57 protein-coding genes and 5 pseudogenes (1 of these 62 only partly in view) are annotated in these 56055 nt (G+C 60.2%); 22 read left to right on the forward strand and 40 right to left on the reverse strand.

The genetic code is table 11. The features are described 5' to 3' along the window. Positions 1-143 precede the first annotated feature (143 nt). On the forward strand, positions 144-1190 hold the full coding sequence (locus tag NKI19_RS18795; protein ID WP_352567559.1) for a PAN domain-containing protein: 1047 nt from the start codon (positions 144-146) through the stop codon (positions 1188-1190). Positions 1191-1559: 369 nt separating this feature from the next. On the opposite strand, the gene NKI19_RS18800 is transcribed toward NKI19_RS18795, so the two are convergent. Both NKI19_RS18800 and NKI19_RS18805 read right to left on the reverse strand, forming a co-directional pair. After that, positions 1560-2423, reverse strand: a complete 864-nt coding sequence (locus NKI19_RS18800) for an ImmA/IrrE family metallo-endopeptidase (RefSeq protein WP_352473670.1) — start codon at positions 2421-2423, stop codon at positions 1560-1562. Next, the gene (locus NKI19_RS18805) at positions 2413-2799 is read right to left on the reverse strand and encodes a helix-turn-helix domain-containing protein (RefSeq protein ID WP_352467833.1); all 387 of its coding nucleotides are present in this window, start codon (positions 2797-2799) and stop codon (positions 2413-2415) included. Before NKI19_RS18805 ends, NKI19_RS18800 begins: the two co-directional genes overlap by 11 nt. A gap of 182 nt (positions 2800-2981) precedes the next feature. On the opposite strand from NKI19_RS18805, the gene NKI19_RS18810 reads away from it, so the two are divergent. From NKI19_RS18810 to NKI19_RS18820, 3 genes are read left to right on the forward strand one after another with little or no spacing between them, the layout of a single operon-like run. Further along, positions 2982-3434, forward strand: coding sequence for a multiubiquitin domain-containing protein (locus tag NKI19_RS18810; RefSeq protein WP_352567557.1), 453 nt, complete (start codon positions 2982-2984; stop codon positions 3432-3434). Further along, positions 3412-4593 carry a ThiF family adenylyltransferase gene (locus tag NKI19_RS18815; protein ID WP_352567556.1) on the forward strand — a complete coding sequence of 394 codons (1182 nt, stop codon included), beginning with the start codon at positions 3412-3414 and terminating at the stop codon, positions 4591-4593. Before NKI19_RS18810 ends, NKI19_RS18815 begins: the two co-directional genes overlap by 23 nt. After that, positions 4594-5004: a ubiquitination-like system serine protease family protein gene (locus tag NKI19_RS18820; protein WP_352467836.1), complete on the forward strand. Its 411-nt coding sequence runs from the start codon at positions 4594-4596 to the stop codon at positions 5002-5004. A gap of 408 nt (positions 5005-5412) precedes the next feature. Here the strand turns inward: NKI19_RS18820 and NKI19_RS18825 are convergent, their stop codons facing one another. The 13 genes from NKI19_RS18825 to NKI19_RS18890 form a co-directional block, all read right to left on the reverse strand. Continuing rightward, on the reverse strand, positions 5413-5685 hold the full coding sequence (locus tag NKI19_RS18825; protein WP_352473672.1) for a DUF2274 domain-containing protein: 273 nt from the start codon (positions 5683-5685) through the stop codon (positions 5413-5415). Positions 5686-5696: 11 nt separating this feature from the next. Next, positions 5697-6914 carry a TraB/TrbI/VirB10 family type IV secretion system protein gene (locus NKI19_RS18830; protein WP_352567555.1) on the reverse strand — a complete coding sequence of 406 codons (1218 nt, stop codon included), beginning with the start codon at positions 6912-6914 and terminating at the stop codon, positions 5697-5699. A 10-nt stretch (positions 6915-6924) separates the two neighbouring features. Continuing rightward, positions 6925-7953 carry a P-type conjugative transfer protein TrbG gene (gene trbG / locus NKI19_RS18835; protein ID WP_352567554.1) on the reverse strand — a complete coding sequence of 343 codons (1029 nt, stop codon included), beginning with the start codon at positions 7951-7953 and terminating at the stop codon, positions 6925-6927. Next, positions 7943-8674 carry a conjugal transfer protein TrbF gene (gene trbF, locus NKI19_RS18840; RefSeq protein WP_352567553.1) on the reverse strand — a complete coding sequence of 244 codons (732 nt, stop codon included), beginning with the start codon at positions 8672-8674 and terminating at the stop codon, positions 7943-7945. The genes trbG and trbF overlap by 11 nt, the downstream gene beginning before the upstream one ends. After that, positions 8675-9997, reverse strand: coding sequence for a P-type conjugative transfer protein TrbL (gene trbL / locus NKI19_RS18845; protein ID WP_352567552.1), 1323 nt, complete (start codon positions 9995-9997; stop codon positions 8675-8677). Positions 9998-10032: 35 nt separating this feature from the next. Beyond that, on the reverse strand, positions 10033-10758 hold the full coding sequence (trbJ, locus tag NKI19_RS18850) for a P-type conjugative transfer protein TrbJ (protein WP_352567551.1): 726 nt from the start codon (positions 10756-10758) through the stop codon (positions 10033-10035). Further along, complete coding sequence (gene trbE / locus NKI19_RS18855) at positions 10755-13205, reverse strand: conjugal transfer protein TrbE (protein ID WP_352567550.1); 2451 nt, start codon at positions 13203-13205, stop codon at positions 10755-10757. Before trbE ends, trbJ begins: the two co-directional genes overlap by 4 nt. Continuing rightward, positions 13199-13471: a VirB3 family type IV secretion system protein gene (locus NKI19_RS18860; protein WP_023680309.1), complete on the reverse strand. Its 273-nt coding sequence runs from the start codon at positions 13469-13471 to the stop codon at positions 13199-13201. Before NKI19_RS18860 ends, trbE begins: the two co-directional genes overlap by 7 nt. After that, the gene (locus NKI19_RS18865; RefSeq protein WP_023680310.1) at positions 13471-13779 is read right to left on the reverse strand and encodes a TrbC/VirB2 family type IV secretion system protein; all 309 of its coding nucleotides are present in this window, start codon (positions 13777-13779) and stop codon (positions 13471-13473) included. The genes NKI19_RS18860 and NKI19_RS18865 overlap by 1 nt, the downstream gene beginning before the upstream one ends. Before the next feature lie 11 nt (positions 13780-13790). Further along, a complete protein-coding gene (gene trbB / locus NKI19_RS18870) occupies positions 13791-14759 on the reverse strand; it encodes a P-type conjugative transfer ATPase TrbB (protein WP_352567549.1) in 969 nt (322 codons plus the stop codon). Continuing rightward, positions 14756-15169 carry a CopG family transcriptional regulator gene (locus tag NKI19_RS18875; protein WP_352467842.1) on the reverse strand — a complete coding sequence of 138 codons (414 nt, stop codon included), beginning with the start codon at positions 15167-15169 and terminating at the stop codon, positions 14756-14758. The genes trbB and NKI19_RS18875 overlap by 4 nt, the downstream gene beginning before the upstream one ends. Before the next feature lie 119 nt (positions 15170-15288). After that, a complete protein-coding gene (locus tag NKI19_RS18880; protein WP_352567548.1) occupies positions 15289-17316 on the reverse strand; it encodes a conjugal transfer protein TraG in 2028 nt (675 codons plus the stop codon). Between the two features lie 982 nt (positions 17317-18298). Then, entirely contained in the window at positions 18299-18532 is a 234-nt protein-coding gene (locus NKI19_RS18890; RefSeq protein ID WP_352567547.1) for a hypothetical protein, read from the reverse strand. 274 nt (positions 18533-18806) lie between these two features. On the opposite strand from NKI19_RS18890, the gene NKI19_RS18895 reads away from it, so the two are divergent. Beyond that, on the forward strand, positions 18807-19025 hold the full coding sequence (locus NKI19_RS18895) for a KTSC domain-containing protein (protein ID WP_023722567.1): 219 nt from the start codon (positions 18807-18809) through the stop codon (positions 19023-19025). A 490-nt stretch (positions 19026-19515) separates the two neighbouring features. On the opposite strand, the gene NKI19_RS18900 is transcribed toward NKI19_RS18895, so the two are convergent. Continuing rightward, entirely contained in the window at positions 19516-19704 is a 189-nt protein-coding gene (locus NKI19_RS18900) for a hypothetical protein (protein WP_352567546.1), read from the reverse strand. Positions 19705-19994: 290 nt separating this feature from the next. Between NKI19_RS18900 and NKI19_RS18905 the strand changes: the two genes are divergently transcribed. Then, a complete protein-coding gene (locus tag NKI19_RS18905) occupies positions 19995-20360 on the forward strand; it encodes a hypothetical protein (protein ID WP_352567545.1) in 366 nt (121 codons plus the stop codon). 229 nt (positions 20361-20589) lie between these two features. Here the strand turns inward: NKI19_RS18905 and NKI19_RS18910 are convergent. Next, positions 20590-20793 (reverse strand): annotated as a pseudogene (locus NKI19_RS18910) (transposase); the annotation flags it as partial. A gap of 265 nt (positions 20794-21058) precedes the next feature. Here NKI19_RS18910 and NKI19_RS18915 point away from each other — a divergent pair. Continuing rightward, positions 21059-22276 carry an IS110 family RNA-guided transposase gene (locus tag NKI19_RS18915; protein ID WP_352711492.1) on the forward strand — a complete coding sequence of 406 codons (1218 nt, stop codon included), beginning with the start codon at positions 21059-21061 and terminating at the stop codon, positions 22274-22276. Positions 22277-22587: 311 nt separating this feature from the next. Here the strand turns inward: NKI19_RS18915 and NKI19_RS18920 are convergent. Together NKI19_RS18920 and NKI19_RS18925 are read right to left on the reverse strand one after the other, a co-directional pair. Then, positions 22588-23601 (reverse strand): annotated as a pseudogene (locus NKI19_RS18920) (IS256 family transposase); the annotation flags it as partial. 674 nt (positions 23602-24275) lie between these two features. After that, a complete protein-coding gene (locus NKI19_RS18925) occupies positions 24276-25133 on the reverse strand; it encodes an alpha/beta fold hydrolase (protein ID WP_352566788.1) in 858 nt (285 codons plus the stop codon). Positions 25134-25381: 248 nt separating this feature from the next. Between NKI19_RS18925 and NKI19_RS18930 the strand changes: the two genes are divergently transcribed. The 6 genes and pseudogenes from NKI19_RS18930 to NKI19_RS18955 all read left to right on the forward strand — a co-directional run bounded on the left by NKI19_RS18930 (position 25382) and on the right by NKI19_RS18955 (position 29634). After that, positions 25382-26431: a YihY/virulence factor BrkB family protein gene (locus NKI19_RS18930; protein ID WP_352503337.1), complete on the forward strand. Its 1050-nt coding sequence runs from the start codon at positions 25382-25384 to the stop codon at positions 26429-26431. Between the two features lie 48 nt (positions 26432-26479). Then, positions 26480-27025 (forward strand): annotated as a pseudogene (locus NKI19_RS32875) (transposase); the annotation flags it as partial. A 237-nt stretch (positions 27026-27262) separates the two neighbouring features. Continuing rightward, positions 27263-27610 carry a hypothetical protein gene (locus NKI19_RS18940; RefSeq protein WP_156948222.1) on the forward strand — a complete coding sequence of 116 codons (348 nt, stop codon included), beginning with the start codon at positions 27263-27265 and terminating at the stop codon, positions 27608-27610. Positions 27611-27614: 4 nt separating this feature from the next. Continuing rightward, complete coding sequence (locus NKI19_RS18945; protein ID WP_352566792.1) at positions 27615-28010, forward strand: phage holin family protein; 396 nt, start codon at positions 27615-27617, stop codon at positions 28008-28010. Continuing rightward, a complete protein-coding gene (locus NKI19_RS18950) occupies positions 28007-28885 on the forward strand; it encodes a hypothetical protein (RefSeq protein WP_352566794.1) in 879 nt (292 codons plus the stop codon). The genes NKI19_RS18945 and NKI19_RS18950 overlap by 4 nt, the downstream gene beginning before the upstream one ends. Further along, positions 28882-29634 carry a hypothetical protein gene (locus tag NKI19_RS18955; RefSeq protein ID WP_352566796.1) on the forward strand — a complete coding sequence of 251 codons (753 nt, stop codon included), beginning with the start codon at positions 28882-28884 and terminating at the stop codon, positions 29632-29634. Before NKI19_RS18950 ends, NKI19_RS18955 begins: the two co-directional genes overlap by 4 nt. A 709-nt stretch (positions 29635-30343) precedes the next feature. On the opposite strand, the gene NKI19_RS18960 is transcribed toward NKI19_RS18955, so the two are convergent. Next, the gene (locus NKI19_RS18960) at positions 30344-30853 is read right to left on the reverse strand and encodes a ferritin-like domain-containing protein (RefSeq protein ID WP_352566798.1); all 510 of its coding nucleotides are present in this window, start codon (positions 30851-30853) and stop codon (positions 30344-30346) included. Between the two features lie 143 nt (positions 30854-30996). On the opposite strand from NKI19_RS18960, the gene NKI19_RS18965 reads away from it, so the two are divergent. The 6 genes from NKI19_RS18965 (at position 30997) to NKI19_RS18990 (ending at position 37002) form a co-directional block, all read left to right on the forward strand. After that, the gene (locus NKI19_RS18965; protein ID WP_352566800.1) at positions 30997-31188 is read left to right on the forward strand and encodes a hypothetical protein; all 192 of its coding nucleotides are present in this window, start codon (positions 30997-30999) and stop codon (positions 31186-31188) included. A gap of 321 nt (positions 31189-31509) precedes the next feature. Further along, positions 31510-31875, forward strand: coding sequence for a hypothetical protein (locus NKI19_RS18970; RefSeq protein WP_352492307.1), 366 nt, complete (start codon positions 31510-31512; stop codon positions 31873-31875). Between the two features lie 995 nt (positions 31876-32870). After that, a complete protein-coding gene (locus NKI19_RS18975) occupies positions 32871-33254 on the forward strand; it encodes a hypothetical protein (protein ID WP_352566802.1) in 384 nt (127 codons plus the stop codon). Between the two features lie 395 nt (positions 33255-33649). Continuing rightward, a complete protein-coding gene (locus NKI19_RS18980; RefSeq protein ID WP_352566804.1) occupies positions 33650-34015 on the forward strand; it encodes a hypothetical protein in 366 nt (121 codons plus the stop codon). 1091 nt (positions 34016-35106) lie between these two features. Continuing rightward, the gene (locus NKI19_RS18985) at positions 35107-35631 is read left to right on the forward strand and encodes a YciE/YciF ferroxidase family protein (protein ID WP_352566851.1); all 525 of its coding nucleotides are present in this window, start codon (positions 35107-35109) and stop codon (positions 35629-35631) included. A 204-nt stretch (positions 35632-35835) separates the two neighbouring features. After that, a complete protein-coding gene (locus NKI19_RS18990) occupies positions 35836-37002 on the forward strand; it encodes a glycoside hydrolase family 1 protein (protein WP_352566806.1) in 1167 nt (388 codons plus the stop codon). A gap of 136 nt (positions 37003-37138) precedes the next feature. Here NKI19_RS18990 and glf read toward each other — a convergent pair whose 3' ends face one another. Then, positions 37139-38281, reverse strand: a complete 1143-nt coding sequence (gene glf, locus NKI19_RS18995) for a UDP-galactopyranose mutase (protein ID WP_352566853.1) — start codon at positions 38279-38281, stop codon at positions 37139-37141. 2 nt (positions 38282-38283) lie between these two features. Continuing rightward, the gene (locus NKI19_RS19000) at positions 38284-39456 is read right to left on the reverse strand and encodes a glycosyltransferase family protein (RefSeq protein ID WP_352467856.1); all 1173 of its coding nucleotides are present in this window, start codon (positions 39454-39456) and stop codon (positions 38284-38286) included. 399 nt (positions 39457-39855) lie between these two features. Here NKI19_RS19000 and NKI19_RS19005 point away from each other — a divergent pair, with 399 nt between their 5' ends. Next, entirely contained in the window at positions 39856-40779 is a 924-nt protein-coding gene (locus tag NKI19_RS19005; protein ID WP_352566808.1) for a glycoside hydrolase family protein, read from the forward strand. Positions 40780-41012: 233 nt separating this feature from the next. Here the strand turns inward: NKI19_RS19005 and NKI19_RS19010 are convergent, their stop codons facing one another. The 6 genes from NKI19_RS19010 to NKI19_RS19035 form a co-directional block, all read right to left on the reverse strand. Further along, positions 41013-41939, reverse strand: coding sequence for an ArsR/SmtB family transcription factor (locus NKI19_RS19010; protein ID WP_352566810.1), 927 nt, complete (start codon positions 41937-41939; stop codon positions 41013-41015). Between the two features lie 554 nt (positions 41940-42493). Beyond that, the gene (locus NKI19_RS19015; RefSeq protein ID WP_352951205.1) at positions 42494-42700 is read right to left on the reverse strand and encodes an alpha/beta fold hydrolase; all 207 of its coding nucleotides are present in this window, start codon (positions 42698-42700) and stop codon (positions 42494-42496) included. A gap of 480 nt (positions 42701-43180) precedes the next feature. Continuing rightward, positions 43181-43597 (reverse strand): TPR end-of-group domain-containing protein, encoded by a 417-nt coding sequence (locus NKI19_RS19020; protein WP_352566814.1) that lies wholly within the window; start codon positions 43595-43597, stop codon positions 43181-43183. Between the two features lie 15 nt (positions 43598-43612). Beyond that, the gene (locus NKI19_RS19025) at positions 43613-44065 is read right to left on the reverse strand and encodes a YidB family protein (RefSeq protein WP_502899311.1); all 453 of its coding nucleotides are present in this window, start codon (positions 44063-44065) and stop codon (positions 43613-43615) included. A gap of 354 nt (positions 44066-44419) precedes the next feature. After that, positions 44420-45289, reverse strand: a complete 870-nt coding sequence (locus NKI19_RS19030) for an MBL fold metallo-hydrolase (RefSeq protein WP_352467862.1) — start codon at positions 45287-45289, stop codon at positions 44420-44422. A gap of 1170 nt (positions 45290-46459) precedes the next feature. Continuing rightward, positions 46460-46774 (reverse strand): alpha/beta fold hydrolase, encoded by a 315-nt coding sequence (locus NKI19_RS19035; RefSeq protein WP_352566816.1) that lies wholly within the window; start codon positions 46772-46774, stop codon positions 46460-46462. Between the two features lie 374 nt (positions 46775-47148). Here NKI19_RS19035 and NKI19_RS19040 point away from each other — a divergent pair, with 374 nt between their 5' ends. Next, a complete protein-coding gene (locus NKI19_RS19040; protein WP_352566818.1) occupies positions 47149-47787 on the forward strand; it encodes a hypothetical protein in 639 nt (212 codons plus the stop codon). A 21-nt stretch (positions 47788-47808) separates the two neighbouring features. Here NKI19_RS19040 and NKI19_RS19045 read toward each other — a convergent pair whose 3' ends face one another. The 11 genes and pseudogenes from NKI19_RS19045 to NKI19_RS19095 all read right to left on the reverse strand — a co-directional run. Beyond that, complete coding sequence (locus NKI19_RS19045) at positions 47809-48606, reverse strand: PHP domain-containing protein (protein WP_352566820.1); 798 nt, start codon at positions 48604-48606, stop codon at positions 47809-47811. 51 nt (positions 48607-48657) lie between these two features. Further along, positions 48658-48864 (reverse strand): annotated as a pseudogene (locus NKI19_RS19050) (DNA polymerase/3'-5' exonuclease PolX); the annotation flags it as partial. Continuing rightward, a complete protein-coding gene (locus tag NKI19_RS19055) occupies positions 48858-49481 on the reverse strand; it encodes a helix-hairpin-helix domain-containing protein (protein ID WP_352951208.1) in 624 nt (207 codons plus the stop codon). The gene NKI19_RS19055 and the pseudogene NKI19_RS19050, both read right to left, overlap by 7 nt. 95 nt (positions 49482-49576) lie before the next feature. Then, positions 49577-51475, reverse strand: coding sequence for a DNA ligase D (gene ligD, locus NKI19_RS19060; RefSeq protein ID WP_352566824.1), 1899 nt, complete (start codon positions 51473-51475; stop codon positions 49577-49579). Between the two features lie 539 nt (positions 51476-52014). Then, positions 52015-52254, reverse strand: coding sequence for a DUF982 domain-containing protein (locus tag NKI19_RS19065; RefSeq protein ID WP_352566826.1), 240 nt, complete (start codon positions 52252-52254; stop codon positions 52015-52017). Between the two features lie 8 nt (positions 52255-52262). Beyond that, positions 52263-52454: a DUF982 domain-containing protein gene (locus tag NKI19_RS19070; RefSeq protein ID WP_352566856.1), complete on the reverse strand. Its 192-nt coding sequence runs from the start codon at positions 52452-52454 to the stop codon at positions 52263-52265. Positions 52455-52996: 542 nt separating this feature from the next. Continuing rightward, the gene (locus NKI19_RS19075; protein WP_352566828.1) at positions 52997-53251 is read right to left on the reverse strand and encodes a DUF982 domain-containing protein; all 255 of its coding nucleotides are present in this window, start codon (positions 53249-53251) and stop codon (positions 52997-52999) included. Positions 53252-53441: 190 nt separating this feature from the next. Next, the gene (locus tag NKI19_RS19080; protein WP_352566830.1) at positions 53442-53660 is read right to left on the reverse strand and encodes a hypothetical protein; all 219 of its coding nucleotides are present in this window, start codon (positions 53658-53660) and stop codon (positions 53442-53444) included. Positions 53661-53934: 274 nt separating this feature from the next. Then, positions 53935-54162: a hypothetical protein gene (locus NKI19_RS19085; RefSeq protein ID WP_352566832.1), complete on the reverse strand. Its 228-nt coding sequence runs from the start codon at positions 54160-54162 to the stop codon at positions 53935-53937. A 663-nt stretch (positions 54163-54825) separates the two neighbouring features. Beyond that, on the reverse strand, positions 54826-55023 hold the full coding sequence (locus NKI19_RS19090; protein ID WP_023722969.1) for a hypothetical protein: 198 nt from the start codon (positions 55021-55023) through the stop codon (positions 54826-54828). A 431-nt stretch (positions 55024-55454) separates the two neighbouring features. Further along, positions 55455-55653, reverse strand: a pseudogene (locus NKI19_RS19095) (transposase); the annotation flags it as partial. 75 nt (positions 55654-55728) lie between these two features. On the opposite strand from NKI19_RS19095, the gene NKI19_RS19100 reads away from it, so the two are divergent. Further along, positions 55729-55980: a DUF6074 family protein gene (locus NKI19_RS19100; RefSeq protein WP_352457909.1), complete on the forward strand. Its 252-nt coding sequence runs from the start codon at positions 55729-55731 to the stop codon at positions 55978-55980. Positions 55981-55987: 7 nt separating this feature from the next. Here the strand turns inward: NKI19_RS19100 and NKI19_RS19105 are convergent, their stop codons facing one another. After that, a protein-coding gene (locus NKI19_RS19105; RefSeq protein ID WP_352566834.1) for a hypothetical protein crosses the window boundary here: on the reverse strand, positions 55988-56055 show its end. 148 nt of this gene lie beyond the right edge of the window; the window shows 68 of its 216 coding nt (coding positions 149-216); the start codon falls outside the window, past its right edge; its stop codon occupies positions 55988-55990.

The raw sequence follows: 56055 nt of genomic DNA on the forward strand, positions 1-56055 counted from the left end.
CCCGCCGGCCGAAGCCGAGGAACGCTACTACGCCATGTTGGATGAACCAGCCATAGCCGCGTGACTCGAACGAAACGGCCTCCGGAAAACCCGGGGCGGTTCAGACCGCCTTTCGCCGAATGGCGACTGGCGGAGCCATTGCAGTGGCGGCGGTCGGGATTGGGCTGGGCATCAATCTTGGTCTATGGGACAAAACCTTGCCGGAGCCGGCGGCTTTGCCGACCATAGAGCAGCCAAGCGATCTCACCTCCCCAAAAGATGAGCCGCCTATTCCTGTTCCAACTCCAAAGCCAACTCAGGAGCAGGCGCCCCAGGCTGACGTCCCTACCAAGCCTGACGTGGTGACCGTCGACTTCAACAAGTTCGCCACCAAGAACGTCGAGTTCCAAGGCACCACTTGGGAGTTAATCACAGGTCACCACTTCAAGGATGAGAACGACCAAACCTGGGACCGAGCGTGGTGTTACTCTCGGCGGAGTGTGAACGGCGTAGACGTAAATGTATCATTGGCAGCTCGTTCTGCACCGACAGCGCCACCAGCCGGGCCTGGCGCTGCTGCTCAGACGCTTCAGTTGGTCGGCCTTAATGATTCATCCGCCGTCGATCTTGCAACAAGATGCGCGTGGCTGGATGGTCGCACATTTGCGTCTTCAGACATCATTCCTGACTCGTCACGAGAGCAGGCCGCAACTGTCCCCGCAGAAACTCCTGCGACAGAGGTCGATCCAGATAGTGGATTTGTTGTCGTGTCCGGGTGGGACGCGATCGGAAACGACCTGCCGGATATGCCAATTAGGAACGTGAGTTCTGAGCAGTGTCAAACCGCCTGCGACACCGACTTCAGGTGTCTAGCGGTTACTTATAACACAAAATTTCGAGCTTGTTTCATGAAAGGGGACGCATCGCTACTGGTCAAAAGCGAAGAGTCGATCATGGCCGCAAAAAAAGTGGTCGAGAGCAATTTGCGCTACTCGAATTTGGTGTTCGCCACAAAAACGGAAATTTCTGGCAACGCCTATTGGACCTCTCCGCTCCGATATCCAGACTGCATACTGCAATGTGCAAACGACAAATCCTGCTTAGGGTTCAATTTCCGCAAAAAAGAAAGTGCGTGTGTCCTTTTCAACAGCATAACCCAATCCGCTGATAACGCAGCGGTCGCATCTGGCATCAAGAGCGTCGCCAACTAAAGTTGAAGCGAAGAACCTATCCTCAAGGAGCGATTGAAACCAAGCCGCTTGTCAAAGAAAGTGGCTAGCAAAATTCCACGATAACCTTTGGGTTAGCGGCAGGAATGTTCTTCGACGAAGCTCCAGCAGAATGCAAAGTGGAGCCAACTGAGGCATCTCAGAGAAAGAATTGTCGTCGGCGCATTGCGGGACCGTCTGACTGAATGTCAAAATGGGGCCGTGACCCGACGGACCGCTTTTTCTCTCGAAAGAAAGATATCGGCCGCTCGATTGGGAGCGCAAAAAGTCTGGGAATGATCCTGCCCGGACGCTGAAAAGGTCTGCATATTGGGCGATCGATCCGCTGGCCTAGCAAACTCAGGTCTCCACCTATCGCCGCTTCCTGCCGCCCGGCCAGGGCAGATTGCCGTCAAGCTCACGCAGGCCGTAGGTCTGTTCCTCCCATTGCTTGCGCTCGAGACGCGCGGGCGGGGCGTCGTCCTCTTCGTACCACAGCAGCGTCATGGTCTGATCCCATTGACCCACATGCAAGACGTCTTCGAATAGGCCGCCATCGCGGTCCCAGTCTTCGAACCACTCATCGGCCTCCGCTTCTTCAGGCCCTGATGGCTTCTCGCCCGCTCGTGCTCGTGCGCTGTAGGAACCCTCGGGCAGGAGCGCCCCGGGCCTGACCCAGCCCTTTGCCTGACGTAGACTTGCCGAGCGGGCGCTGTAGCGAACCTTGCCGCCTTCGGAGACGACGAACGCGCAGAGATTTTTCGAGAAGGTTGCGAAACGCGAGCCGGCGGCAAGAAGCGAGGCATCGAAATCATCGGCCAGCGTGCCGACGGCCGCCATGCCCATTTCCGACATGTCAACCTGCGGCTTGAAGAGCTTGTATGGTAGGAGTAGCTCGGCGGCGAAAATGTCGCAGAAAATCTCGCCTTGGGGCCGCTTGCTGAGACTCCAGCTTGGCTGGCTATGATCGGGGGCGATGTCTAAAACCGCGTGGGCAACCTCGTGGCAGACGGTAAACCTCTGACGCCTGTTGTTCTGATTGCAGTTCACGCAGATCTTGTATTTGCCCTTGGGCGTCTTGAACGACCAGCCATCTTCGCCGTCGTTCAAGGCTTCCTTTTTGATCGTGCCGTCGATTGCTGCCGCATAGATATCGACTGAGACCGGCTGCGCAAGCGGCCCGCATTTGCTGATAAACGCCCGTGCAGATGAAACGACTGACAACTCATCCATCATCGTCTTCCATCATCATGCGCCTGATGCGCGCGAGCGAGGTCGCGTAATCCGCGCGCGTGCCGCGATTCACAACGGTGGAAAGCATCTGCAGCTCCTCGGCGCTGATACTCTGATCCTGACGGACAAATTCCAAGATATTCGGATTAACGTTCTCCTGGCGCGCGAGGTGGCGCAGAACTTCGCGATCGCGCTTTGAGGCTGACAGCGCAGTCGCTAGCTTGTCCAAAACGTCTTCGGATGGGGCTTCCTTTACGCCCGTTTCAAGCCGGTGAATGTAGGCGTGATCGACCTCGCTGCGCTGGCCGAGATCCCTTAGGCTCAGCTTTCTTTCTTCCCTTAGGCCTTTCAACCACACACCCAGTGCTGTTTCCGGCATTCGCCCTCCTTGACAAATTTTTTTCAATCGCTATTTGTTGTCTGTGTGGACAACAGGCTCTGATCTGATGTGAATTAGACCAGGGCTTTTTTCGAACCCCTTCTGTTGTCTGGCCGGACACCAAAATGCCACCGGTCGGGGCGAAACGCAAGCGCCGCCAGAGGCGGGAAAGGATATAAGTCATGCTGGACATTGCTGCGTCGCACATCGTGCGCATCCACATCAATCGAGTGGCGATCAATTCGCCCAACCCAACGACCGGTGAAGCGCTCTATGCGCTGGCCGACATTAAGCAGCACGAGAGGCTCTACCGCGAGGTCGCGGGCGACGAGGAAGATGAGCGCATTCCGCGCGATGACACGCCGATCGATCTGACGCAGGATCAGCATTTCTACAGCCAGAAGGTCTTCGACATTCTGGTTAATGGCGATGACCACGAGATCGACACCAAACAGATCACTTACGCCCGCGTGGTCGATCTCTATCTCGGGCAGGGCGGAAAGCCCTCGAACGAATATCTCGTCAAATACTCCCACGGTCCGGTCGAGAACCCGAGCGGCACGCTCGCACCGGGTCAGAAGGTGAAGGTGAAGGATGGAATGCGCTTTCGAGTTGCCGGAACTGGTGAATCATAACCCCTTCCTTCGTGATCTGGACGAGACGGGATACCTGATCGACTTCGTGGGCGGTTATTTCGTTATATACGGTCTGCCCTACCTCGACAGCGAGGCCGGCTTGCAGCACGGCGATTGGGCCTGCCCACTTGGTCTGACCGGCCCGGTCATCGGCCCCCCCGCCGATCACCAAGCCTGGTGGCGCGGCAGCCGACCCCACGACCAGCAGGGACGCGAGCTCAGGCTTGGCGGCGGTCCCAATCCCGTTGAGGTGACGCCTGATCTCGTCGTGAGCTGCTCCTTCTCTTACAAGTTGATGGATGAGCAGGGCGCGCTGCGCGCGTACCAGTCGTTCGAGGAAAAGGTACAGACATACATCGATACGATCACGACGCCGGCGGTCAATGCTTATCCTCAGGCTACACCCCTACGTGGGATCGCCGTCAAGGCGGCCGCGCAGGGTTCGCCGCTGCGCTTTCCCGACACCATGTCCGCGCGCTATCACCTCAATGATCTCTCAGCGCTCATGCGCGGCAAGAAGGTCGCCATCGTCGGCCTTGGCGGAACTGGCTCCTTCATTCTCGATTCAGTGGCTCGTACGCATCTTGAGCAGATTGCGCTGTTCGATGATGACAAGGTCCATCTCCACACGATCTTCAGATGGCCGGGCTTTATCCCCGGCGCCATCGGCAAGCTGAAAGTCGAGGCGCTTGCCATGCACTATGATCAATGGCATGCGGGCATTGTGCCGGTCGCCGAACGCATCACGGCCGACAATGTTATTCGCCTCCGCGAGTTCGATTTCGTCTTCGTCTCGGTTGATGAGGGGCCGGCGCGCCTGTTGATCGTGGACTGGCTGAGTGCGAACAACATTCCCTTTGTCGATTGCGGCATGGGCCTGAACCGCTCGGCCGTCGGGCTCAGCGGCTTCGTGCGCATTACGGGCACCGACCGTGCCGCCTTCGACAACAATCGGGGTACGGTGCGTCTGCCGGTCGAAAACGCGAAGGCTGACGAATATCGCAAGCAGGCGCAGATTCCCGAGCTCAATGCGCTGAATGCCAACATGGCCGTGATCCGGTTCAAGCAGCATTTCGGGTTGCTGGACCGGGAGAGTGATGCGACCTCGATAATCTTCGATACCGTAACCTTCGAAATGGACCGGGCGGGGGGAGTCTAGATGAGATTTCGCTATGAAGCGGTCGAGCGCATGCCCAAGCCTTTGGTGCCGGGCGTCGTCTATCACAGCGAGGAGTTCGAGATCGGGGCCCTGCTGTGCGCTTGCGGCTGTGGTCATCGTGTTTCGTTGCTGGTGCCCGACAGCCACCAGGTCACTGAACAAGGCGGTATGGCGACGGTGCGCCCTTCGATTGCCGTCTGCGATGCACCCTGCAATTCGCATTACTTCATTACGGTCGGCGAGGTTGAGTGGCTGCGCGCCTTCGATCCAGCCACGTCGCAAGCGGTGATGCGCAAGCAGATCGAACGCCACGCGCACGGCGACCCCGCGCGTCTGTCCTTCCTGAAGCGTGTGCTGTCTGCGCTGGGCCGTGTCTGGACCCGGTTCACTTCCTTTGGGCCGCCGCAGTAGCCCTCGTAACAGGCAGGCTGATCCCGGCCTGCCTGTTTTGTTGGTGTCAGTAGGCGACAGACAAAGCGAGCACGCCATGAGGCGCAAATGCCTCGATCTGTGGTTGATGAAGGCAAGCGCGACGGGCCGCAAGCGGCAGTTCTGGCCCTGCCAACCAATGCCCGCTTCCAACAAGAAGCCAACGTCCGGAAGTGGGCATGGTCGACTTCGAGGGCATCGCCAGCGATGTCTGCTTTTAAGAAGCTGTGAAGTGGACCTTTACGGCCGTCAAAGGCGCAGAGCCGGCATTGGTTCGGGGCAGATCAGCTCGTCTTTTGTGCCCTATGTTTCGGCTTGCCGCCGGCAAGTTGCTTGAATGCATTCGCCCGCCTAGAAAGGTGCCCCCTCGGACTCACTGGTCGCTGTGACTTATTCGGACCCTGAAATTGCCTTCCGCCGCGATTTCTCTGACTTGTCGACGACAGGGAGCCCTTCCTTTCTGGCCTTGGCAAACGCTCGATCGCTCTCCAGGAACTCCGCCAGCATGAACGGGATCAGTTCCGCTACCGATTCGGACTCGCCATAGGTCTGACGATAAAGCGCCGCATAGTCCTTCAGTGCTTGGTTCAGGTCTGCACTTACGCTTATGGTGATCTTCGAAGGTGTCCGATCCGGAAGTTTGCCGAGTTTCAGATTGGTCATGATGACTCCAGTCAATTCGGGTACGGCCGTAGCACAAGATCCTTGTGCACGATGACGCGCAGTGGCCAACCAGGGCGGACGGTGATCGTGGGCTGAATATTGAGGTTCTTCTCGGTGATGCGCTGGCCAGCTTGACTGACGTTCTGCTGAGCGGATTCGCGGATTGCTTTGACCAGGTCGCTTTCGTCTTCCCCGAGGCTCAGCTCGGTGCCGACCCCTAGCAACGTGGCCAGCGCAACGCCTTTCATCAGCTGCCAGGTGTGGAAATCCACCTTGTCCTCAAGCCCGGCATAGCCGGCGGTGTCCGTCGCCGGCAGATTGTCCATTTCGATCGAAGAGCCGTCGGGCAGCAGTATCCGTTGCCAGACCAGCAGCGCGCGCCTTTGTCCAAAGGCAACAACGCTGTCATAGGTGCCAATCAGGCGAGAGCCTTGCGGAATGAGCAAGGTGCTGCCGGTGACTGTGTCGTGCACATTCTCGGTGACCTGTGCGACGACGAGGCCGGGCAAGTCGGAATTGATGCCAGTGATCAGGCTCGCTGCGATGACGCTGCCGGCCATCAGCTGATACGGCGAAGCCGGCGTCTGCAGTGCATGCAGATTGTAGATTCCACTTGTGTTCCGCTGGCTGACAAAATCGAGCTTGCGCTGTTGATTGTTTTGGTCGCCCTCGGCCGGTGCAACGGAAGCTGAATCGCGTGCGGCATCGGATTGTGGAGCCGTTCCATCAAAGGGTGGACGCCCGCCCTGCCCGTTGCCGGCGGCATCCGCTTGCCGGGGTCGATTTTCGATCCGGAAGAAGACTTGCGATTCGCGCGCCTCGATCGCCTGCTGTGCAAGGCGCTGCTCCTCCGCCGAAACCTCCTGGCCCGGCGCGATGCCCAGCTGGCGTTGGTGCTCAAGGATGGGGCGGCCGAGGTCGCCGGGCAGCGGTGGTCCAAGCACCGGAGGCTTGGGCTTGATCCCGGAATAGTCCTTAGGCAGCCTTTCAATTGCCTCCGCGGTTGGCTTCCGCTCGGTGTTGTAAAGCTCTTCAGCCTGCTCTTTGATGCGCAGTGCCGGTCCTTGCAGCGCCATCATGGTGACGGCTAGAACGGTCCCGGAACCAACAGCAGCAATGGCGACAATAATGCCGCGCTTGAAGCGCACAGCGCGGCGAGGCGAGGCCCGCAGCTGCAGCTGTTCTGGATCGAGTTTCGGTGGAGCATCGGAGCGGGAAGTATCCGTCATGGGCCGTCCCTCACCTGCTGGAACGCGAAAAGAGCAATATCCGCCGCGGCGCTTGCCTGCCGTCGGTCCTCGTGATGCGCACCACCTGCTGCTGCTTGGCGCCGAGGCGCAGTTCGGCCGCGGCGAAGAGGCGATCGACGATGTAATAGTTGCCCCGTACGCGGTAGTTGACGAGCTGGTTGTCCCCGTCAGCACCGACGATGAAGAGCGGCGGGGCCTCGCCCTGATCGATGCGGCGCGGAAACTCGATGTAGACCTTGCTGCCATCATCGAACGCGCGCGTCGGCCTCCAGGGCGGCATGTCGCCGGTAATCGAATAGCGGAAGCGAATATTTTCGAGAGCCACATTCGACGCCACTGGCATAGCGGCGTCGGCCTGCGCATTGCGCCGGCGTAGCGCGATGATCTGGTCCTCGCTGTAAGTCCAGGAGATGGCCGCCATGGCGGTCTTATCCGTGCTTTGAAGCTGCAGGTGATAGCTTCGCCGGTCCGTGGTGATCACCAGATTGGTGGCAAGTCCTGGCGCGAAGGGCTTCACCAGCACATGGGTGCGCTGGTCATCGCCGGAGCCACTGACGGTGTCGCCAATTACCCAGCGCACTGTGTCGCCGGCCGACACGGATTGGAGTTTCTCGCCTGACTGCAGAGCGATATCGCTGACGCGCTCCGGTGCGGCATAGAGCTGGTAGAGCGCGCCTTCGGCAAAAGGGTAAACCTGCACCGCATTCACATAGCCATATTTGGTGGGTTGCTGCGTCGCCGCCTTGTTGGCATCGGCGACACGTTCTTCAGGCGAGCGCCTGTCTTCAGCAGCCTTGCCCGGCTCGGGCTGCAACTGGCCGGGCAGCGGCAGCGGTGTCGGCACTTCCACGACCTTGACGGGCTTCTCCGGCGCCTTCTCGATTGCCGCTGGTTGGAACTTGGCAGCATCATAGGAAATCTGAGGTGGCGGCACCGGCTTCGAGGCACAGGCGGAGATGACCGCAGCCGACGTCGACAGGACCAGCGCAGTGCGGAGCGACGAGAGTCTATTTATCATTGGCGGACTCCTTTGGGGGAACGGAAGTCTGCGCGGCACTGTCGAGCTCGCGCGACCAGTCGATGGCATTGATGAAGACGCCGAGCGGGTTTTTGCGCAGCTGATCGGTATTGTTCGGCGGCCGGATCACAATGGTGAGGATCCCGGTCCAACGCGTTGTGCTGGCGAGGCTGCCGCGCTCAAAGACCTGCTCGGTCCATTTGACTTGAAAGGAGCTCTCGGACGCTCGAACCACGCTCGTCACCTGCACCGAGACGCTGCGCGTGCCGATCTTGCCGAACGGATCATTGGCCTTAGCGTACTCGTTGAGAAAGAGGGCTGCACGGTCGGTGGCAAAGTCGTAGGCCGAGAGCCAATTCTGCCGCACCAACACCGCATCGGTGGAGACGGAGCGGACATTCTGGATGAAGCGGCCGAGATGCCAGGCAATCTGGGCATCGTCGGGCTCGTAGGTTTGGATTGCCGGCGCGACAGCCCGTGTCTCACCGAAGCGGTCGACCTCGACGACATAGGGCACGACGCGGCCCTGCATCGACTGCCACAAGAGTCCACCAGAGAGCCCGATGGCCAGAGCGAGGCAGCCAAAGGCGATCAGGCGCCAGTTCCTTGCCTGCACGCGCGCAGTGCCGATGCGCTCGTCCCAAAGTTGGGCGGCCTTCTGGTATGGTGTGACGGGGTGGGGCGTCTTCCCGTAACGCTGAACAGGTCGCTTGAAGAGCATCTAGTCTTCCTTATCGTTGAGAGAGGGGTTGGCGCCGCTTCCACCCCGATCGCCATCGCGGACGGCCTGCGTGGCGGCGTGGCGATGGGCGCGCGCGGTCTGTTCGGAACGCAAGCGCCTCGCCCACGCCGGCGCGGCATTGGCACCTGACGCGGCAGGGTTTCCGGTCATTGATGCGGTCGGCGTGCCGCCCGTCGCGGTCCAGGCGGCATCGCGGCCGGCATCGGCGCTGCGCCGGAATGGTTCTGTTGCAGATCGCATTCCCCGAATCGCGGCGCCGCCAGCTGCGCCGGCAACGCCCTGCAGTCCAGCAGCTACGCCGGAGAGGCCGGACTCGGGCGATGTTGCACGCCTCATCTGCCAAGCTGTGGAAGCAGCCGATCCCATGGCCGTGCCGGCTCGAACGGCGGCGAGACCGCCGCCGGTTGCCATGCGCGCGCCGGCAAGCGCCGCACCTCCGGCAACGAGCGTTGATCCGGCGGCCGCCGCGGTGGTTCCGAGTGCGGCTCCCGCGCCAAGCTGCGGCGCGCCGGAAACAAGACCCGAGGCAATTCCCGGTCCGAAAATGCCGAGCCCAAGCAGCGCCAACGCGCCCAGTACCTGTGACATGGCCGCGGCCAAGTCCGGCTCCTTGCCTTGCAGGGCGGAAGCGAACTCGCCGAAGAGCGTGGAGCCGATGCCGACGATGACGGCAAGCACCATCACCTTAATGCCCGACGAGATCACATTGCCGAGCACGCGCTCGGCCAGAAACGCCGAGCGGTTCCAGAGCGCGAAGGGCACCAGAACAAAGCCGGCCAATGTGGTGAGTTTGAACTCCAGGATGGTGATGAAAAGCTGGATGGAAAGGATGAAGAAGGCGATGAGGACCAGGAACCAGGCGAGAAGCAGCACGAAGATGGTCAGCGCGTTGCCAAAGATCTCGGGGAAGCCGACTAGCTGGCTCGCTTGATTGAGCAGCGGCCAGGCGCCCTCGAAGCCGGCCGCGGCAATGCGGCCTGGCCGCAGGAGACTGTCGGCGGACAAATTGCCGGACGAAGCGTTGATGCCGAGCCCGGCAAAGGAGCGGTAGATGATGTCGGCAAGGCTTCTGAAATTGTTCAGGATGAATGCGAAGGCGCCGACATAGAGCACCTTTCGGACGAGCCGACCGAGAATATTGGGTTCGCCGCCGAACGCCCAGACCAGGCCCGCCAGCGCGATGTCAATGCCGATCAGGATGGTAGTGAGAAAGGCGACGTCGCCCGAAAGCAGACCGAACCCGCTGTCGATATAGCGGATGAAGGTCTGCATAAAGCGATCGATGACGCCGAGGTCATTCATGTCGCCGTCTTCCTCGTTGTCTTGAAGACTGCTGATCAGTTGCCGGGATAGGCCGTACCGGTGCCCAGGAAACGCTTCGTCGTCTCGCGGGCGGCTTCCTCGGACTGCGCCTTGCGGGCAGCATCTTCGGCTTCAGCCCGGAACTGGGTCGCGAGCAGCGTCTGGATCTGCATCTGCTGCTTGGTCGAAAGCGCGATCAGCTGATTGGTGGCCTGGCTTGCCTCAAGGGCACCTGCCGCGCCCTGACTGCGGTTGACGAGATCGGTAAGCAGGTCGCCGTCGGCCCGCACGTTCTCCACGATCTGCGACTGCGCGCTCATGGTTTGGCGGAACGCCTGCATGGCGTTTTGCCAGCGCTCGCGCGCGGCGCTCGCCACATCGTTGACCTCGATTGTGGCGTCGTAGCTTTCCGGATATTGCACACGCCACTGGTTCTGAAGCTTGTCGAGATCGAAGCTCAGGCCGCTGGCCTGGGTCATCAGGCCGTCGATCCGTTGGAGCGAACCTGTGAGCTGGCCCACGGAAGAAAAATCCAGGCGCTGAAGGTTGCGCGCCATGTTCTGCAGCATCGTCGCCTGGTTCTGAAGCGACTGGATCTGGTTGTTTATCTGCTCCAGGGAACGTGCCGCTGTCAGCACGTTCTGCGCATAATTCGACGGATCGAACACGATCAGGGCGTGGGCCGGCTGGACGTAGTCGGCCATTGGTTTTGCGATCAGGGAAACGGTGATCAGGCTGGTGAGAAGGCGGCGCCGCATCATGACGATTGCTCCTTGTCTGGTTGAGGGAATTGCTGGAGAAGCTCGGCAGCCCAATCGAGGCCGCGCGCAATCAGAAACCGGGCGGCAAAGCCCTCCTGTCCGTGCTCTGACAGCACCTTGTCGATTAGGGTCTGCGTGGCCGGATCAGAGGCGCCGCAGAGCGCAAGAGCGATCGGGCCGAGCCCGAGCTCGAAGAGGCGGTTGCCGCGGCGCGACTGCAGATAATACTGGCGCTTCGGTGTGGCACGGGCGACCAATTCGATTTGCCGCTCGTTCAGGCCGAAGCACTCATAGGCTGCCCGCACCTGCGGTTCCACGGCACGGTCATTGGGAAGAAAAATGCGCTGTGGGCAGCTCTCGATGATTGCCGGCGCGATCGACGAGGCAGCGATGTCTGCAAGTGACTGCGTGGCGAAAATGACGGAGACGTTCTTCTTTCGCAGCACCTTCAGCCATTCGCGGATGCGGGCGGCAAAGAGAGGGTTGTCGAGATAGACCCACGCCTCGTCGAGCATCAGCAGCGTCGGCCGTCCGTCGAACCGCTCCTCGAGACGATGGAACAGATAGGTGAGCACCGGGAGCACAGCGCCTTGGCTGTGCATCAGCTCTTCGGTCTCGAAACACTGCACATCCGACAAAGCCAGCCGATCTTCATCGGCATCGAGCAGCCGGCCGAAGGGACCGTCGAGCGTGTAGGGCATCAACGCGGCCTTGAGCCCATTGGACTGAAGCAGAGCCGACAGGCCCGTCAGCGTGCGTTCCTGCACCGGCGCAGTCGCAAGGCTGATGAGTGCCGACCAGATCGCCTCCTTTACCTCCGGCGTAACGCTGACATTCTCATGGGCAACGAGGCCGGCGATCCATTCCGCCGCCCAGCTGCGAGTAGTCTGGTCGCCGATATTGCTCAGTGGCTGGAAGGCAAGCGCACCATCCGCGCCCAGCGCGTGGTGTTCTCCGCCCATGGCCAGTGTTGCCGCACGAGCCGAATTGCCCTTGTCGAAGACATAGACCTGCGCCCCGGCATAGCGTCGAAACTGCAGAGCGACTAGCGCGAGCAGAACCGACTTGCCGGCACCGGTCGGCCCAACGACCAGCATGTGGCCGACATCGCCGACGTGGGTGGAAAGCCGAAACGGTGTCGACCCGTTGGTCTCTGCGAAGAGAAGCGGCGGGGATTCGGTCCCAGTCACGTTGGCGAGATGCTCGTTGTCCACCGGACCGGCCCACGCCGACGACAGCGGCATGACATGGGCAAGATTCAGCGTGTGAACGAGCGGCTGGCGAACGTTAGCGTAGACATGACCGGGCAACGAGCCGAGCCACGCCTCGACCGCGTTGATGCTTTCACGGATCGTGGTGAAGCCGAGCCCATTGACTATGCGCTCAACCGCTCGGAGCTCTTCCGCGGCGGCCTGCCGGTCCTGGTCCCATACCGTCACCGTTGTGGTGAGATAGCCGAAGCCGACGTGATCGCCGCCCAATGCCTGAAGGGCGGCATCCGCATCGAGCGCCTTGTTGTCGGCGTCACTATCGACGAGAGGGACGGGTTCGTTGGTCACGACCTCGCGCAGGATGGCTGCGACCGATTTGCGCTTGGCAAACCACTGACGGCGCAACCGGGTCAGTGTCTTTGTGGCTTCCGTCTTGTCGAGCGGGATGAAGCGCGTCATCCAGCGGTAGGCGAAATCCTGATGGTTGAGCGCGTCGAGGATCCCTGGCCGGGTGACGTTCGGGAAACCAAGAACGGTGAGGGTGCACAGATGCTGCTCACCCAGCATCGGCTCCAGGCCGCCGGTAAGCGGCGCGTCAACCAGAACACCGTCGAGATACATTGGCGTTTCCGGCATGGCGACCGGATGGCGGTAGGTCGAGATTGTGCCGTGCAGATAGGTTAGCGTCTCGGCATCATCGAGGGCGCGCACTTCCGGCATGAAGCCGGACAGCAAATCCAGGACGCGGTCGGTCTCGTCGCGAAACCACGCCAGCTCCTGGCGCCAGTCTCTAGCCCCTCCCGAGTGATGCGAGTCGACCAGTGCGCTTTCCGCCCGCGCCTGGCCATCTGGCGCCGGCATGAAGACCAAGGTCAGATGATAGCGACTCTCGAAGTGCGCGACCTTGCCCTCGAAGGCCGCGCGCCGTTCCTCATCGACCAGCCATGAGGCAGCATCGGGAAAAGCCGAGCTCGGATAGCCCAGCGCTTCAACGCGCTCGGCCTCGAAAAACAACCCCCATCCGGAGCCCAACCTTAGTAGCGCATTGTTGGCTCGTGCGCAGATGCCGACCAACTCGGCTTCGGTCGCGCTTTCAAGGTCGGGGCCACGGAACCGGAAGGTTCGCTGGAAGCTACCGTCTTTATTGAGCACGATGCCGGGCGCCACCAAAGCGGCCCAGGGCAGATGATCGGCCAGCCGATCGGCTTTGCCGCGATACTCCGAAAGGTTCAGCATGCAAGCCACCCTTTCAGGCGAAGATGACGGACAAGCACGCTGGCGAAGTCCGGATCGCGGCGAGCGGCAAAGACCGCGAGCGTGTGGCCGGCGATCCAGAGCGCCAGTCCGGCGATCCACTGCTGCAGGCCAAGGCCTATTGCCGCGGCCACCGTGCCGTTGAGGATCGCCACCGCTCGCGGCGCGCCGCCCAGCAGGATCGGCTCAGTCAATGCCCTGTGAACGGGGACTTCGAAACCCTCGATATGCTGCTCTCCGGTGGCCATCAGACGAGTGCCCCGCCGCCGAAGGAGAAGAAGGAGAGAAAGAAGCTCGATGCCGCGAAGGCGATCGACAGGCCGAAGACAATCTGGATCAGCCGGCGAAAACCGCCTGCCGTGTCGCCGAAAGCAAGGGTCAGGCCGGTGGTGATGATGATGATCACCGCGACGATCTTGGCGACCGGTCCCTGGACCGACTCAAGGATCTGCTGCAGCGGCTGTTCCCAAGGCATGCCGGAGCCCGCTGCGTGGGCCGGGACGGTGAGAAGAAACGCGAGCGCGGTGGACGAAAGGAAGCGAAGCTTCTTGAGCATGAGGTGACCTTTCAAAACTGCTGGAGTTGCGGAAGCGTGAGCGGGGTGACGGCGTAATCACCGCTGCTGTCGAGACCGGTGACCTCCGCGATCGCGTCAATGCGGCGCGAGGATCCGCGCCCAGCGATGAAGACGATCAGATCTACCGCATCAGTGATGAGGCGGCGGGGAACGGTGACGACGGCTTCCTGGGCGAGCTGCTCGATACGGTAGAGAGCGGAGCGCGCCGAATTGGCGTGAACCGTCGCGATGCCGCCGGGATGCCCGGTGTTCCATGCCTTCAGCATGTCCAGGGCTTCCGCGCCCCTGACTTCGCCCACGATGATGCGGTCGGGTCTGAGCCGCAGGGTCGAGCGCACGAGATCGGCGAGCGTGACCGACCCCCGCCTCGTCCTCAAGGCAACGCAATCCTTCGCCGCGCATTGCAGTTCGCGCGTGTCCTCGATCAGGATCACCCGCTCGTCGCAATCGGCGGCTTGTGCCAGCAGCGCATTGGCAAGTGTTGTCTTGCCCGACGACGTGCCGCCGGCGACCAGGATGTTGCGCCGCTCGCGGACCGCCTTCTTCAGCGCATCGGCCTGCAGCGGCAGCATGACCCGATCGGCGACATAGTCGGCCAACGTGTAGAGTTTCGCCGCAGGCTTTCGGATGGCGAAGCATGGCCCCAGCACGACAGGCGGCAGCAGACCCTCGAAGCGCTCGCCCGATGGCAATTCGGCGCTGACAATCGGATTGTCAGCATGCGCCTCGGCGCGCACGTGGGAGGCGACCAGGCGGATGATGCGTTCGGCCTCAGAAGGATGCATGTGCACGCCGGTGTCGACCCGGCCTTCACCCAACCGGTCGAGCCGCAGCGCACCGTCGGGATTGACCATCACCTCAATGACGGTCGGATCGGCAAGGGCTTCGGTGATCGCCGGACCCATGGCGGTGCGCAGCATGACGCGGCGGCGATGGTCGGCTTCCGGATGAGAACTCATCCTTCCCCTCCCCTGCGATCGTCGGTGCCAAGTGACCGTTTCCCGGAAGCGATTTGGCGGCCGACCTGTTCGACGAATTTGTCGAAGCGCTCCTGGGCAATCGCTTGCGTGGCCCTGTCCGGCACCGGCGTGTGAGCATGAAGCGTGATCGAAAAGCGGATGAAGAGCGCCAGGCTCTCCAGGATCATCTCGACATCGCGCCTGACATGTCCGAGGTCGCGGGAAAGACGGTCGAGCCTCTTGCCGTAGCGCTGGTCGAGTTCATTCTCCCCACGCCGCTCGATAAAGGCCTCGACCGCGTGCGCCACAATGGCCGATTTGGTGGTCGATGGATTGCGGCTGAGGTTCTCCAGCTTCTCGCTCAACTCGGGTTCAAGCAAAAACTGGTGACGAATGCGGTGGGGCTTCATGCTGCTCGTTCCTCTGACCGGCGCTGATGCACCGGCGACGGGAACGAGCATCGTCGAGATCCTCGAAATCGCTTACGGCCGTTATCTACGCTGAGATACGCCCGCGTATGGCGCGCCGTTCAGAAGCCGGGCACGATGTCCTTGTCGTCGCCCATTCCCTCATTGAGGCCGTACGCACGTGCTGCGGTGGAAATCCGATCCATGACGCGCTTGTCGGCGAGCGTCTCGCAGTCATCGTCTGCGGGCGTGAACAGATCGCCATGATCAGGCTCCTGGGCGACGAGGGTCCGTTCTTCGGGCAGGCCCGGATGGCGCTGCTGCTGGACACCTCCGTCTTCGATTGCCGCGCCGGCACTGTCGTCGTCGCCAGCAAGACGCCGATCCACGCCGCGCACCTGTCCGCTCCAATCGTCCGGGCGCGACGTGGGCCGATCCGCGTAGGCACCGTCGCGCAGCACCGGCGAAGGCAGCACTCGCTCCGTGAAATTCGGATCCTGGTAATAACGCAACTTCTTGGCGCGAATCGGCGGCAATCCCGAAACCAGGATTAGTTCGTCAGCCTGCGGCAACTGCATCACCTCACCCGGCGTCAGCAGGGGGCGAGCGGTCTCTTGGCGGCTTACCATGACGTGGGACAACCAGGGCGCCAACCGATGGCCGGCATAGTTACGCATCGATCTGAGTTCCGTCGCGGTACCGAGCGCGTCCGAGATGCGTTTGGCCGTGCGCTCGTCATTTGAGGAAAAGGCAATCCGCACATGGCAATTGTCGAGAATGGCGTTGTTCTCGCCATAGGCCTTGGAGATTTGGTTCAACGATTGCGCTATCAGATAAGCGCGGATGCCGTAGCCTGCCATGAAGGCGAGCGCAGTCTCGAAGAAGTCGAGCCGACCGAGCGCCGGAAATTCATCCAGCATCATCAAGAGCTGATGCTTGCGGCTCTTCTTTGGATCGCCCTCCAGGCGCTCGGTCAGCCGCCGGCCGATTTGATTGAGCACCAATCGCACCAGGGGCTTAGTGCGCGAGATATCCGACGGCGGCACGACCAGATACAGCGACATCGGTCGCTCGGCATCCACAAGGTCGGCAATGCGCCAGTCGCAGGCCGATGTTGCCGCGGCCACCGTTGGATCACGATAGAGCCCGAGAAACGACATGGCGGTCGAGAGAACGCCTGAGCGCTCGTTCTCTGACTTGTTCAGCACCTCACGAGCCGCCGAGGCCACGACCGGATGGACCTGGGGCTTGTCCACCGTGCCGAGGTGGTTGGTGGTCATCATCCGCTGCAGTGTCGCAGCGAATGAGCGTTGCGGGTCCGACAGGAAGGTGGCGACACGGGCGAGTGTCTTTTCCTCTTCGGCGTAGAGCACGTGCAAGATGGCGCCAACTAGGAGTGAATGACTGGTCTTCTCCCAATGGTTCCGCCGTTCCAGCGCGCCTTCCGGATCGACGAGAATGTCGGCGATGTTCTGAACGTCGCGGACCTCATCTGGACCTTTGCGCACTTCCAGCAGCGGGTTGTACCGCGCCGATCTCGGATCGGTCGGATTGAACAAGAGACAGTGCGAGAACTTCGACCTCCAGCCAGAGGTCAGCTGCCAGTTCTCGCCTTTGATGTCGTGAATGACGGCCGAGCCGGTCCAGGAAAGAAGGGTTGGAACAACGAGTCCGACGCCCTTGCCCGAACGTGTCGGCGCAAAGGCCATGACGTGTTCCGGTCCGTCATGGCGCAGATAGCGATAATTCAGTCCGCCAAGGAAAACGCCGGCCGGCTGAAACAGCCCCGCCTTCTCGATTTCCAGCTTCATGGCCCATCGTGAGGACCCATAGGTGGTGACCAACCCCCGCTGCCGTGCGCGCCAGAGGGACCCAGCTATCGCGGCGGCACAGCCCAGGAACCCACTGGCTCCGGCAAGTATGCCAGCCTTGTCAAAGACCTCAGGCGCATAGGCGTCAAATTGGAACCACCATTCGAACAGCTTCCACGGCTGGTAGATCGGCCAGCCGACTGTCACAAACCATGGTGGGCCGAGTGGCGGCTGATAGGAGAGCATGTGGGCGCACCATTGGGTTGCAGTCCACACGCCAAGAATGACAATTGCGAATACGACAGCGATCTGCCCAATCAGCAACTTCGTGGGTGTCAATGGCTTGCTCCGCTCTTCTGGCCAGACGGACCAAACATCGCGCCGAGCGATGAGAATTCGAACGGCCGCTACATGCGACTAGGTGCGATGACAAGGTTGATAGGCATTGTTCAGCTGCGAACAGCGAAAATCCGCCGCAGCAACCGATCGGCGGTGCCAGGTACGCGGTTTGGTCGCAGAAGATGTTGGGGCTTCAGGCGCGGGCACATTGAAGATGTGCTGACAGACAAACCTTTGGAGCCGACGCGTTTGTGCGAGTAGCGAGCTGAAGGGCTCGGCGAGAAGTCGTCGTTCTCAATCGGGCGACGGGGGATACATCGGCGAAGACGGCATAAGGGAGGATGGGCCAGACCGAGCCGACGGAAAGGTCGTAGCCAAGGCGGCCTTGGAGCGCATAGCGCCTGGCCGGGAGGCCGCCGCCAGCCAGGCTTAGGCGGCGCGTCGTTGAGCGAGGTGAAGACCCCCCGAACGGGCTCGACGAGGGTCCACGGCGGTCACAATGTGGTGGTGGTGATCGCAGTAGACGCGATCCGGCGAAGTTGGCCCAGCACAAAAACGATAACCGCCGGGTACAGAAGCGTCTTCGCTCACCGGGAAGCGGCACTGATAGAGGCCTAGCTGAATGAGGGGGACGTCTCGCGAAGTTGGTCTGATATTTTCAGGCATCATGATGGTTTCCTAGTTCACAGCAATTGCCGGCTGACGGCCGCAGTGCGACCCATCAGGGGCGAGCTTCTCTCGTTTGGGAGGCTATGGATCACCATATGGTGTTGGCAGCACCGTCAATGAAGCCCGACGCCCTGCTTCTGAAGCCAATAGTTTGCGACTTAAGGCCACACCCATAAACGCATTGGCGATCTACCATCGTGTCCCCGAGGCACTCGCCCGCCGCGGTTTGCCGGCGGCGGGGTGGCACTGGCTTGTGGGGCCCTAGGCCCACTCGCGGCGCTCGCACTGGATCTCGGTGCGGGTTTCCCTTGTCTCATCGCCCTGTCAGCGCCTTGCAAATGAGCGAAACCAAGCTGTCGCGCGCTCGCTCGTGGAGTGCGCCTTTCGGCCGCCATGCAAGGAAATCATCAACGCTCATCCGATCAGCCGGGTTTGTGTCGGCGTCTGGCTGGCTGAATTCCACATACAGATGCAGTTCGTCCGGCACGAAGACGACCCTCCACAATCCTTCGATGTCATTGGCAAGGTTGTAGGCGAGGACGGTCATGGCGGGGCACTCCTTTCGCCGTGGAGCGTGCCTATCGCACGGGAAAATTCCATGACCAGAAGTTAGTATTGACGCTCGCGCTTTCTCACAAATCCAACGTCCGCGTGATGCCGAAAGGTGCAGCCAGCTTTTTGTGTATCTCGATTGGGAACACGGGACCGCCGCGAAAGTTCGGTGCACGCAGCGAATCCTCCCCCTCCAGGTATTGCTGCAGATCGGTATCCCGATCGGCCCGCGCTCCCCGCAAGGGCGCGGGCCTCGGCCTGTGGTGCTCATGCCATCTACTTCGATCCGCAAGATGGAATATGATCTGGATAGAAGGACCCTCTCGGTGTGGTTCGTCGCCAGCGGCAAGCGGTACGAGTTTGAGGGGGTACCGCCGGAAACCTTTGCCGCGTTCCGGGCGGCGTTCGCCAAGGGCCGCTATTTCAACGACCACATCCGCAACAATTTCCGCTACCGTCTGGTTGCGAGCGATAGCGACCCGGGATGACCTGACCTGCCGGCGGCTCAGTCGTCCTATCGCTCCAACCGGCGGTTGGTGGACGCGTTGCCGCTGTGGCGCTTAGGGTTGGTTACGGTCCGCGCTCACTTGGCAAGCCCACCCCCCGCATCCCCCCGCCTGGTGAAAAGCGTTTGATCGGTCCCGCCGTTCTGGCAGTGCGGCGGGACTTTTTTGCGGTCCAGGTGGAGCATCGGCGCGCGGGGAAGGCGCGGTGCACGCAGCACCCTTTTCTCATCCAACGTACGTCGCTGGCGCGCTGAAGGGTCTCAATGACGGTCTGCCGCCGGAACTCAACTAGCTGGACTATTGCTCGACCGGAAGCGGCTCGTGCTGCGGCTCAGCGTGGTGGAAGACCTGTCCAAGATCGCGCGCGTCGAACGTTTGGCCGCAGACTGGGCAGTAGACCAAGTGCTTCGACTCGTCCTCTACCGGCCCGTCATGCGGCCTGCCCACATAGCCCGTCGCGATGTTGTCGGTTCTAATCCGGGGCAACGACAAGTGCCTTTCGTCGTTTTGGCGGCCTATATTTCTCCACCAACCGGACCTTGTCACGGTCGACCGTGACCAGCGGCCCGAGGTCGATCATCACGGTGTCCTCGTCGATGCGCGTGACCTCGCCTTTCAGGTCGATTTGCTGGCCTCGGTTCACCTTGGTGTGGTCGATCATGGAATGTGGGAAGTCGTAACCTGGGATAGAGACGCTTACGCGGTCCTCTGTTATCCGCCTTCGAACCGTGGCAGTAATCGCCACCTGGTCACCAACGCCTATTCCCCGAGCCATGCCATGGATTCTGGTGCGGGCAGTGTCTTCTTCAAGAGGTTTCTAATATACGCCCGCCATCCTAAGGCTGATCTACGACCAGAGTTACAAAAGTTGAACTTCATCGGGGAACACTCCTTCTGTCTGCCTGTTCGATTTGCCAGGCGCATCCCGCGCTTTCAGACAGGAGAAAGAAGATGAAACGCATCCTTTTGGCTTCGGCCGTGCTGGCGGTGTCGGCGGGGCTTTCCTTTGCCCAGACGACGAGCGGAACTTCGAGCGGAACTTCGAGCGGAACCTCGACGAGCGGAACCTCGACCACGACAACCATGCCCAGTACGACGGATCAGGGCACCGGCACGACGAGCAGCGGGACCAACATGTCCGGCGATCAGGGCACCGACACGAACACCACCAGCGGCATCACAAATCCGAACTCGGCCAGAGACTGCGCGCCCGGCCAGCAGACTGGCACCGCTCAGCAGGCTGCGCCAGGTCAGCAGGACACGACAGCCAACACCGCCGCGCCAGGCCAGGTGAAAAAGACCGACGAAGGTTGCTGATTGGCACATCGGCACAGGTTGGAATCACCAGCGTGTGGCTGGCCAGTCTCCCCCGACCATCGCCTGAACTCAACTCGGCTGGCGAGCAAGTTCCCGCCAGCTCAACGCTCTGATGCTGAAAATAAGTTGTGTGCGTCAAGTTCTGCAAAATGGCGTGGCATTGCGGTGACGTCGGCGTGTCCGCCGCGCAGCCCCCGTGTTTAGCGGAGCGGCGGACACATGACGGTGCTCAGGCGGCCAAGGCCCTCAGGCTCTCCTTCTTGTGCTCGCTCAGATGATCCATGTTGAGGTAGCGGGTCGCCTCGAGCCAGTTCTCGTGGATCTCCACCGCCAATGCCCGAACCAGCCGCAGACAGCTCCGCGGGTTGGGGAAGATGCGAACGACCAGGGTGCGCCGCTTGATCTCCTGGTTCAGCCGCTCCAGCATGTTCGTAACCGGTATGATCATGACGGTGCCATCCGATCCCCGCTGGAGATGAGCGATTTTCGGCGTATGGTGCGACCATCCGGGACAGGGGCACCGGGAGCACGCCAAGTGCGGGCAGGCCGATGTATTCGATGAGCTGCGAGCTCGCGTTAGTAGCTGGCCGCCCCTGCGACCTGCCCGGTTGCGCCGAGAGCGCGGATCCGTAGGTGTCGCGTCGCCCGCCGGCTCCCGACTGTTTGAGGAGAGGGAGCCGATGAGACGTGTGATTGGAATGGACATCCACCGCACCTTTGCGGAGGTGGTGGTTTGGGAAGACGGCCGGCTGCGCCATCACGGACGGGTCGACATGACCCGCTCGGGACTGGAAGGGTTCGGCCGCAGTTTGCGACGGACTGATGAGGTTGTCGTCGAGGCTACGGGCAACGCCATGGCGGTGGTGCGGGTTCTGTCGCCCTATGTCGGCCGGGTGATTGTCGCCAACCTGATGCAGGTGAAGGCGATCGCTCATGCCAGGATCAAGACCGACAAGATTGATGCCGGCGTTCTGGCGCAACTCCATGCCAGCGGCTTTCTGCCGGAGGTCTGGGTTGCCGACGAGCGGACCGAGCGGCTTCGCCGCCTCGTCGCGCGGCGCAACCAGGTCGTGCGGCATCGCACGCGCGTGAAGAACGAGGTGCATGGCATCCTGCAGGCGCACCTCGTGCCGAAGTGCCCGCATGCCGATCTGTTCAACAATCGCGGTCGCGCCTGGCTCGAGCGGCAGGTGCTTCCCGACGACGAGCGGGCCGCTATCGCCCGCCACATCCGCGAGATCGACCGCCTGGCCGAGGATCTGGCTGACCTCGATCGCGACATCGCCGGGGAAGCGGTTGATGATGCGCAAGTCCGGCGGCTTCAGACGATCACCGGCGTCAATGTCATCGTCGCGAGCGGTATCATCGCCGCGGTCGGCGACATCCGGCGGTTCCGCGAGCCGCAGAAGCTGGTGAGCTACTTCGGCCTCAATCCGCGTGTGCGCCAATCCGGTCTTGGCTTGGCGCAATATGGCCGGATCAGCAAACATGGGCGTTCCCATGCCCGCGCCATGCTGGTCGAGGCCGCCTGGGCCGCGGCGAAGGCGCCCGGACCGCTCAGGGCCTTCTTCCTACGCATCCGTAACAAGCGTGGTCATCAGGTCGCAGCTGTGGCGGTCGCCCGCAAGCTCGCCGTGCTGATCTGGCATCTGCTGACAAAGGAGCAGGACTACTTCTGGGCTCGCCCGGCGCTGGTGGCGGCAAAGCAGAGGCAGCTCGCTCTCAAGGCCGGCGCGCCGGGCGAGCGCGGTGTCGGTCGCCGCGGTTCGGCTTACGCCTACAACGTGAAGGAGTTGCGAAACAGCGAGAAAGCCGCGGCCGAGAATGCCGAACGTGCCTACGAGCTAATGGTTCGGCATTGGCGGTCACGCGGGCCGAAGCGGCGCACGGACGCCACAAACGAGGAACGACTATAACGGCTGCGTGGCGGCACTCTCATCCTCTCGCACCACTCTTTGCCATGTGGTCGTCCGTGCCGGACAAATATAGCACAAGGAAATCTGGCGGCACGACCTACGCCCTCGGTCCGCTCCAGAACGGCGCCGTGCTCGACGCCGTCAAGGCGTGGCCTGGAAACCTCGCAGCCGGCCGCGGCGCCATCGCACCGGCCAGCCTTGACTGCGTCTCGACACGCTCGCATGGGAAATCCTGTGGGCCGGGACGAAGAAACAGGCTCACCTGAGCCGAACAAAGAAACGCAACAGGAATCGAAAAAGTCGAAATCAGGCTTGTCGATGTCATCCGTCGACTTCATGTGCTTGTGGTGAGCTAGCGGCAGCCGATAGAAGCTCAGCGTCTCCTCGATGTTATCTTCCACCCAGTTGACCAGCTTCGGGTATTTGGCCTGCCATTTGGCGATCCACTGCGCCAGGTCGCGTTTGACCTCGGCAAGGTCGCGCCGGTCGTAGAACCATCTGAGCTCCATCAGGCAATCGTCGTCGACCTTGCGCGGCACGTAGTCGAGCGCGTTTCTGAGGAAGTGCACGTAGCAGCGCTGCCAGACCGCTTCGGGCAGCACTTCGCGGATTGCCGCCCTGAGCCCCGGATGGTCGTCGGAGACGACGAACTCGACGCCGGCGAGCCCGCGATTCTTGAGCCCCGTCACGAACTCGCGCCAGCTCGAATGGCTCTCCCGGTTGGCCAGCTCCACGCCCAGAACCTGGCGCCGGCCCTCCCAATCCACGCCGATCGCCACCAGCACCGCCTGGCTGGCGATCACGCCCGCCTCGCGAGCCCGCTCGTAGCGCGCGTCCAAAATGAGATACGGATAGCTTTCCTCGAGCCGCTGCGTGAAGAACGCCTTGAGCGCCTCATCCAGCCGCATCGTCGCCTCGCTCACCGTCGAGGCCGAGAAAGAGTGGCCGCACAGTTCCTCCGTCACCGCCTTCACCTTGCGGGTCGAAACGCCCTGCACGTACATCTCGACCAGCGCCGACACCAATGCCTTCTCCGAACGCTGGTAGCGCTCAAACAACTCCGTCGAGAACCGGCCAGCCCGATCCTGCGGAACGCGAAGCTCCAGCACCCCGACCCGCGTCACCAGCTTGCGCTCGTAATAGCCGGACCGGTAACTCGTCCGCTCCGCCGTCCGCTCGCCTTTCTCGGCCCCGATCGCCTCCGTCATCTCGGCTTCAAGAACCTCCTGCACGACACTCTGCAATGCCTGGCGAAAGCCGTCCTCATCCGACAACAGCAACGCTTTCAACTCGCCTCTGCTCAGTCTAACTTCTCGATTGGTCATGGCACTTCCCCTTCCACGGGAATCGGTGATCGCAACGTCACCGCCGTGCCATGGCCGCTCGCCCCTCAGAGCAAGCGCCGTTCTCTCTCCAAAACTTTTTGCAGAACCTTCAGCACACACTATCTGAAAATACTGGACCAGATCTATGCGGTCTCACCGTTAGCGCCAGCGAAGCGATGACACCGGGGCGGGACAGGCGAGGCCGCTACAGCTCCAGGCTTGCGCACGGCGTCGACGACTTCGCGCATCGAGTCGAGGACGAGCTGCCGACGATCCGCATGCGGATCAGCAACTCAGGGTCGATCGAGGGACGGCCGATCGGGCAGGCCGCACCGTAATACCCAAGCGGAAAGGCCACGCCCACGCCTGGACACTGCCAGTGTATATCGGCGGGCTGCTTGCCAATGAGCTCTAGTGATGTCGAGCGCCCGCTGCGCCGATATGAGCGTGGAGGCCATGAACAGGCGTATCAAAGGCGGGGGTCCGTCGCCTCTCCTTGCTGGCGGCGGGCTCCGCAAAGCGCGGTGTTGGTCGGAGATAATAGAACCTTATACCGCAATCCAACTTAGCTAGTTGTAATGTCCCCTCCTCTTTTGCAGCAGCCAGGAATGCCCTGCAGGCCTCCTCCGGCTCCATCTGACGCTGCCCCCAGTTTCTATCCATTTTTGAGTTCCTCAGCCCTCCAGGAACGCCAGAAGCGCCGCATTCACCGCGTTGCTCTCTTCGCGTTGAACCCAATGCGTCCCCTCCTCGAAAGTCTGCAGGCGGCCATCGTCGCAAAGGGCGAGACTGCGCTTGGCCAGCCCGGATTCCAGAGCCTGGTCCTGCATCCCCCACATAACAAGAGTGGGCGTCGTGATCCGCTCCTTCAGGCTCGGGCGAAAGCGCAAGGCGCGATACCAGTTGAGCATGCTGGTCAGCGCCCCCGGCCGCTCCCAAGCCTGCCGATATTCTGCAATCTCCTCTTCTTCGAAGGCGCCTTCCCGGCTGGATGTCCTGAGTGCTCGTGCGAGCAAGGCCGAGCGGCGCGGACCCAAGACGGCTTCGGGCAGCAATGGGATCTGGAAGAAAACCACGTAACTGCTCCGCAGAAACTGCGTCGGAGATCGCAGGGCATGGGTAAACACCACGTCGGGATGGGGCGCATTCAGGATGACGAGCTTGTCTAGGCGATGAGGCAACTTTGCCCCGGCGGCCCAAGCGACGATGCCGCCCCAGTCATGTCCGACGAGGTGAAACCTTCCGATGCCGAGCGCGTCGGCCAGGGCGAAGACATCGCCGAGCAGCTTGGGGAGCGTGTACTCGCGGATGCCCTCTGGCTTGTCGCTGGTGTTGTAGCCCCTCTGGTCGGGCACGATGACCCGATATCCGGCGGAAGCGAGCGTACCGATCTGCCGTCTCCAGCCGATCCAGAAGTCCGGGAAGCCGTGCAGGAGCATGACCGGCTTACCCCCGGCAGGCCCGGCCTGAACGACATGAAACCGAATGCTTCCGGCGTTGACGAACTGATGTTCAGGCGCGAGCGAGACCATGGCTGGTAACGCGGGTGTCCTAAAACTGATCCAGCGCAATGAGGATTATCAGGCTGTCGTCCCGACAACATGCACGCTCAGCCGTCGCATCCCCCGCCAGATGAGCATGGGAGCCGAAGGGCCAAGTGGGGATGGCGCAGGTGTTGCTGCAGGCGGCGGATGTTTATTTGTAAGCGCAGGTCTGCACCTGCATCCTTTGGCGCTATTATACGTTTGCCCCGCGAAGAAGATGCTCCGGACCGGCGGCCATGTCGAAGAAAACAACCGAGGACGCTTACGAAGGTCAAGTGCAACTTGAGCGGCGGGCCGAACGGGAGAGCCGCGGACGCAATGCCGAATGGCCGTCAGAGATTCCCAGCCGCGGCTGGAAGGACGTGCTGTGGCGGGTCTTTGCTGAGGTAACCGAGGACCGTGTTATGCTGATCGCGGCGGGGGCTGCATTCTATCTGCTTCTTGCCCTCTTTCCAGCGCTTGCCGCGTTCGTGTCCATCTATGGTTTCGTCGCCGATCCTCAGACCATCGCTGAGCACATTGCGTTCCTTGGCGGCGTACTGCCTTCGGGAGGTCTGGATATTATCAGATCTCAGCTTGCGTCCTTGGCCGCTCAGAAGGCTGGCGCGCTCAGCTTCGGCTTCATCTTCGGCCTTGCCGTCGCACTGTGGAGCGCCAGTAACGGCATAAAGACGCTATTCGAAGCCATGAACATCGCCTACGAGGAGAGTGAAAAGCGCGGCTTCATCCACCTGAATCTCCTGGCCTTGGGCTTCACACTTGGCGCCATCCTCATTGGTATCGGCTTTATCATCTCGGTGGGGATTGTGCCGGCCATGCTTGTGCTGCTGAACCTCGGGGGCTGGACCGAAGCCCTTGTGCGGATCTTTCGGTGGCCGATGATGCTGATCATGGTGGGCGTCGGGATCACGCTGATTTACCGCTACGGACCCAGCCGGGAAAGGGCAAAGTGGCAATGGGCGACATGGGGCGCCTTCCTCGCCGCTGTGGTCTGGATCGCAGTCTCGATAGGCTTCTCCTATTATCTTGAAAACTTCGCCAACTACAACGCCACGTATGGAGCTCTTGGGGCAGTCATCGGCTTGATGATGTGGACTTGGATTTCTGTGATTATCCTGGTTGTAGGTGCGGAGCTGAATTCCGAGATGGAGCATCAGACAGCGATGGACACCACCACAGGTGCGCAGCAGCCGATGGGTGCGCGAGGTGCCACGGTCGCCGACACACTGGGCGGACCGGCCGATGCCGCCGACCAGCAGTCGCGTTTGGACGAGCGCAACGCGTAGCGCGCAGATCAATTTGCACGCCATCGTCAAGCGGCTGCAGCCGAGCGTGAGCAACGGCTCAAGGCGCTGGTCGCCCGGCTTGCCCAGGTGACTGGCGATCTCACCATCCAGAAGCAACGCAAAAGCATCGTCGCTGATGCCGAAACCTCGCCAGCCTCGACGAGGTTCATTGTTCTGCTCAAGCGTCAGAGCCGCCGACTTGAAGGGCGAGATCGCCTCGCTACTCGACGACGATCCGCTGTGGGCCTGTCTCGATCAGGTCTTCGGTTCGGTCAAGGGCCCCGCGTACTCCTGATGGCCGAGTTGTCCGAGATTGACACCTTTCCAATAAGGCCATCGCCAAACTCGTGGGCTTGGCGCCGATCGCCAATGACAGCAGCAGACGCAGCGGTCGAAGACCGGTGCGCGGCGGCCGTAAAGGTCCGCGCTCCATCCTCTTCCTCATCGCGCTCACCGTCGCCAGATATGATCCCCCCGCGCCTTCAGACAGGAAAGGAAAAGATGACTATTGGCATTGCGCCCGGCCGCAAGCTACCCATCATTCCCAATGCAAAAGCACGCGATGCGCGCCACGAGTTCGCAAACGCAACTTGACACCCCAGATAGTCACTCATTGGGAACCAACGGGCCTTACCTCCGTTTGCTCCTCGAATGGAGGAAACCATGAACAACCGGAATTCTGAACGGCGTCCCCCGACTGCGGTAAGAGCTGGTGACGGTACCTCGGAAGACATAGGAGCGACCGTAAGCGGCACGTTATCCAAAGCGTCCGACATAGCGCAAGGGGCAGCGGAAACCGCCAAACGGGCGGCCGTTGGTGGCGCGTCCACCGTGACCAATCAGGTGAAGGAGATGTTGGACCGTCAGGTCGGCAGCGGCGCCGAGGTGATGGGCCAACTGGCGAGTTCGACCAAGCGTGCGGCCGAGGACCTCGACGCAAACGCACCGATAGTCGCTGGGGTCGTTCGCACCTTCGCGAATAGGCTTGATGGATACGCAGACGACCTGCGAGACAGGTCCGTCGATCAGCTGGTTCTTGCAGCGTCCGATTTGGCGCGGCGCAAGCCGGGTTTGGTGTTTGGGCTGGCCGCCGTAGCGGGCTTTTTGACGTTCCGCACACTGAAGAGCGCGCCTCCCGCACCAGAGTCCATCAAGGGAAGGCGGCAGGGAGCGAACTGATCTGATGGCACAGGAACAACTGAAGAATTCGCCTCTCCCTCAAGCACTGTCGGCAGTGTTGGCGGACGTCGCGGACCTCTTTCAAAAAGAGTTGCGCCTGGCGCATGCGGAGCTGTCCGCCAACGTCTCAACGAAGCTCCAAGCAGGTGTGTGGATGTCTGCTGCTGGCGTGCTGGGAGTGGTCGCCGCTCTGCTTCTAGTGCAAGCCCTCGTACTTGGAATAGCCAGCTTAGGGATGGCCCTGCACTGGTCGTGTCTGATCGTCGCGGCCGCAACGGGCGTCGCCGCTGCTTTCGCCTATTATAGGGGCCGGGCTGATGCGCAAAAACAACTTCTGCCGACACACTCCATTAGCCAAATAAAGCAGGATATTGCGACAACCAAGGAGCAACTAACATGAGCCGCAATTCACAGGTCCAGGATTTTGAAACGAAAGAATGGCTTCTCAGCTCCGCTAGGAACAATCCCGAAGGCCTTCTGCTCGTCGCAGCAGGGTGCGCGCTGCTAATGCGCAGCCGCGGTTCAAGTGCCGGGCATCGCGAGCAATCCCGTGGAACCAACGGGCGCCAAAATGCTCCGCACGTACGCACCGCCAGCGGCGCGGCGTCAAAAACGCAGGAAGAGGCTAGCGAGACAGCTGAGGCCATGCGCGACAATTTAGCCGGCATTGGGGAGAAGGTGAGTGAAACCGCAAGTCACTACGCATCATCGGCCGCGGCATACGCAGAACAGGCCGGTCGCACCGTATCCGAGAAGTCAGGGCGCGTGGTGCAGCAAGCCCAATCAACGTTGCAAGACACGATCGGCCGCATGGTGGAAGAACAGCCATTGGCTTTTGTCCTGGCCGGCTTCGCAGCCGGTGCCGCTATAGCTGCTGCTTTACCGGCCAGCGATGTCGAGAGGCGCACGCTCGGCCCTGCAGGAGAGCGATTGACGGATGCTGCTGAAAAAGCTGGGGACCGCTTGAAGTCTTCGACAGCAAAGGCGGGCGAACGGCTCAAGAGCGTCGCCGAGGAACGTGGGCTGAATTCGGACGGCCTCAAGGAGGTGGCGAGGGACGTTGCGGGCGCCTTTGGAAGCGCCTTGTCAGAAGAGCAATCAAGTGAACCCGTGCAGCCGTCTTCGCCAAGCCCAAGTGGATCGAGCGGTCCATCCACCGCCAAGCTGCAACCGGGCAGCGCCACCCCTTCGAAAGGAATTACGGCCAAATCGCAGCGGTCGGACAACCCTCGGTCGAGCAAACCTGCCCGCCCCGGTGGCAAGAGAGATTTATGATGGCCGATCCGCAACTTGAGCATCTTGAATACGAAGTTGAGGCTGCCCGGGCTAAGCTCGCCGATGACTTGTCGACACTTCGGTCGCCAAACACGCTCTCCGAATTTACCGATGATTTGAAACACGAAGCGCTTGAGGCAAAGGATGCGCTGGTGGAGAAAGCAAGAGCCTCAATGCAATCGGTGGCGCAGGCGATTATTGACGATCTGAAGGCCAAGGCGGCTGCCAATCCGAGCGCTGCTTTGGCGATTGGGGCCGGTTTGGGGTGGCGTTTCCTCCGCCATCCGCCGATCGCAACCGCACTCGTCGGAGCGGGATTGATCAGCTTGTTGCGGACCAATTCAGCCCGGCCGCCCGGCGAGCAGCAGGTGGATCACCTATCGTACGCCAAGGAGCGCCTGAAGGAGCAATCTAGTGATTTGGCGGAAAGCGTCAGTGATTTCGCTCTTGAAACGGCTGGTAAAATAAAACGCGAAGCTGCCGAGTTGACCGGCGTGGCCAAGGAAACTGTTAAAGAGAAGACAGAACGTCTGGCTGCGGGTATCCGCCATAGCGGCGCTGGGGCGCACGAGGGCGAGACTGCCGCAAGAGCATCCGCACCCTTCGATGAAGCTTCGTTAGCTGTTCAAGACGCATCGGGCAATGAGCATACCGAGGACAAACTCCTTCTGGCGGCGGCAGGTTTGGCAGTCGCCGCGGCTGTCGGCTTTGCCTATCAACGACGTCTGGACACCGACCGAACTGGATGAGCGTAGACCGAGGTCATTGCAGAGAAACAGTCGTCCTGAAGGCAAAGTATGATGCCGCGCTCACATTTATCGAGTCCCGACGAGTTCAGCCATCGGATTGCATATTCTGGAACCACGGACGGCGCGATGACGATGCGCACGGCGGAGAAGATCGGACAAAGCGGTCAACCCCTTCGAGCATGATGATCGTCGGCCGGTCGGTCACGGCCTTCAGCGAAACCGCCAGCGACCGGCTGAAGCGGAATTCACCCCGAAAACCGTGCAAGTGCTGCCGACCCCATAACGTGAGCGCAAGGGCGCGCTCTGTCCGCTGTCAGGACGAACTTTCTTCGATCCGGCTTGGCGCTGCCGGCGCCCGCGCACGCACTGCTCAGTGATCAGGGACGAGTGTTCTCGGGCATTCCGCTATCGCGACCTCGTTTCGAACGTTTTAACACGCCCCCTCAAGCTCGATCTCGCCGAGCGCTGCGCTAGCCCTTCCGATCTTGGCTAGTGCCAATGCGTATTCGACCAGGCTTGCGCAGACGAACGCTTCAACTCTCTAAGTGACGACGCCGCAATATTAGCATCGCTCGTCGTTGCAATTTCTCGAAATGCGCAGCTCGACGACCGCCTGCTAGGCGTGTTCGTTGCCCAGCGTTCACGAAGGGGGACGCGCTAGCGGACGAATCCCGATCACCCAGTTCACGGTCACTACGTTCCTACCCGATCACCGCTTGGCGCTGTCGCTGTCCGCTTCGGCCCGCGCGAGGAACTGCTCGGTCGTCGAGGGAAGACGGGTTTTCAGCCAATCCGCCATCGCGACTTCCTCTCGCAGATTCTCTTCGCAAGCCCGAAGAGCCTCCGTTTCGCCGAGCGATCGAGCAGCGGCAATCAGGATCGTGTAGGAGGCGATTTCCATGTGCTCGAACGTGTAGCTCGCGAGCGATCCTTTCATCACCTCGTCTCCAGCGAAGACGCCGCTCAGCGATTGCGCCATCGCCGTCAGCTTACCGCCAGCGTCCTTCATCGTGGATGAACCCTCGTCCATCTGATCGAGACAAGTCTTCAGCCGGGCAGCCTGCTGCTTCGTCTCGTCGAGGTGCAGTCGGATCCGGTCGCTCAGCTCGGGATAGTTCTCGATGCGACCCAACTGCCCGTTCAACATCGTTTCTGCCTGCTCTTCCATGGCATGGGCATCTCTAAGCCATTGGACAAACCATTCGCGGCTTTCTGACATCTCGAATCTCCTTTGCGATCTAAGGAAACTTTCAGAAGAGGACATTGTTCCGGAGTAGAGCCCGCCGAACGGGCCTTGACCGTCGCAGAGATCAGCGTCGTGGCGGGTCTCAATTCACCTCGCGAAAAATCCTGCAGCGATGCGTGGAAAAGGCCAAGATCGCGGAAGATCGGCGCAAGGAAAACGGCCCGTGGATGCTCGCCGCTGCGCCGCTCCATCACAAAGTCCAACTGGCACTGGCCGCTTCCTGGCTATCCGACGCGGCGACATACGGCGACATATTGAAGGTCCCGCATGGCATACTGCGACCGCTGCATGTCGTTCCTGGCAAGTAAGAACGGCAAGCAGATGAAGCTACCAGCGCTCGGCGAAGCTGAAGTGGATTCTCGACGAGGCGCTGATCGCGGCCGCTGGCGCTCCGCATTGAGCCTTGTGCCTCACCGCGCCACTGCAGTCACAAGGAACGCGACGGCCTATCCGCTCGTTGATTGCTTTTCGACTCGAGCCGCCGTCATGAGGTTTCTAATATACGCCGGCCATCCTAAGGCTGACCTACGGCCAGAGTTACAAAAGTTGAACTTCATCGGGGAACACTCCTTCTGTCTGCCTGTTCAATTTGCCAGGCGCATCCCGCGCATTCAGACAGGAGAAAGAAGATGAAACGCATCCTTTTGGCTTCGGCCGTGCTGGCGGTGTCGGCCGGGCTTTCCTTTGCCCAGGCGACCAGCGGAACTTCGAGCGGAACTTCGAGCGGAACCTCGACGAGCGGCACCTCGACCACGACAACCATGCCCAGCACGACGGATCAGGGCACCGGCACGACGAGCAGCGGCACCAACATGTCCGGCGATCAGGGCACCGACACGACCACCACCAGCGGCACCACGAATCCGAACTCGGCCAGGGACTGTGCGCCCGGCCAGCAGACTGGCAGCGCTCAGCAGGCGGCGCCTGGTCAGCAGGACACGACAGCCAACACCGCCGCGCCGGGCCAGGTGAAAAAGACCGACGAAGGTTGCTGATTGGCACATCGGCTCAGGTTGGAATCACCAGCGTGTGGCTGGCTGATCTCCCCCGACCACCGCCTGAACTCAACTCGGCTGGCGAGCAAGTTCCCGCCAGCCGAGCATCAGTTCAGGAACCTTTGCGCTTGCTTGTGCTTTCAGTGGGGCACGCGTGGTTTCTTTTGCTTTCGGTCAGATAGATATCCGTCTGCTCGCGCATCTTGCCTGAAGGGAGCTGCGGTCGCGCTCAGAGGAGAGCCGCGCTGTATTGCCGATAGCGCTAGAGCGAAGAAGCCCTACGGCAACCGGCAGTTGGACTGACACCAAGTTGGCTCCGAGAGCGTTGGGAACAGCCTGGCACGGCACGTTGCTCAGTTTGGACCTTCGCAAAGGATGCATGGAATGGCGAAAGACGTTTCTCGCGAGGAAGAGCAACGCGGCACCGGAAAGGTCCTCATCTGGGGCGCCGCGATCGCCCTTGTTCTCTTTGTTGCCCTGCTGGCCATATTCGTTCTGGGGTAGTCCTGACTGCTGCAGCAGGATCTAACTTGGGTGCACGACGTTCTGAGCCTAGAGAGCTGCAGAGCCTACTTGGATCTTGAGCACCGTGGGGTTGAATGCAAGCTCCCGTGTGGTGCAAGTGACTGCTAGGCTTTCGCGGTTTTGGTGTCCTCTTCGGTTTAGATGCCGCGGGCCGACGTCACAGCAAGTGCGGCCTTCAGGCGCTCCCGAAGCCGCGGTCTTTGCGTCTCGTGCAGCACGCTCAATGTCGGTCAATCCTCGTACAGCATCCGAGGTGCGCTCGTCTCTGGCTTGTCTTTCTTTCTCGGTAGGCAAATTCCTACACTCCGATGTGCCAGCACAGTCGGCTGTCGGCACCCAACCATGGTCGCCATATCGTATTCCACGCCAACAGAAAAAACCCGCCTCGACTGCCGCTGAGCGCGCGCATCCCCGCCTCTGGAACGCTTCAAATACTTTGCCGTTGTTAAAGGCACCTGCAGGAGCCAGGCATGAGAGTATTCCAACGAATTTTGCCGCTCGCCGTGTTCGCGTTGCAACTCTTTGCCGTGCAGTCATTTGCTCAGACCGAGCAGCAAGATCTTCCGGGGCAAGGCACATCATCGACAACCGAAGATGCCGAGGATGTCGGCGTCGACGTTTCGCTTGGCAGGCACGAAGTGAAACAGCAGATCGCACGGGAGCTTGGAATCTCCGAGGTGGAAGTGCCTCTGGCAGTTCATGTGCCTATCGAGCTCGCCAAGCGGGTCTGCGAGAAAGAGGTATTCGACGCACGCGCCAATGTGAACCGAAGCTGCACCGCGACGAAATACATCCCGGAAATTGCCGAAGCAGCACGAAATCGTCCGCAAACCTCTGCCGTTCCGGAGCAATAGGCGAAGACGAATACTATGGGATAAAGAAGGGGTGCTTGGCTACTCTGGGCGATCGACAAAGCGCCGCCCCGAAAGTGTGGAGCGCTTGCGCGTAAGTTTTCAGGCAGCGTCGATACCGCTTGGCTTCCCCAGAGGATGAATCAGTTTGGGGCCGTATGCTTCGACAAAAGGCGCACACCAGATTGCGAAGGCAACCTTCGACCGGTAGAGGCGGACACTGCTTGTTAGCAGCATCTTGATGATCGCCAGACTGACGAGCTTCTCTGGTCAGCATAGTAGCTTTTTGAGACTCCCCGCCCTTTTAGGTATACTTTCCCCTGACTGTCGACAATTGTTAGGGCATCGTCAGCTGTGAGCGACCATCGCCCTTCCGCCCCGATCGGGAGACAGCGCAGATGGAAACCTCGTTCAAGAACGAACTGTTGCGGCGCCTGAGCGCACCGGATCTGACGTTGCTGCAGCCTCACCTCGAAGCCCGTCACTTGGGACTGAGGACGCACCTGGAGCAGACCTCGGTCCCGATTGACACCGTCGATTTCTTCGAGAGCGGTCTCGGGTTAATGGTGGCGAAGCTTCGGGCTGAGGTCGAGGCCGAGGTTGGCCTTATTGGCTTTGACGGTATGACCGGGGCAGCCCTGGTCATGGGTGAGGACCGGTCCCTACACGATTGCTTTGTTCAATTGAAGGCTGAAGCTATTGCTATAGACGCGCGTTGGCGGATCGTTCTTATGGGCAGCCCGAGGCGGAATACATCCGACTGATCGGGACGCCCCCGTTGCTCATGATGTCACCCGTGCTGCCCTCTCTCCCGTCGCTGACCACATTCGGGAGGTGGCGATTGGCACCTGTCAGGACGTTCTGGCAAGGGTTGTCCAACGGTATGAAACCGCAGTGTCGATCCAGGACAGGATCGTTGAACATTGCAAGGAGGTCGGATTAACACCGCAAGCAGATGAAGCTTTTTTGCAGGCCCTGTGGTTGTCGCTGGCGAAGGCCGGGACGGCCTTGGAGCGTGAGGTCCCCCCGGCACCGCTGCACCTGGCCGGCCGCTCTAGTCCTGGACAATTGCCGACCTCGTCGCTGGTCAGCATGCCAGAATGTCGATGGCGGAAGCCATGAGGACCCCGATTGAATGTTCTCATTCGTTTGTGATCGGGGGTGCAAGTCAATCCGGCTCCAGCGCATGTTGGCCTCAGGAACAAACCGCCGTCGCATCCGTTCAGCATCGCGAAGGACGACACGGCTGTCCACGGCCTTTCCGGTACTGCAAAGGAGACATGACATGCTCGGTCCGCAGAGGGGGTTTTCGAAGACCATCTGAGGCTTCGCGCCGCTGGCGACATCGAGGAGGATCTTAGGTGCAACTATGCTGTGGACGTGGTCCTCTTGACCTCGAATTCGAATTTAGAGGCCATGATGCCGTCCGCCTGTCGTCCAAACGCCTGCGCGAGCAGCTGCCTCAAGGTGAGTTCAACTACATCGCAAAACAGGCCCGCGGCCCCTATACACTGCTGATCTGGTCGGCAACTTCGTCCAGGTTCGACGCCATTGGGGGCCCGAGAAGAGATCGGGAACCTTGATCAGGTGCGGGCAAAGGTCCGTTGCGAAAAATGCGGCCGCAAGGACTCGATGACAGCGGAAACCCTTCAGGCAGACGATCCTCATTCCGGAACTTCCGCAATGGAGCGCAGCCGAGATGCTCAAGCCGCTGCTGGCGCGGCGGACTGAAATCAGCGGTCAACCCGACCGTCGCTCGCTGTTGGCTGCCGGTGTGCCGTCGCCGAAGGAACAACAAGAGACTGGTCCAGTTAGAGCCATGCATGCGTCGATAGAAATGAAAGAGGAGATGACAATGGCGACGAAAAAAAGCTCTCAGGGCAGCTCCAAGGGCTTGGAAGACCTTTTCTATGATGGTCTGAAAGACATCTACTACGCCGAACGCAAGATTCTGACGGCGCTCCGGAAAATGGCAAAGGGCGCGGAGTCCGAAGAGTTGAAGGCGGCGTTCGAAAAACATCGTGACGAGACGGAAGGTCAGATCGAGCGTCTGCAGCAAGTTTTCGACGCCTTTGGCAGGAGAGCCCAAGGGAAAACGTGCCCGGCGATCGACGGCATCATCGAAGAAGGACAGGAGATTTTGGAGGAATTCGAGGAGGCTCCGGCATTGGACGCGGGTCTCGTGGCTGCAGCCCAGTCCGTCGAACATTATGAAATAGCGCGCTACGGGACTCTTGTCACATGGGCCGGGTTACTTGGTCTGAAAGACGCCGTCCCGCTACTCGAACAGACGCTCAAGGAAGAAAAAGCAACCGATGAGGCGCTCACCCGACTAGGCGAAACAGGCGTCAACGAACGGGCGATGCAACAGGCCGCATAACTTCGGATCGAATCGACGCGACCGCGGCCCCCGGCAGACGGGATTGGAGCTTGGTTGTATTCGCCAATCCAGGCACACGTGTACACCGCAGCCGCCGAGCCGTCGACGTGGTGGTGGCCGACCGGTTTCGACTAGCCACCGGAACTGACAATGGGGACTGCGAATGCGATTACTTGCCCACGCCTTGGGCGACAGGATGTTGGTATGAACGAGGATACCGCTCGTCGGCCCACGGCAGGCTCTTCCGGGTTCGACAGCTTTTTCATGGCTGGTTTCGAGTGTTCCTCCCACAGGCGCGCCGACGGGGCCCGTCTTGATCTGATCCGCGCGACCTCACATGACATCCATGCACATGGCGACTATCGCCGTTGTGCCGAGCTTGGGCTTCGCACGATCCGCGACGGCTTGCGCTGGCACCTGATTGAAACGGCGCCCGGAGTCTTCGACTGGTCGAGTTGGACGTCGGCGATCGAAGCAGCCCAGGCGGCCGGGGTGCAGATTATCTGGGATATCTTCCACTATGGCTCGCCAGACCATATCGACCAAGGTGGCCCGGGGTTTATCAAGGCCTACGTCCGTTTCGCCGCGGAAGCTGTTCGGGTTCATCGCTCCGCAACCGGGGTGGCTCCCCTGGTGTGCCCGATCAACGAGATTTCGTTTTTTGCATGGGCTGTGGAGGTCGGCTATTTCCCCCGAGTCGGGCCGAACAAGCGTGGATGGTTCAAACGACACCTTGTCAGGGCAGCGGTCGCCGGCGTGAGGGCCATGCGGGAGGCCGAACCCGGCTGCAGGTTCATCTGGGCTGAACCGCTGATCCATATTGCTCCTCGTGACCGTACTCACCCCGAGCGGCGGCGCGCCGAAAATGCTCGCCAGGGCCAATTCGAGGCGTATGACATGCTGATCGGGCGCGTGGAACCGGAGTTGGGCGGCAGCGAGGACGTTGTGGACGTCATCGGCCTCAACTTCTATCCGCACAACCAATGGTACTTGAATGGCCCAACGATACCGATGGGGCACCACGAATACCGTGCACTTTCGGAATTGCTGGTCGAGGTCGCCGAACGATACAAGAAGCCGATGTTCATCGCCGAGACCGGCGCCGAAGGTTCAGGCCGGCCAGCCTGGCTTCACTACGTTTGCGACGAAGTGCGCGATGCGACGAGCCTCGGTGCACCTGTTCAGGGTATATGCCTGTACCCGGTGACGGCCTACCCAGGTTGGGACAATTCGCGCCACGCCGAAGTCGGCTTGTTCTCCACCATTCATGCGGACGGCTCGCGCACTGTTCGCAAGCCACTTGCGGACGAGTTGGAGCGCCAGCGCCAATCGTTCTTGGCGTTTGAGGAACAACAAGCAAGCGCGCTATAGCCTCGCTGATACGAACAGTGCGCGCTTTTCAGCTGCATCAACAGCACAGCATATCTAGAGCTGTTCGCCGAGAAGCCGAGAAACATGAGCCTCTTTGGCCGTGGGTCGCCCGACGCCGGTCAGGCCGGCGCATCATTCACTCGGCCGCCTCGCGCTGCGTCGGCGTGACGAGCATCCCGTTTGCTGGCAGGCGTGTCTGAATGCGCCCGAACGTAGCCAATGCCTGGCCGACCACCTGATCCATATTGTAATAGCGATATGTTGCAAGACGTCCGACGAACCAGACCTCCGGGCACGCCGCGGCCAAAGCTTCGTATCGTTTGTACAAAGCCTCGTTTTCAGCCCGCGGCACCGGGTAATAAGGATCTCCGACGTCGGTGGGGTATTCGTAGGTGAGGCTGGTCTTCGGACTCTGCTGACCGGTCAGATGCTTGTACTCGGTGATCCGTGTGTATTTTTCCGTCTGCGGATAGTTGACGACGGCGACCGGTTGAAACTGCTCGCAATCAAGCGTCGTGTGCTCAAAGCGCAGCGAACGGTAGGGCAAGCGACCAAGCTTCCAGTCGAAATACTCGTCGATCGGACCGGTATAGATCATCTGCTGGAAGGGGATCTTGTCGCGAATTTCGCGGTAGTCGGTCTGCAGCATGATCTTGATCTTAGGGTGATCCAGCATGCGCTGAAACATGCGCGTATACCCGCCTGCCGGCATGTTCTGGAAGCTGTCGCCAAAATACCGATCGTCGCGATCGGTCCGGGTCGGGACTCGCGCAGTCACTGACTTGCTCAACTGGGAAGGGTCGACACCCCACTGCTTCCTCGTGTAGCCGCGGAAGAATTTCTCGTAGAGCTCTCTGCCTACTGTGCTCACCACGACGTCCTCGGCGGTGCGGACTTCTTTGACCGTTTCGCGTCGGAAAGCGAAGAAGTCCTGCAGCTGCTCGGACGTCAATTCAAGGCCGTAGAGGCGGTTTATGGTGTCGAGATTAATCGGTATCGGCAGCAGCTTTCCATCGACCAGCGACAGCACGCGATGTTCGTAAGGCCGCCATTGCGTGAATTGCGACAGATAGTCGACGATCGATTGGGCGTTGGTGTGAAAGATGTGAGGCCCGTAACGGTGAATTAGTATTCCCGCCTCGTCGTAGCAGTCATAGGCATTGCCGCCGACGTGATTTCGTCTGTCTATGATCAGGACGCTTTCCTGCCGTTGCGATGCGATACGCTCGGCCAGCACACTGCCGGCGAAACCGGCCCCTACGATCAACCAGTCGAACACGCTCACGCCCTCCTCAGGAATGGGACGACGCTCTTCATCGCATGGGCGCGCTCGATGTGGGCAGCCATCGCGCTCCAGGTCTTCTCCCAGGACATGTCGGCGAGGTAGGCGTCGGCCTTCTTCACCAGGAAATCGCGGGGGTGGGCCAGGATCGAGCGAAGCTTGGCCTCGATGTCCTCCGCCTCGACAATCTCGACAAGGCCTTCGACGCCGTAGGTACGCACAACGTCGACGATCGCCGTGGACAACACCGGCAGTCCTGCCGCAAGAAACTCGGGAGTCTTGGTCGGGCTGATGTAGCGGGTCGCTTCGTTGAGCGCGAACGGCATCCAGCCGGCACTCCAATGCCTGAGATAGTTCGGCAGGTCTGCATAGGACTTGCCGCCCAGCCAATGCAGGTTGCCTGCCGTGGGAAGGCTCGCCCGATCGATCTTGACGACAGGGCCGAGCATGACAAAATGCACGTCTGGCATTGCCGCAGCCGCATGCGCGATAAGTTCAAGGTCGAGCCGTTCGTCGATGACCCCGAAGTACCCCACCCTCGGGTGAGGTATGTCGGCCTGATCGAACGGGTCTTCACCTGGCGCCCTAGCCTGATGGAAATGGGTAACGTCGATGCTGCTCGGGAAGGGAAAGATCGCCCGATGCAAGCTGCGCTTGGCCTCGTAGAGGCTCTGCCCGCCCGTGAAGACGACATCGGCACGTTGCAACAGCGCCTTTTCCAACTGCGTCAACTCTGCGGGAGCGTCTTTGAACGCGGAGAGTTCATCCATGCAGTCGTAGACGCAGACGTCACAGGCGAGATGATCGCTGAAGCGTAGCGCCATGGGCGTGTAATACCAGGTCGTCAATCGGTCATGCGGCGTGGAGGCGAGGATCTGATCGACGAACCTGCGCTGGATTGCGTCCGCCCTGGTCGCGGAAGTACCAACTGGGATCAGCGGCGTCACTATTCTGATCTTGGGGGTAATATTGTGCACCCGCATCGAAGGGTGGCGCCTCTCATCGAAGATCGGCTCTTCGAAGTAAATTAGCTGTTGCTGTTTTGACGCCAGGGTCAGAATGTGTTGTGGTCTCTGATATACGAAGTTCCATCGGAGGTGTGAAAAGCAAATTAAAATAGACGGTTGTACAGGGTTTTTTGGTGTTTTGGCCCGGCCCGCCGCCATTTCCATGTAGATTATCCTTCGATATAGTTACAAAATGCCTCGACTAACAAAAGTCAATCGAGGCAGCTTTGACATGAAGTTCGCAGCCTTCTATATAACTTCCATCCCGATAAGTTGTTCCATAGCTCCAAACTGTCTCGGGCGAGACCAGCCGTCCGCTCCACTTGCGACGGCTCGACAGAGAAGGGGCGAGCCGACCGCCCCCATTCGATCCACATGATGAAGCCCCTCGCGTCAGGTCGGGCTCCCCAAATGTGGCCCTTTGCCACAGAGCGGTTCAAATCCTTCAATCGTTCAACAACCGTTCATCAGCGGAGCTATAAATACGCTTGGAATCGATTCATCTGAGTCGCGCCGGTGGTTCATTTGAATGGAGACCGAGACGAATCGAGGGATGGCTGGCGAATGAAGATCGACTTTGAAACCAACGTCTTTCCATTGTTTCACCCGCAGGTTGTGGATGATCTGAAGGACCCTTGTCCGGTGTTCGACGGCACGCTCTGGCACGTCTTCGGCTCCAGCGGCACCGTCACAACAGAGAGCTGGAAAATCCTCCACGCCACAGCGCCGGATCTTTATGGACCCTGGACAGAGCACGAGGCGATCGTTTTGCCGGTAACCGGATCTGGCATTGCGGCGCCCGGCGTCATTCATGAGTGCGGCGTCTTCCACATGTTTATCCAGACCGAATTCATGAAGTCCGGCGGACGTTGCGAGCACGCGGTGTCCAATGACGGCTTTCATTGGGTGGTGCTCAATCCGGCGTTATTGTCGCTGCCCGACACCGATGAGGACGGCATCTACGATCCCCACCCCGCAATCGTCGGAGGCAAGCGCTATATCGTCTATTCAGGCATGCCCAAATTCACCAGGGTGCCCCAGCCTGATGTCTATCTGGCGCGCAGCCAATCCGATTCCTGGTTCGGGCCATGGAAACGTCTCGGCAAGATACTCGATCATCTCGACGTGCCACATCACAATGCGCGCGAGCACCCCGATTACGAATGGGGGATCGAAGGCGCGCAGCTCGTCGAGCTGCCGGACGGTCGTGTGCTTCTCAACGCCACCTGCTTCCTCCCCGAAGGTCCGCGCGGCAGCCGGCAGCGCGTCTTCTTCGCCATCGCCGATGACGTCAAGGGTCCCTACGTTTCCGTTGGCCCCGTTCTCGACCCTGGTGAGCCCGGCGAGAATGGCCATTCGACGGTGATGATCGACGGCCGGCAACTGACCTTGTTCTACCAGAGCAGGCGTGAGGCTACGAACCATCGCTGGCGGTTCGGGTTGGCTAAGTGTGACCTGGATCGGCATATACTTTCGAGAGTTGCCTAGATGGTAAGTTCCGGCATTTGCCGGAACGGAGGATGCTCTGGCTGTTGGTTGGTGGGACGGATCGCTTTGTACTGGTGATTGAGGGTAGCAGGGGATTCGCAGCCAGTGGGCAAAGCTTGCGACGAGGGATCTATACACGTCAGGCAAGCCGGTCGCCTCATGGACGGCGGTGCCAGCTGCAAGCCTAGCCTAGCAATGAACTGTAACTGAGCGCAGCAACGCGGCCAGTCGATTCACGCGGTTTTGATCCTGAGCAGGATGTCCTGATCGTAATTTCCAAAGCCCATGCCGAAAATGTTGATCCCGCCGGGGCGCTCGGCGTCGTCCTTGACGCCGATACGGACGCGGATTGAATGATGGCTCTTCAGATCGAGTGCGGCGAGGCCGGTTTCGGAAATCCTGACGCCGTCGACATAGGTGCCGTCCTTGGCAATTCGCCAGGTCTTCAGCTTGCCGTATTGCGAGCCCTTGAGCTTCCACCAGGAGGGCGTGAAGACGCCGCGCTTGTCGCCGAAATCTCCCGGTGACGTCCATGTGCCGACATCGACGCCATTGATCGTCAGCGTGATGTCCGAGGGCCAATCGGCGCTGGTGCCCGGCACCTCCGAAGACAGCTCTAACGCAACTTCGAGTCCGGTGATCTCGGCATTGGCGAGCTTGGCATTGTTGGGGAACTGGTATTCGACAAAACCGCGCGTGAACCATAGCAGACCGGCTTTCATGCGGTCCGGATCAAGGAAAGTGTTCGGCACATCGAGCAGACCGATGATGCCGTCCGGCGAACAAAGGCCGCAGGGCGCGGTAACCTCGAAGCCGGTGTAAAGCCCGATCGGCATCGACACTTCGATCGCGTCGTTCTTGACCTTACGATACTCACCCTTGAACACGATGAGCACTTTTTCGGCGGTCGGATAGCAGATTTTCTGGTTGCCTTTCTTCGCTTTCAGGCTCTCGGTGCGGATCAGCCCCGCATCCTCCAGCACCTGGATATTGGTCGAGACGGTTGACTGCGGAAGCGACAGCTCGGCGGCGATTTCGTTGACATTCATCGGCCCCTTCTCATGCAGCAGTTTCAGCATCGAGATCCGCGCCGAGGAGGCAAGCCCCTTGAGCACGGCAATTCCTTCCTCAGGTTCGATCACCAGAAAATTGCGACTCATGAAATCGCCAGTCTATGCTCGTGACAGAGGTTATGGCTTCGCTCATTGCAACGGCGCTGACCGAAACGCCGAGCCGTTGATTTGGTTACATTAAGCCCTCGACCGTCAGTATGCATCGCAAGCCGTACCCGCAAGGATGGTGCGACATGTCTACATTTGTTCTCCGACCGCCAGCTCCTTGTAGTGCGGGGGTGCTTGTCAGTCCGTGGCCTCGATTTGCAGACGACTAGATGCTGGCAGCCACAAAGAGAGGCAGAAGCCGAACACGGAATTGGGGCCGTTCCCCTGGCCAAATCCCCAAGATACGGGACCTCGACGTCGATGTTAGCCGAACCGGCGCGGATGGATGCACAGGATGCGGTTCGCTGAAGTGCGTGCCGCCGTGAAGTAAATCATCGGATTCGCCACCCGATAGAGTCGGGACGGGGTTCTACCTATTGCTTTTGAGCATGATCTTTTCCGAAAATCGCGATTCCACTTCTTCGGGATCGCGCCAGTGCCGGCCTCCTTCATGCTGGCCGCGGCAGCGACCCTGTCCACCATGGCGAGAACAGCTAGCGGTGCGGTGCGGTGTGGTGGACCATGTGGCCGGCCTGCGGGATGATATCGACAAACGAACTAGGAATCTCCGATTGTAGTCTAAGAGCCTCGGCTTTCGCATCGAACAACCGGTCGCCGGCCCCGGCAATAATGCCGGCAGGCATCAACAGATCATTGTAGCGGGTGAAGCGGCCGCCGGCCAGCGCGTCGGCCAGCATCAATCCCGATTCGGCCGCGATCGACCGCAGCTGTGAGGCCAGCTGGCGATGTCCTTTGCCGACGAAGCAAACCCCGCAGAGACGATGCCGGGGCGAAATACTTGCCCATGGCGAGCGGCCAGGTGAGCAGCACAAGCAGCGGCAGCAGCAAAATGTGCGGGAAAACACCACCGGCGACAGGCAAGGCCGGCAGCCCGCCAGTGCAAGGCCCAGGCGCGGCGGCAAGAACGGACCGATGAAGACTCCCGATCGAATCGTCGTCCGATCGAGCTCATCGACTCGCCCGCCTGCCATCGAACCCAAATCTCAGGCGCTGAGCGGCCGAGTAGCAGATGCGACTTCGCTGCTTCATGGCTCACACTCCATCTTTCAGACAGACTCGTGTGTTGCTGCGATCAGTTGAATCCGCCACCCAAACCGAACGCGGCTGCTAGGCAGGCCGAAGCTTGTGCAAGTACAGCTGTGCGTCACAAGCCAAGTGAACTAAGAAGCTGCACGAACCGCGGGTGATCGCGAATGGCGTCGAAATCGACTTCGTGACGGGATTCGTTCCAATAGGTTCTGACTCACGCTTCCTCCGACGGCTCTTTCCAGGTACCGCACCGCTTCCTCCACTTCCCCGAGCACGGAATACATGCAAGCGGCGTTGTACTGCGTCACGAAGTCGTCCGGATCGATCGCCAGCGCTCTGGCCAGCCAGGAACGCGCCTTCTTCCGCTCACCGATATACGCGAGCGAGGGCGCCGCGATGCAGCGGTGCCGCATTTTCAGGATGGCGGCCAGTTGCGCGTTCGGCGCGCTCGAAACAGATCCTTGGTTCGCGAGCGGATGAAGGCGATCGCGCAGGAGCGTCCCCCGGTGTAGAGTTGCCACCCTGGATCTCGCCTTGGCCGGCTGCATTCCTGGCTGTGTCCCCTAGGATACATTGTCGAGCAGGGTCGACTTATCCAAGCCATGTGTCGGCTCAGGCGGCCATTCACCATTCGGCGTCATCTCGTTGACTGTCTCGGGTAGATCCCGCGCAATCCTTTTGATTAGCTCCTCGCGCGAAAGACCCGTCTGCATCGAAATGGACGTGAGTGTACCTTCGTCCATTGCCGCTTGGACGTCCCTTGGCTCAATCGGTTGGTTTGGCCCGCTGCCAACCCACGAGTCGACCTTCGATCCTGCCCCCACCTCCCTGAACCGGTCGAGGATCTCACCAAGGTCAGCCCTCGACACGCCATTCGTTATCTGAGCCAGAATTCTGCGTTGCGGGTCGTTTGGGTTAAGATACCCCGCTCCCGGAATCAATTCACAGAGCTTGTCGCGGTTTTGGTATGCCAGAACGCCAAGCATCGCGATCGCCAATCTTCCCAGATTTGCCATTTGGTCTCCTCCACGGTTTTGGCCGATGAGCGAATCAAAGCCAAGTCTTGGCGGATGCCGACGCGTGTGGACTCGAACAACTTATTGCCGGTCGGCTCGCGGGCGGAGAGGACGCGTCCTTCGGGTACTCGTTTTCCATCTGACGTCTTCTCCTGACGCAGAACTTCGGGGCGCTTGGCCGCAGTCGCCCTGCGCCGATCGAGCGACCCTAACCCGGCGCCTCCCGGGTTTGTTCCGCTTGTCAGAGTTTGTCGCGACGATGGAAAGCGCGACCCGACGGGTAACTCTACCGGGTCGAGAGACAGAGTCTGCCCAACTTGATCATACTTCAGAACGACGGCGGCTCAGTTAGCCTCAGCTACCTAGGACTGCCGCCGGCTCGCGCACGAATTTCAATTTCGGCGGGACGGCGAACACCCTGAACCGCTCAGCCAGGCTGTCAAGAGCTTGACGCATGCCCACTCCCGCAGCAGCCGCACCGTGTCCACTGATGACCATGTGCGGGTTCAGGGCAGCCAGGTGCTTCACGGATCTTTCCGCCGCATCCCAGTCCGGCGTGAAGTAGCGCGGCGGACCGTGCATCTCAAGATCCTGAACGGCGACCTCATAGACTGACTCCTGACCGGTGGTGATGAAAGCGTCCCCTACGATCAGCGAGCGGTCCTCCTCGCGCCAGAGCGAGATATGCCCAGGAGCGTGCCCGGGTGTGTGTAGCCATCGCCATCCGGGCATTCCGGGGATCGATCCGTCGGCAGGTAGGAGTTCCAAACGGTTGCCAAGATCAATTGGCCCCCGTGGAAAAAGCGGCGAAAGCAGCGCCATCAGTCCACCCCCGACCCAGGGATCCGGTGGCGGATAGGACGCGGTTCCGTCCAGATAGGGGCGCTCGAGTGGATGCGCGAAGACAGGCACGTCCCACCTATTCGCGAGGTCTAGAACCGTTCCCACATGGTCGAAATGGCCGTGGGTCAGGATGATCGCGGCCGGCCGTGCGTTCGTGCCAAACCGCTTTTCCGCGACCGCAAGAATGCTGCCGCGGGACGTCGGCAACCCGGTATCGATCAGCATCCAGTTCCGATCTCCGCTGCCCGGTGCGCCGAAGAACACGACATTGACGATTGCTAGGCGCAAATAGCCCAAGTCCGGTGCGATGCTCCAAGCGCCGTCGCCACGATCCTCGCGCCTGGCGTGGTCGATCTCGGAAAGTCGAATCTGAACGGTCATGTGATCCCGTGCCTCTCTTGTTGCTGAGCAGCCGCTCGAGTCGATCGGCGGCGGTGGTATATCGCCCCGAACTTGGCACGGCCCTCCTTGTTCCTCCTTCGCCACCCAGCTCCGGACAGTCCACCACAGGAACAAAGGCTCGACCAAATCGGTTCGGCATTACCCGGTCGCGCCAGGACGAGCTGGACTGAGCAACGAAGATGGCGCGCCCCATTGGATGCGGTATTTCGCCAACGCGGTTCCCGGTCCTAACAAGGCGGCCGAGTTCGAAGCCGACTGCTGAAAGAAGACTTCGAATGAGCGAAGTGGGGCGTATGGACGAGCACCAGGTGGAGGCTCCGGTTCCGCAAGCTTCGCCTATGACTGGTCAAGTTGGGCGCCAATGGTCAAGGCGGCCCGATCGGCAGGTGTCCAGGTTATCTGGGACATCTTCCATTACGGATCTCCAGACCATGTCGATCAGCGATCGCTGCATTTCATCGATGCCTATGCCTCGTTCGCGGCAGAAGCCGTGAGCGTACAGCGTTCGATCGCCGGAACACCGCCTCTGTTGTGTCCCATCAACTAGATCTCCTTTTTCGCATGGGCTGTTGAGGTCGGCTATTTCCCGCGTGGGGCCGAACAAACGTGGATGGTTCAAGCGGCATCTCGTGAAGGCTGCCATCGCGGGTGTTCGTGCAATGCGGGAGATCGACCCCGCCTGCAGATTTGTCTGGGCCGAGCCCCTTATCCAAATCGCTCCTCGTGACCGGACCCGCAGCGAACGGGGTCGGGCCGAAAACGCCCGTCAGGGGCAGTTCGAAGCTTACGACATGTTGCTGGGCCGCGTCGAACCTGAGTTGGGCGGGAGCGAAGATGTTGTCGATGTCGTGGGCCTGAATTTCTAGCCGCCCAATCAATGGTAAATAAACGGGCCGACGATATCGATGGGACACCATGAGTACCGCGCTTTGTCGGAAATGTTGCTCGAGGTTGCTCATCGGTACGGTAAGCCGATGTTCATTGCCGAGACCGGCTCAGAGGGATCCGGCGGGCCGGCTTGGCTCCACTATGTATGCCGCGACGAGGTGCGTGCCGCTATGGGTGTCGGAGCATCGATTCGAGGGTATTTGCCTGTACCCGATAACGGCCTACCCGGGCTGGGACAATTCGCGTCATGCAGAGGTGGGGTTATTTTCGGCCATCCACCCGAATGGCACACGCCGCCTCCGTCAGCCCGTCGCGGACGAACTGGTGCATCAGCAAGATCTGTTCACGGCAAACCGGACGCGCTGATTGTGTTGCGACACACCGCAAGGGCGAGCACCGAAAACCAGGGCAAATTACGGTGTATTCCTCAGCCAAAATCGGCGCCACGCGATGCCAAGTGGCATGGGTGCGAGGATGACCGTGCAGCATCAGGAAGCGGTGGCCCCTTCCACCAACCCGCACTCTGAGCGTCGCTTCCGGAAGTTTGATCTGCTCCAGCGAGAAACCTTCAAACATGCAACTCCCTCCATTCGCAACATTTGCCAAACGTGTAAACGGAGAGGCAGTTCAATGTCGACTTCCGCGGGATCTGAACTTGCCTTGTATTCCGCGAAGAGGTCGTGAGCCGAACGGCGGCTTTAACTGGTCCCTCGGCAATAACCGGACGGACAGCAAACGGCCCCCAAAAAGCCGCCAGGCGGCGACGCGCCTGATATCGCACTTCGAGATCAACTCTGCCGTTTCCTGTTAGCCGAAGTTGCAAACGGCCCCGCTCACAATCGTGGTTGCGCCTTTGGGCATCGTGGTTCAGACCGCTGGCGGATTAGAACTCATGTTGGCTTTGCGATCGGCTCATCGCTGCCGACTATCGGGGACCTATATAAAGGGGCATGTCCACGCGCCGTAAAATCAATGCAACAGCGAAGCTGATTGGAGAGTGGCCTTTGACCCCGGCTGCAACGTTTGGATCGTCCGTCAGAGCGAGGGGTATTTTTCTCGAAATACGCGCCCGCCTTCCAACGGAGTTCAGGAAATTGCTCAATATCGAGTCCCGCGTGCTTACCCTGCGCATGTCTGAGGGCGCCGAGAACGATGTGCAGGTGGTATTCGGGATCGTATCCAAAGCACTGCAGAATATCGAAGACTTGCCCGTAATCCCTCGTGAAATCGAGGACATTCTGACGATCTCGACGGCCGAACGGCACCGCTGGTTGAAAGATGGTCGCTTGCAGAGCGCCGGGACGAAAACGGTGAAACTCCGCGGGCGGGCAAGGAACATCACCTTTCACGTGTTCGACCCTCAGCACGTGGAAGATGTGCTTGACCGCGACCTGGTTACGGTCTGGCGCGAACAGGACGCAGCGACAGCTGCAGAGAATAGGCGGCGAGCCGCTGGGAGGGCCGCTATGAAACGCGCTCAAAGAAGCGGTCGCGGAACTGCAGCTTCAGCTGGTTATGGGCCCGATGAGAACTCGCACTCCAGTTTGCGCGGCTGGGAAGATTTTGAGAATGACGGACTCCTGCGCTGATAGGGCGGGCGCACAAGCAGGTTAGGACGTTTGCCTGCGCAGTGCGAGATGCGCAAGGAGGGCCGTCAAACGCATCGCGTTCAGGACCCGCTTCGCAGGGACACCGCCCTTGCGCGCCATCTCGACACCCCAATGCATGTGATCGAGCTCGCGGATCGAATGAGCGTCCGGATTGATGCTGAAGATGCAGCCCTGATCGAGTGCCTTTTGATGCCAGCGCCAGTCGAGGTCGAGTCGCCACGGATGTGCGTTGATTTCGACGGCAACGCCGTATTTCGCACACGCTTTGAGGACCTTGTCGATGTCGAGATCATAACCGGGCCGGCGCAACAGCTGGCGACCGGTCATGTGCCCGATGATTGTCGTCCGAGGATTTCCGATCGCCTCAATGATACGCTCCGTCTGCTCTTTCTTCGGCAACTTGAAGCGGCTGTGCACGCTCGCGACGACGAAATCAAAGTGCTCCAAAATATGATTCGGGTAATCGAGCGAGCCATCAGCCAGGATGTCCGCCTCGATGCCCTTCAGTATGCGAAATTTTCCATTGTATGCCTTGTTCAGCCGGTCAGCTTCGCGGTGCTGTTCAGCAATCTCCTGCAACGAAAGGCCGCCTGCGTAGTGAGCGGACTGCGAATGATCGGCGACACCATAGTATTCGAAACCGCGCCTACGCGTGGCTTCAGCCATTGCCTCAAGCGTTTCGGTGCCATCGGATGCGGTCGTGTGAGAATGCAGGATGCCATGCAGATCTTCATCCCGAATGAGGGCGGGTAGCTTCTGCTTTGCCGCTCGCTCAATCTCGTCCCTGCCTTCGCGCAATTCAGGCTCGATAAACTGCAGGTCTAGAGCTTGGTAGATTTCTTCTTCTGTCGCTGACGCGATCAGCTTTCTCCCGCGATGAAGCCCGTCGGCGTTTAGGGTGAATCCCTTGTCGGCCGCGAACGTCTTCAGTTGCTCAAGGTGGTCTGCCGAACCGGTTGCTTCGAGCAGGTTCGCGCCAAAGTGCTTCCTGTCCGTGACAACAAGCCTGAGGGTCGTATCCTCGATTCCAGTCGACTTTCTGCCCTGCGCTACCAGGGCGAAGTCGGAAACGAGCTCGCAACCGCCCGGAAGTCACCTGCAATTTCGACGCGCGAAAACTCTGGATGCTGTTGCTTCACCGATATGATCGCATGTTCGAGAAGAGCGGCGGCCTTGTGCAGGTGAAGTTGCGTTTCGCCGCTTCGCACGATGGCCAGGTTCTGCAGGAGTTTTGTCTGAAGCGCGGCGCCGAGGCCTTCGACTGGGCGTATGCGGTCTTCTCTTGCTGCGGCCTCGAGCTCCGCCCGCGAGTTCACGCCGAGCGCCTGATGAAGCTTCAGTATCTTATCGGGACGAAGCCCGGGTATGGCAAACAGCTCCATCACGCCCGCTGGAACATCCTCGCGCAGCTTCTCAAGGCTTGGGTGCGTGCCGGTTTGGTAAAGCTTGGTCACGATGTCTGCGATCGCGTCACCGATCCCCGGGATCTTGGTGAGGGCGCCGGTGGCGATGATCCGATCAAGCGGCTGCGACAGCGCCATCAGACTGTCTGCCGCGCGCAAGTATGCCTTTGTGCGATAGGGATTGTCGCCGCGCATAGACGCCCGTTGCGCGTATTCCCTTAAAAGACTGGCGACGGTCCTAGGATCGATTTTTGCCATGGCTTCAGCCAAACGAGACCGATCTCCGCAGGTTCCAATGAGGCAAGGCCGTGAGCGCCGCGTTGCCCTTTGAATCCCGGCTTTACTGCCTCTTCCGGCGTCGGACGCTACAGATTGGGCAAGGATTGGTCAGCGCGACCCCATCCAGCCAGAGTTTTGGAGGCTGCGCGTTTCTTTAATTCAGGAGCATCGCCCACGTGGAAATGAGAGGGCCCATCTATTGTCTTCATCTCCGCCCACGTGATCGGTGCCGCGACAGGAGCGCCCGGACGTGATCTCGCGCTGTAAGGCATGATCGCGGTCGCCCCGCGCTGATTGCGTAGATAGTCCACAAAGATGCGACCCTTGCGGCGCGCCTTTGACAACACTGCCGTGAAATGGGCCGGATCGCTCCGGGCGACCGCCTGCGCCAGGCGAGACGCGAAGTCCTTCACCTCTGGCCACTCGGCGCCAGGGGTGAGCGGCGCGATGACGTGCACTCCTTTGCCTCCCGTCAGCATCGGGAAAGTCGTAAGTCCCAGCGATTTAAGGATAGCGCGGAACTGAAAGGCAGCGGCGCGGACGGCCTCAAAATCGAGGCCTTCATCGGGGTCGAGGTCGAACACGAGGCGGTCGGCCTTTTCGACATCCTCGATCCGAGCCCCCCATCCATGCAGCTCGATCGTTCCCATCTGGACGCAAGTCATCAGTCCGTCGGCATCGTCGACATAGAGATATGGTTCCTCGTGCCCGTCTTTCTCTGTGATGCCGACGTGGTGGACTTTGTCGCCAAAGCTGCCGGCGTCGTGTTTCTGGAAGAAGCACTTCTTCGCGCGGCCCTGTGGGCATCGAACCAGACTGATCGGCCGGCTGCCAACCCAAGGAAGCATGATCGCCGCGACCGCTGCGTAATGGTCGGCAAGCTGTCCCTTGGTGATGTTGGACTCCGGATAGATGACGCGGTCACGGTTACTTATCGCGATGGCGGTTGTCGCAGACGCGGCGAGATCGGCTGCATGACGTTCCGTCTCGAGCACGACCGCCTCCGGCTTCTTGTCTTCACGGAGACCAAGATAGCTCGGATGTCGTAACGTCCCTTCATTTGTCATTTCGGTGAAGGCAATCTCAGCGACCAGTTTCGGACGGAGCCAGTGTGCGCCGCGCACTTCGGCGCGTGGTGCGTCGACGGTGGCGGCCTTCTGCTCAAGCGGCGCCATGATCTTCAATAGACGAAGAAGTTCAGCGGTATCGAAGCCGGTGCCGACTTTCCCGGCGTAACGCAGCTTGCCGCCGTCATGAACGCCAAGGATCAAGGACCGAAACGCGCGGACCTTGTCGGACGGCGTCCAGCCGACAATCACAAATTCTTGCCGCCTGATGCATTTGATCTTCAGCCAGCTTGCGCCGCGGGCCGCCACATAACTCGAATCCGCGAGCTTTGAGATGACGCCCTCAAGGCCGGCTGCGCAGAAGCGATCGAGCAGCTCTTCTCCGCGGCCGAGGATATGGTCGGAGTAACGAAGGACCGGATTTTTCGCAGGCAAGATCGCCTCCAGCTTCGCCTTGCGCTCAACAAGAGGAAGCCTTGTCAGATCTTCGCCGTCGAGCTGCAGCAGATCGAACGCATAAAAGTCGATAGTCGCCGGGGCACCCTTCAATGCATTCTGAAGCGCCTGGAAGTTAGATCTTCCTTCCACATCGACAACCACGGCCTCGCCGTCAATCAGGGCTGAGCGCACCTTGAGCTTGCGAGCCTCGGAGAGGATCGAGGGAAAACGCCTAGACCAGTCCAGACCAGATCGTGTGTAGGCTCGCGCCTCGCCACCGCCGACGGCAACGAGAATACGATAGCCGTCGTATTTCATCTCATGGATCCAACGATCGCCAGCAGGGACCGTGTCCACGAGCGTTGCGAGTTGGACCGGCCGGAAAGCGGGCGGCGCCAAAGTGACCTCGTCACGAGCGGGCGACTTCGCTTGACAAGCGTTCGACCCATTGATTGCCTTCCGCGACGTTGGCTTGACCACTCTGACCTAAACCGTACTGAGAGGCGAAATAAGCGTTATTCGCGTCCAACGCGCGACTCCTTCTTTAGTTTCGCTGCAGGCCGTATTGAGCTTTTCGCGATCATTGCCGACCCGTTTGATTAGCGCCTCGGCCTGACGCCGTACTTCCTGCCTCCGGCCCTTCCATTCCTGATTTTCGCGCACAGCTCACAGGCAATAATCAAGAGCAGGAACGTGCCCTCAAATGCCGCCACAGCGTGTCCGGTTTCTGCCATCGGCTTTAGAAGCCTGACATTCCGGTTCCGGTCCCCTGTGCGTACGGTTTTGATCTTCTCGTCGAACCCCATGTTTCAATTGATGACTACTCGACGTGCCCCATTGACGCCAACTACCTCGCCCAGAGCAGCTCCGATGCCAGTTTCAAGAAGTGCAAAATGGCCCATGAATGCGCCAACCAGAGTGAATGCTCTCGTATCCGGGTCTATTTCGAGCAGCGCGGACTTGGTCAGCATTAGACAGCCTAACGGGTCCTTCCCAACATAGCCATGGGCACCGGCCTGCTACTCACGGAGCACCCCCTCCTCCTTGGCAGCAGCCTCGAAAGCCTGACGGACCTCTTCCGGAGTCACACGGTCCTGAAGGGCGTCGGCGCACAGTTGCACAGCCTTCCTCCACTTAGGTCCCATCTTGGTCCACTTCATGAGTTCCTCGGCGGCACCCTCGACGTTGTTGCTCCCGTAGCTGACCCCAGGTCGGTCGGTCCTGACGTACACAGGAGGGGAGAACCAATGGGTTGCCACGACAACTGCTACTCAGGGGAGAGATACATCTTGGCCTCCTTGGCGGCAGCCTCAAAGGCCTTTCGTATTATGTGGGGGTCAATCGAATCGCCCTCCAAGGCTGACAGGCAGAGGGTCACCGCCTTATGCCAGTGAGGCCCTCGCCGGGTCCACATCTTGAGCTGCTCAAGGGCTTCCTTCGCATTGTTGCAGCGTTGCAGCCATGCCTGACACCGGTTTCAGTCTTCACGAACACCGGAGCGACGAACCAGATGGGCGCCATGATACCTCCTACTCAGGGGAGAGATACACGTTGGCCTCCTTGGCAGCCGCCTCAAAGCTTCACGCACCTCATGGGGGACATCCTGCCCTCGAACGCGTCGACGCAGGATTGGACCGCCTTCGTCCACCTCGGGCCCTTTGTGTCCCATGCCAGGAGTTCCTCGGCGGCTCCCTCGACGTGGCTGACCCCATTGCGAATGCCCGGACGTTTCGTCTTCACGTAGACCGGGGGAGCGAACCAGAGGGGACCCATAAGAGGGAACTTAGAGCGGCAAGAGCCCGCCGACCAACCCCGCTTTAGCTGCAGCTAAGGGAACGATATAGGACCCTCGCGGGTTTAGAGGCGGCAGCGGGATTACTTCGTGGATGTGCAGCCGCTGTGGGGGGGTCCGTCGCCTCTCATCTCCATGCTTGGCGGCGGGCTCCTTTCGCGAAGGCGGTTTCAGTCTGAGACACCTAGAACCTTATACCGCAATCCAATTTAGCTGGTTGTCATTGGGGGGAGTAATGTCCCCTCCTCTTTTGCCGCAGCCAGGAATGCCTTGCGGGCCTCCTCAGCTTCCATCTCGTCGAAAATCACGGTCATGCAAACGCGCACCGCGAGGTCCCAACAAGGGCCACGCTTGGTCCACTTCATCAGCTCCTCGCCGGCTGCCTCGGCGTTGTTGACGTTGCGGATGATCCCGAGACGCTCGGTCTTGACCGGGACCGGAGGGTTGAACCAGTGGAGAGCCATACGTCACTCTTTGTCGGCCCTATCAAGTTCCTCCAGCAATTACCTTTGCTCAGCCGGCAGTTCCCGTTCTACAGGCAGATTTAGCACGTTGCGAAGGTAATTGCGGATTACCTCTAACTGTTGAAAATGGGAAAATAGCGCAGGACGGCGCGCTTTGTTGCGATGCCACAGTGACTGAAGTGGCTGACAGCTACTCGCCACAGTCGAAAGCCACGCAGAGGCCCATGGCAGTTGCTGCCTCGACGATCGCCTCGGTCAGTTCTTCATCGGAGGCCACCAAATAAGGCGCAGTCTCCCGCGTTTCGCGTAGTGCCGCTTTTATCGAGACCGTGTCGCCACGGTCCGCCCTGTTGAGGAGTACAGTGATTGCTTGCTCTAGAAGCGGACCGACCCTTCGCGCGACGCTCATCCAGCCCTCCCCAGGGACACGCCGAAGCGTACTCTACTCCCTACCTGAGCGGCATCAAGGCCATGTACGAATTGTACAAATTGGTACGGCGCTGGGCCGCGACAGTCAGGAATGTTTGTAGAATTTCTGTGGTGGGGATCGGACACCGGCTCGCGAAGACCCTCATGCTCCTCCACGATCCTATTGACGCGCCTCGAGCCGCCTTTCTCCCACAATCCCAGGTCGGTCTGTCCTGACGTACACCGCAGGCGAGAACCAATGGGTTGCCATGAGGCTATTCGCGAAGATCGAACCCGACGAACAGGCCAAAGGCTGGGGCAACATTGACAATAACCTCCACCAGCTCGCAGTCAGTTTCCGCCAGATGTGGCCCGTCTCGGCGCACCGCTGCGATAGTCTCTTTGACGGAGATGATTTGGCCGCGACGGGCTTGTAGGATCAGCTCGTGAACAAGGTGTTTGGCAGTCGCTTTGTCGGGTCGGCAGTTCGTCCAAACGTTCATACAAGGCCTCCCACCTCAGCGAGAACCCAAGGGGATATTCATTACCCTCTATCGGGAAAAATCAAGAAGAAATGTTTGGCGGAATTTCTGAGCGGGAACCAGAGAAAAAAGTACGGAGCGAGCCTCTGTACTCTTCCGCTTTGACGCTCAGTCAGCCCGCTAAGGGACTTCTTCCGTCGGCCCCTGTTTGGCCCGATCAATAGCCGCAAGTAATGACTGTAGGGTTGGCGGCAGTTCTGGTTCGACCTCCAGATTTAAGAACGTTTGTACGTGATGACGATAGCCTTCGGAACGGATCAGTTTCCGAAACGCTTCGGAGACAGACTGATGGTCTGCTTTGTTGCTCGTTGTCATGTTCGGGAAGTCCGTCCCAATCAGCCGCAACTCGCCCGCAACGAATGGGTTCCATCAGGAGGTCGGAATATTTGGTAGAAATTTCTGAGCGGGAGATCGGATAACTGGCTCGCGCGAAGACACCCCGTGCCCCCTTCGTTTGCCGCAGCATTAACCTCGCTCTTTGAACTGAAATTCGTGTCTATCTAGCGTCGGCGTTGCACATCGTGGACGTTGGAATGCTTCTGTCCAATGTTTGCTCACGCTGTGATGCCAACGGGCAGGCTCTTGCGGCAGGGTGCCGCAAGGCGAATGAAACGCCGGCCCAGTTCAACCCGCGCGACGTCCTTCAAAGCTGGGGGGATCGATCTTCACCAAGCGGTCTGCGGCCTCGACCGCAGTTCGTATCCTGCTGCACAGCGCGAGATTTTCCGCCAGCATTTCTTCAGTGCGTTGAAGCGCGAGCTCGGTCCGGTGGATGCGCTGCCTGGCATTGGCAACTTCCGATGTCAAAAGATCGGCCGCCATCCCGTGGCCGTGGGGTTCCATAGTGTCCATGGGTTTCTAATACATGGGGGGCGATATCGTTCCCTGAGGTCGGGCGAAACGGCGGGCCGCAGAAAAGGAGAATAAGCGCTCCCGGTTTGGCTATGGCGCTCGCCGGCGATGATGACGCGCTTGCGCGGTTGAGGCGGGACGATCGCGAGCATCCGGACGTAACCCGGTATTTCAAGCGGCTCGGCATCCCGCGACCCTGACCTGTTATCAAAAGTTATGGTCGCGGCGACTGTCTAAAATAGACATTAAGTAGATGTCGCGGCCCGACAGGGCTCCACACAAGAGCGAACCGTTGCTGCCTTGCGCATCGCCCTCTAGGCCGCCGGCGTCGAGTTCATCCCGGAGAACGGCAGCCGCGCCGGCGTGAGGCTCCGCAAACCTTAGGCCGTAGACTCGTTACTGCGCAGCCACACACCTGCTTTTCGCCATCGGACGAAGCGGTTGCAACAGGTGGTGCGCGGGCCATAGCGCTGAGGCAGGTCGCGCCATGGAGCACCGGAGCGCAGCACCCAGAAGATGGCCGTTCAGCACGCGCCGATCATCAACACGTGGCACACCTCTTGGCTTGTTGGGTAGACGCTTTATTCCATTGCTGACCATTGTCCAAAAGCGCTGTTAACCAAATTTTCTCACCCGCCAATGCTTATTCGCGCGACTGAAGGGGTGAGGTGATCGATGTGTGATTCAAACATAAGCGCGTTTCCGCTGCATCGGCGGCGGAAGTTGGTCGAAGGGATCGCCCGGGTCCTGGAATCCAAGAACGGGAAGGACGCGAACGCCTTCTGGCGCAACACCGCCAAGGCAATTCTCGTTCAACTGTCCGAATCAGGAATTGCACCCGGGGTCGCCGAACAGGAAGTTGGAACGCTTCTTCATGCTGTCTTGGGCGATATCGCCACCCGCAGTGCTGCGAAACTTGCACAATAGCATCGGCTCACGATGAAGGATTGCCGCATAGAGACGCCCCGGGCTCCACAAGCGTAGCACCACTGCATCCGTCAA

The organism is Mesorhizobium sp. M0751, from assembly GCF_040320265.1.
Lineage (GTDB): Bacteria > Pseudomonadota > Alphaproteobacteria > Rhizobiales > Rhizobiaceae > Mesorhizobium.

Bases quoted from the DNA above. Each gene is read 5' to 3' on its own strand.
- NKI19_RS18800 (WP_352473670.1), bottom strand. From the start codon at position 2,423: ATGATGGATGAGTTGTCAGTCGTTTCATCTGCACGGGCGTTTATCAGC.
- NKI19_RS18805 (WP_352467833.1), bottom strand. From the start codon at position 2,799: ATGCCGGAAACAGCACTGGGTGTGTGGTTGAAAGGCCTAAGGGAAGAA.
- NKI19_RS18810 (WP_352567557.1), top strand. From the start codon at position 2,982: ATGCTGGACATTGCTGCGTCGCACATCGTGCGCATCCACATCAATCGA.
- NKI19_RS18820 (WP_352467836.1), top strand. From the start codon at position 4,594: ATGAGATTTCGCTATGAAGCGGTCGAGCGCATGCCCAAGCCTTTGGTG.
- NKI19_RS18825 (WP_352473672.1), bottom strand. From the start codon at position 5,685: ATGACCAATCTGAAACTCGGCAAACTTCCGGATCGGACACCTTCGAAG.
- NKI19_RS18830 (WP_352567555.1), bottom strand. From the start codon at position 6,914: ATGACGGATACTTCCCGCTCCGATGCTCCACCGAAACTCGATCCAGAA.
- trbG (WP_352567554.1), bottom strand. From the start codon at position 7,953: ATGATAAATAGACTCTCGTCGCTCCGCACTGCGCTGGTCCTGTCGACG.
- trbF (WP_352567553.1), bottom strand. From the start codon at position 8,674: ATGCTCTTCAAGCGACCTGTTCAGCGTTACGGGAAGACGCCCCACCCC.
- trbL (WP_352567552.1), bottom strand. From the start codon at position 9,997: ATGAATGACCTCGGCGTCATCGATCGCTTTATGCAGACCTTCATCCGC.
- trbJ (WP_352567551.1), bottom strand. From the start codon at position 10,758: ATGATGCGGCGCCGCCTTCTCACCAGCCTGATCACCGTTTCCCTGATC.
- trbE (WP_352567550.1), bottom strand. From the start codon at position 13,205: ATGCTGAACCTTTCGGAGTATCGCGGCAAAGCCGATCGGCTGGCCGAT.
- NKI19_RS18860 (WP_023680309.1), bottom strand. From the start codon at position 13,471: ATGGCCACCGGAGAGCAGCATATCGAGGGTTTCGAAGTCCCCGTTCAC.
- NKI19_RS18865 (WP_023680310.1), bottom strand. From the start codon at position 13,779: ATGCTCAAGAAGCTTCGCTTCCTTTCGTCCACCGCGCTCGCGTTTCTT.
- trbB (WP_352567549.1), bottom strand. From the start codon at position 14,759: ATGAGTTCTCATCCGGAAGCCGACCATCGCCGCCGCGTCATGCTGCGC.
- NKI19_RS18875 (WP_352467842.1), bottom strand. From the start codon at position 15,169: ATGAAGCCCCACCGCATTCGTCACCAGTTTTTGCTTGAACCCGAGTTG.
- NKI19_RS18890 (WP_352567547.1), bottom strand. From the start codon at position 18,532: ATGACCGTCCTCGCCTACAACCTTGCCAATGACATCGAAGGATTGTGG.
- NKI19_RS18895 (WP_023722567.1), top strand. From the start codon at position 18,807: ATGCCATCTACTTCGATCCGCAAGATGGAATATGATCTGGATAGAAGG.
- NKI19_RS18900 (WP_352567546.1), bottom strand. From the start codon at position 19,704: ATGATCGACCACACCAAGGTGAACCGAGGCCAGCAAATCGACCTGAAA.
- NKI19_RS18905 (WP_352567545.1), top strand. From the start codon at position 19,995: ATGAAACGCATCCTTTTGGCTTCGGCCGTGCTGGCGGTGTCGGCGGGG.
- NKI19_RS18915 (WP_352711492.1), top strand. From the start codon at position 21,059: ATGGACATCCACCGCACCTTTGCGGAGGTGGTGGTTTGGGAAGACGGC.
- NKI19_RS18925 (WP_352566788.1), bottom strand. From the start codon at position 25,133: ATGGTCTCGCTCGCGCCTGAACATCAGTTCGTCAACGCCGGAAGCATT.
- NKI19_RS18930 (WP_352503337.1), top strand. From the start codon at position 25,382: ATGTCGAAGAAAACAACCGAGGACGCTTACGAAGGTCAAGTGCAACTT.
- NKI19_RS18945 (WP_352566792.1), top strand. From the start codon at position 27,615: ATGGCACAGGAACAACTGAAGAATTCGCCTCTCCCTCAAGCACTGTCG.
- NKI19_RS18950 (WP_352566794.1), top strand. From the start codon at position 28,007: ATGAGCCGCAATTCACAGGTCCAGGATTTTGAAACGAAAGAATGGCTT.
- NKI19_RS18955 (WP_352566796.1), top strand. From the start codon at position 28,882: ATGATGGCCGATCCGCAACTTGAGCATCTTGAATACGAAGTTGAGGCT.
- NKI19_RS18960 (WP_352566798.1), bottom strand. From the start codon at position 30,853: ATGTCAGAAAGCCGCGAATGGTTTGTCCAATGGCTTAGAGATGCCCAT.
- NKI19_RS18970 (WP_352492307.1), top strand. From the start codon at position 31,510: ATGAAACGCATCCTTTTGGCTTCGGCCGTGCTGGCGGTGTCGGCCGGG.
- NKI19_RS18975 (WP_352566802.1), top strand. From the start codon at position 32,871: ATGAGAGTATTCCAACGAATTTTGCCGCTCGCCGTGTTCGCGTTGCAA.
- NKI19_RS18980 (WP_352566804.1), top strand. From the start codon at position 33,650: ATGGAAACCTCGTTCAAGAACGAACTGTTGCGGCGCCTGAGCGCACCG.
- NKI19_RS18985 (WP_352566851.1), top strand. From the start codon at position 35,107: ATGGCGACGAAAAAAAGCTCTCAGGGCAGCTCCAAGGGCTTGGAAGAC.
- NKI19_RS18990 (WP_352566806.1), top strand. From the start codon at position 35,836: ATGAACGAGGATACCGCTCGTCGGCCCACGGCAGGCTCTTCCGGGTTC.
- NKI19_RS19000 (WP_352467856.1), bottom strand. From the start codon at position 39,456: ATGGAAATGGCGGCGGGCCGGGCCAAAACACCAAAAAACCCTGTACAA.
- NKI19_RS19005 (WP_352566808.1), top strand. From the start codon at position 39,856: ATGAAGATCGACTTTGAAACCAACGTCTTTCCATTGTTTCACCCGCAG.
- NKI19_RS19010 (WP_352566810.1), bottom strand. From the start codon at position 41,939: ATGAGTCGCAATTTTCTGGTGATCGAACCTGAGGAAGGAATTGCCGTG.
- NKI19_RS19020 (WP_352566814.1), bottom strand. From the start codon at position 43,597: ATGCAGCCGGCCAAGGCGAGATCCAGGGTGGCAACTCTACACCGGGGG.
- NKI19_RS19025 (WP_502899311.1), bottom strand. From the start codon at position 44,065: ATGGCAAATCTGGGAAGATTGGCGATCGCGATGCTTGGCGTTCTGGCA.
- NKI19_RS19030 (WP_352467862.1), bottom strand. From the start codon at position 45,289: ATGACCGTTCAGATTCGACTTTCCGAGATCGACCACGCCAGGCGCGAG.
- NKI19_RS19035 (WP_352566816.1), bottom strand. From the start codon at position 46,774: ATGTTTGAAGGTTTCTCGCTGGAGCAGATCAAACTTCCGGAAGCGACG.
- NKI19_RS19040 (WP_352566818.1), top strand. From the start codon at position 47,149: ATGTCCACGCGCCGTAAAATCAATGCAACAGCGAAGCTGATTGGAGAG.
- NKI19_RS19075 (WP_352566828.1), bottom strand. From the start codon at position 53,251: ATGGCTCTCCACTGGTTCAACCCTCCGGTCCCGGTCAAGACCGAGCGT.
- NKI19_RS19080 (WP_352566830.1), bottom strand. From the start codon at position 53,660: ATGAGCGTCGCGCGAAGGGTCGGTCCGCTTCTAGAGCAAGCAATCACT.
- NKI19_RS19085 (WP_352566832.1), bottom strand. From the start codon at position 54,162: ATGAACGTTTGGACGAACTGCCGACCCGACAAAGCGACTGCCAAACAC.
- NKI19_RS19090 (WP_023722969.1), bottom strand. From the start codon at position 55,023: ATGGCGGCCGATCTTTTGACATCGGAAGTTGCCAATGCCAGGCAGCGC.
- NKI19_RS19100 (WP_352457909.1), top strand. From the start codon at position 55,729: ATGTGTGATTCAAACATAAGCGCGTTTCCGCTGCATCGGCGGCGGAAG.